The 57,671-nt window shown below is 40.7% G+C and carries 45 protein-coding genes and 1 tRNA gene (2 of these 46 running past the window's edge); 7 read left to right on the forward strand and 39 right to left on the reverse strand.

The features are described 5' to 3' along the window. On the forward strand, positions 1 to 664 hold the 3' portion of the coding sequence (locus tag I6H64_RS04920) for a peptidylprolyl isomerase PrsA (protein WP_036685286.1). It extends 230 nt beyond the left edge of the window; only the last 664 of its 894 coding nucleotides appear in the window; the start codon falls outside the window, past its left edge; it ends in the stop codon at positions 662 to 664. 232 nt (positions 665 to 896) lie between these two features. Here I6H64_RS04920 and I6H64_RS04925 read toward each other — a convergent pair whose 3' ends face one another. The 9 genes from I6H64_RS04925 to I6H64_RS04965 form a co-directional block, all read right to left on the reverse strand. Next, a complete protein-coding gene (locus I6H64_RS04925) occupies positions 897 to 1,844 on the reverse strand; it encodes a 3'-5' exoribonuclease YhaM family protein (protein ID WP_008841437.1) in 948 nt (315 codons plus the stop codon). A 15-nt stretch (positions 1,845 to 1,859) separates the two neighbouring features. Then, complete coding sequence (locus I6H64_RS04930; protein ID WP_008841438.1) at positions 1,860 to 4,427, reverse strand: ATP-binding protein; 2,568 nt, start codon at positions 4,425 to 4,427, stop codon at positions 1,860 to 1,862. Positions 4,428 to 4,429: 2 nt separating this feature from the next. Further along, entirely contained in the window at positions 4,430 to 5,641 is a 1,212-nt protein-coding gene (locus tag I6H64_RS04935) for a metallophosphoesterase family protein (RefSeq protein ID WP_008841439.1), read from the reverse strand. Between the two features lie 177 nt (positions 5,642 to 5,818). Beyond that, positions 5,819 to 6,163, reverse strand: a complete 345-nt coding sequence (locus I6H64_RS04940; protein WP_002831341.1) for a YlbF/YmcA family competence regulator — start codon at positions 6,161 to 6,163, stop codon at positions 5,819 to 5,821. A gap of 63 nt (positions 6,164 to 6,226) precedes the next feature. Continuing rightward, positions 6,227 to 8,374, reverse strand: coding sequence for a PBP1A family penicillin-binding protein (locus tag I6H64_RS04945; protein ID WP_056985018.1), 2,148 nt, complete (start codon positions 8,372 to 8,374; stop codon positions 6,227 to 6,229). Positions 8,375 to 8,586: 212 nt separating this feature from the next. After that, positions 8,587 to 9,051 (reverse strand): arginine repressor, encoded by a 465-nt coding sequence (locus tag I6H64_RS04950; RefSeq protein WP_005916446.1) that lies wholly within the window; start codon positions 9,049 to 9,051, stop codon positions 8,587 to 8,589. Positions 9,052 to 9,070: 19 nt separating this feature from the next. After that, the gene (locus I6H64_RS04955) at positions 9,071 to 9,742 is read right to left on the reverse strand and encodes a Crp/Fnr family transcriptional regulator (RefSeq protein ID WP_008841443.1); all 672 of its coding nucleotides are present in this window, start codon (positions 9,740 to 9,742) and stop codon (positions 9,071 to 9,073) included. 257 nt (positions 9,743 to 9,999) lie between these two features. Continuing rightward, positions 10,000 to 11,688 carry an arginine--tRNA ligase gene (gene argS, locus I6H64_RS04960; RefSeq protein WP_008841444.1) on the reverse strand — a complete coding sequence of 563 codons (1,689 nt, stop codon included), beginning with the start codon at positions 11,686 to 11,688 and terminating at the stop codon, positions 10,000 to 10,002. A 246-nt stretch (positions 11,689 to 11,934) separates the two neighbouring features. Continuing rightward, positions 11,935 to 12,795 carry an aldo/keto reductase gene (locus I6H64_RS04965; protein ID WP_008841445.1) on the reverse strand — a complete coding sequence of 287 codons (861 nt, stop codon included), beginning with the start codon at positions 12,793 to 12,795 and terminating at the stop codon, positions 11,935 to 11,937. Between the two features lie 194 nt (positions 12,796 to 12,989). On the opposite strand from I6H64_RS04965, the gene I6H64_RS04970 reads away from it, so the two are divergent. Next, a tRNA-Gly gene (locus I6H64_RS04970) sits at positions 12,990 to 13,060 on the forward strand. A 294-nt stretch (positions 13,061 to 13,354) separates the two neighbouring features. Here I6H64_RS04970 and I6H64_RS04975 read toward each other — a convergent pair. The 5 genes from I6H64_RS04975 to I6H64_RS04995 all read right to left on the reverse strand — a co-directional run bounded on the left by I6H64_RS04975 (position 13,355) and on the right by I6H64_RS04995 (position 17,119). Further along, positions 13,355 to 14,311 carry an SDR family oxidoreductase gene (locus I6H64_RS04975; protein WP_008841447.1) on the reverse strand — a complete coding sequence of 319 codons (957 nt, stop codon included), beginning with the start codon at positions 14,309 to 14,311 and terminating at the stop codon, positions 13,355 to 13,357. Positions 14,312 to 14,544: 233 nt separating this feature from the next. After that, the gene (locus tag I6H64_RS04980) at positions 14,545 to 14,691 is read right to left on the reverse strand and encodes a hypothetical protein (protein ID WP_005916432.1); all 147 of its coding nucleotides are present in this window, start codon (positions 14,689 to 14,691) and stop codon (positions 14,545 to 14,547) included. A gap of 239 nt (positions 14,692 to 14,930) precedes the next feature. Next, positions 14,931 to 15,227 carry a hypothetical protein gene (locus I6H64_RS04985; RefSeq protein WP_008841448.1) on the reverse strand — a complete coding sequence of 99 codons (297 nt, stop codon included), beginning with the start codon at positions 15,225 to 15,227 and terminating at the stop codon, positions 14,931 to 14,933. Then, positions 15,228 to 15,473, reverse strand: coding sequence for a hypothetical protein (locus I6H64_RS04990; protein ID WP_036685289.1), 246 nt, complete (start codon positions 15,471 to 15,473; stop codon positions 15,228 to 15,230). A gap of 200 nt (positions 15,474 to 15,673) precedes the next feature. Next, on the reverse strand, positions 15,674 to 17,119 hold the full coding sequence (locus I6H64_RS04995) for an amino acid permease (RefSeq protein ID WP_008841450.1): 1,446 nt from the start codon (positions 17,117 to 17,119) through the stop codon (positions 15,674 to 15,676). A gap of 298 nt (positions 17,120 to 17,417) precedes the next feature. Between I6H64_RS04995 and I6H64_RS05000 the strand changes: the two genes are divergently transcribed. Beyond that, entirely contained in the window at positions 17,418 to 17,756 is a 339-nt protein-coding gene (locus tag I6H64_RS05000) for a helix-turn-helix domain-containing protein (protein ID WP_002831322.1), read from the forward strand. A 295-nt stretch (positions 17,757 to 18,051) separates the two neighbouring features. Here the strand turns inward: I6H64_RS05000 and I6H64_RS05005 are convergent, their stop codons facing one another. Genes I6H64_RS05005 through I6H64_RS05015 form a run of 3 tightly spaced genes read right to left on the reverse strand, consistent with a single transcriptional unit; the run spans position 18,052 to position 21,737 of the window. Continuing rightward, a complete protein-coding gene (locus tag I6H64_RS05005) occupies positions 18,052 to 19,515 on the reverse strand; it encodes a UDP-glucose--hexose-1-phosphate uridylyltransferase (RefSeq protein WP_056985021.1) in 1,464 nt (487 codons plus the stop codon). Between the two features lie 14 nt (positions 19,516 to 19,529). After that, on the reverse strand, positions 19,530 to 20,519 hold the full coding sequence (gene galE, locus I6H64_RS05010) for a UDP-glucose 4-epimerase GalE (protein WP_005916411.1): 990 nt from the start codon (positions 20,517 to 20,519) through the stop codon (positions 19,530 to 19,532). A gap of 54 nt (positions 20,520 to 20,573) precedes the next feature. Further along, positions 20,574 to 21,737 (reverse strand): galactokinase, encoded by a 1,164-nt coding sequence (locus I6H64_RS05015; protein WP_008841453.1) that lies wholly within the window; start codon positions 21,735 to 21,737, stop codon positions 20,574 to 20,576. Between the two features lie 279 nt (positions 21,738 to 22,016). On the opposite strand from I6H64_RS05015, the gene I6H64_RS05020 reads away from it, so the two are divergent. Together I6H64_RS05020 and I6H64_RS05025 are read left to right on the forward strand one after the other, a co-directional pair. After that, positions 22,017 to 23,897 (forward strand): glycoside hydrolase family 2 TIM barrel-domain containing protein, encoded by a 1,881-nt coding sequence (locus tag I6H64_RS05020; RefSeq protein WP_008841454.1) that lies wholly within the window; start codon positions 22,017 to 22,019, stop codon positions 23,895 to 23,897. Beyond that, a complete protein-coding gene (locus I6H64_RS05025; protein ID WP_008841455.1) occupies positions 23,881 to 24,840 on the forward strand; it encodes a beta-galactosidase small subunit in 960 nt (319 codons plus the stop codon). Before I6H64_RS05020 ends, I6H64_RS05025 begins: the two co-directional genes overlap by 17 nt. Positions 24,841 to 25,052: 212 nt before the next feature. Here the strand turns inward: I6H64_RS05025 and I6H64_RS05030 are convergent, their stop codons facing one another. The 12 genes from I6H64_RS05030 to I6H64_RS05085 form a co-directional block, all read right to left on the reverse strand. Next, positions 25,053 to 26,996, reverse strand: coding sequence for a sugar MFS transporter (locus I6H64_RS05030; RefSeq protein WP_008841456.1), 1,944 nt, complete (start codon positions 26,994 to 26,996; stop codon positions 25,053 to 25,055). Between the two features lie 420 nt (positions 26,997 to 27,416). Next, the gene (locus I6H64_RS05035; protein ID WP_008841457.1) at positions 27,417 to 28,445 is read right to left on the reverse strand and encodes an aldose epimerase family protein; all 1,029 of its coding nucleotides are present in this window, start codon (positions 28,443 to 28,445) and stop codon (positions 27,417 to 27,419) included. Positions 28,446 to 28,605: 160 nt separating this feature from the next. Beyond that, on the reverse strand, positions 28,606 to 29,601 hold the full coding sequence (locus I6H64_RS05040) for a LacI family DNA-binding transcriptional regulator (RefSeq protein WP_005916398.1): 996 nt from the start codon (positions 29,599 to 29,601) through the stop codon (positions 28,606 to 28,608). A 245-nt stretch (positions 29,602 to 29,846) separates the two neighbouring features. Beyond that, on the reverse strand, positions 29,847 to 31,961 hold the full coding sequence (locus I6H64_RS05045) for a BglG family transcription antiterminator (protein WP_008841458.1): 2,115 nt from the start codon (positions 31,959 to 31,961) through the stop codon (positions 29,847 to 29,849). A 69-nt stretch (positions 31,962 to 32,030) separates the two neighbouring features. Beyond that, positions 32,031 to 32,750, reverse strand: coding sequence for a transaldolase (locus I6H64_RS05050; RefSeq protein ID WP_004165293.1), 720 nt, complete (start codon positions 32,748 to 32,750; stop codon positions 32,031 to 32,033). Beyond that, the gene (gene tkt, locus I6H64_RS05055; RefSeq protein ID WP_198458927.1) at positions 32,747 to 34,723 is read right to left on the reverse strand and encodes a transketolase; all 1,977 of its coding nucleotides are present in this window, start codon (positions 34,721 to 34,723) and stop codon (positions 32,747 to 32,749) included. Before tkt ends, I6H64_RS05050 begins: the two co-directional genes overlap by 4 nt. Before the next feature lie 23 nt (positions 34,724 to 34,746). Next, on the reverse strand, positions 34,747 to 36,105 hold the full coding sequence (locus I6H64_RS05060) for a PTS ascorbate transporter subunit IIC (protein WP_005916385.1): 1,359 nt from the start codon (positions 36,103 to 36,105) through the stop codon (positions 34,747 to 34,749). Between the two features lie 24 nt (positions 36,106 to 36,129). After that, the gene (locus I6H64_RS05065) at positions 36,130 to 36,426 is read right to left on the reverse strand and encodes a PTS sugar transporter subunit IIB (protein ID WP_008841921.1); all 297 of its coding nucleotides are present in this window, start codon (positions 36,424 to 36,426) and stop codon (positions 36,130 to 36,132) included. Next, the gene (locus tag I6H64_RS05070) at positions 36,423 to 36,875 is read right to left on the reverse strand and encodes a PTS sugar transporter subunit IIA (protein WP_002831301.1); all 453 of its coding nucleotides are present in this window, start codon (positions 36,873 to 36,875) and stop codon (positions 36,423 to 36,425) included. The genes I6H64_RS05065 and I6H64_RS05070 overlap by 4 nt, the downstream gene beginning before the upstream one ends. Before the next feature lie 199 nt (positions 36,876 to 37,074). Then, positions 37,075 to 38,379, reverse strand: a complete 1,305-nt coding sequence (locus I6H64_RS05075) for a glycoside hydrolase family 125 protein (RefSeq protein ID WP_008841920.1) — start codon at positions 38,377 to 38,379, stop codon at positions 37,075 to 37,077. Between the two features lie 5 nt (positions 38,380 to 38,384). Then, positions 38,385 to 41,018, reverse strand: a complete 2,634-nt coding sequence (locus I6H64_RS05080; protein WP_056985192.1) for a glycoside hydrolase family 38 N-terminal domain-containing protein — start codon at positions 41,016 to 41,018, stop codon at positions 38,385 to 38,387. 28 nt (positions 41,019 to 41,046) lie between these two features. Continuing rightward, on the reverse strand, positions 41,047 to 42,384 hold the full coding sequence (locus I6H64_RS05085) for a PTS sugar transporter subunit IIC (protein WP_176594895.1): 1,338 nt from the start codon (positions 42,382 to 42,384) through the stop codon (positions 41,047 to 41,049). A gap of 168 nt (positions 42,385 to 42,552) precedes the next feature. Here I6H64_RS05085 and I6H64_RS05090 point away from each other — a divergent pair, with 168 nt between their 5' ends. Next, positions 42,553 to 43,266 (forward strand): GntR family transcriptional regulator, encoded by a 714-nt coding sequence (locus I6H64_RS05090; protein ID WP_056985195.1) that lies wholly within the window; start codon positions 42,553 to 42,555, stop codon positions 43,264 to 43,266. A 71-nt stretch (positions 43,267 to 43,337) separates the two neighbouring features. On the opposite strand, the gene I6H64_RS05095 is transcribed toward I6H64_RS05090, so the two are convergent. Both I6H64_RS05095 and I6H64_RS05100 read right to left on the reverse strand, forming a co-directional pair. Then, on the reverse strand, positions 43,338 to 44,633 hold the full coding sequence (locus I6H64_RS05095) for an MFS transporter (protein WP_036685590.1): 1,296 nt from the start codon (positions 44,631 to 44,633) through the stop codon (positions 43,338 to 43,340). 9 nt (positions 44,634 to 44,642) lie between these two features. Continuing rightward, positions 44,643 to 46,880, reverse strand: a complete 2,238-nt coding sequence (locus I6H64_RS05100) for an FAD-dependent oxidoreductase (RefSeq protein ID WP_008841914.1) — start codon at positions 46,878 to 46,880, stop codon at positions 44,643 to 44,645. A gap of 106 nt (positions 46,881 to 46,986) precedes the next feature. Between I6H64_RS05100 and I6H64_RS05105 the strand changes: the two genes are divergently transcribed. Beyond that, positions 46,987 to 47,739: a helix-turn-helix transcriptional regulator gene (locus tag I6H64_RS05105; RefSeq protein WP_036685585.1), complete on the forward strand. Its 753-nt coding sequence runs from the start codon at positions 46,987 to 46,989 to the stop codon at positions 47,737 to 47,739. Positions 47,740 to 47,814: 75 nt separating this feature from the next. On the opposite strand, the gene I6H64_RS05110 is transcribed toward I6H64_RS05105, so the two are convergent. From I6H64_RS05110 to I6H64_RS05145, 8 genes are all read right to left on the reverse strand, one after another. Then, complete coding sequence (locus I6H64_RS05110) at positions 47,815 to 48,672, reverse strand: ROK family protein (protein ID WP_008841912.1); 858 nt, start codon at positions 48,670 to 48,672, stop codon at positions 47,815 to 47,817. Positions 48,673 to 48,674: 2 nt separating this feature from the next. After that, positions 48,675 to 50,060: a glycoside hydrolase family 1 protein gene (locus tag I6H64_RS05115; RefSeq protein WP_008841911.1), complete on the reverse strand. Its 1,386-nt coding sequence runs from the start codon at positions 50,058 to 50,060 to the stop codon at positions 48,675 to 48,677. After that, positions 50,060 to 50,863 (reverse strand): MurR/RpiR family transcriptional regulator, encoded by an 804-nt coding sequence (locus tag I6H64_RS05120; protein ID WP_232623520.1) that lies wholly within the window; start codon positions 50,861 to 50,863, stop codon positions 50,060 to 50,062. Before I6H64_RS05120 ends, I6H64_RS05115 begins: the two co-directional genes overlap by 1 nt. Before the next feature lie 16 nt (positions 50,864 to 50,879). Continuing rightward, positions 50,880 to 53,495, reverse strand: a complete 2,616-nt coding sequence (locus tag I6H64_RS05125) for a glycoside hydrolase family 38 N-terminal domain-containing protein (protein WP_036685582.1) — start codon at positions 53,493 to 53,495, stop codon at positions 50,880 to 50,882. Between the two features lie 84 nt (positions 53,496 to 53,579). Continuing rightward, positions 53,580 to 54,026 (reverse strand): PTS sugar transporter subunit IIA, encoded by a 447-nt coding sequence (locus tag I6H64_RS05130; RefSeq protein ID WP_005916348.1) that lies wholly within the window; start codon positions 54,024 to 54,026, stop codon positions 53,580 to 53,582. Positions 54,027 to 54,050: 24 nt separating this feature from the next. Continuing rightward, a complete protein-coding gene (locus I6H64_RS05135; protein WP_005916347.1) occupies positions 54,051 to 55,562 on the reverse strand; it encodes a PTS fructose transporter subunit IIC in 1,512 nt (503 codons plus the stop codon). A 210-nt stretch (positions 55,563 to 55,772) separates the two neighbouring features. Beyond that, positions 55,773 to 56,591, reverse strand: coding sequence for a rhamnulose-1-phosphate aldolase (gene rhaD, locus I6H64_RS05140; RefSeq protein ID WP_056985196.1), 819 nt, complete (start codon positions 56,589 to 56,591; stop codon positions 55,773 to 55,775). A 24-nt stretch (positions 56,592 to 56,615) separates the two neighbouring features. Next, positions 56,616 to 57,671, reverse strand: the 3' portion of a protein-coding gene (locus I6H64_RS05145) for an L-rhamnose isomerase (RefSeq protein WP_008841905.1). 216 nt of this gene lie beyond the right edge of the window; 1,056 of the gene's 1,272 nt are visible here — the last part of the coding sequence; its start codon lies beyond the right edge, outside the window; its stop codon occupies positions 56,616 to 56,618.

Consider the following 57,671-nt stretch of genomic DNA (forward strand, 5'->3'; position numbering starts at 1 on the left):
ATACAATACTTATAAGGATCAATACGGTTCTTCATTCAAGGATGTTTTAGCTTCAAACGGCATGACCGAAGCTTCCCTTCGCAAACAAATTCGTTCGAACTTGTTATTGAAAGAAGCCGTTAAGGACAACGACAAGATTAGTAGCTCAGACCTTAAGAAGGAATGGAAGTCATACCAACCAAAGGTTACTGTAGCGCAGATCTTAGTTTCTAAGAAATCAACTGCCGAAGACGTTATTAAACAACTTAACGACGGTAAGGATTTTGCTAAATTAGCTAAGAAGTATTCTACAGACTCATCAAGCAAGAATAAGGGTGGCAAAATTGCGCCATTCGATGACACTAACACTACTTTAGATTCTGACTTTAAGAACGCCGCATTTAAGCTTGACGAAGGTAAGTACACTACTAAACCCGTTAAGACTCAATACGGTTACCAAGTAATTAAGATGATCGACAAACCTGCCAAGGGCAAGATGTCCGACCATACTAAAGAACTAAAAGAACGAATCTGGAATGAAGACATGAGCGATAGTGCTACCCTCCGCAAAGTAATCACCAAGGTACTTAAGAAGGGCAACGTTACTATCAAGGATAAAGACCTTAAGAACGTCTTAGATGATTACTTAGGTAGTTCTTCATCTTCATCGACAAGCAGTAAATAGTTTATATACAAGGCGTGTCCCAAACTTTTGGTAGTTTGGGAACCCTAACTTGAATCGGCGACTATACCTAAATCTGGCGTAGTTGCCGATTTTTGGTTAAAGAGCCTGAACTGAAACTTAATCCGCTAAACTAAAAACGCTCCTCAAGAATTTTTAAATTTCTTGAGAAGCGTTTTTTACTTTTGGATCCACTGATCTTAATTAATAAGCTCGGTACTATCAAATAACCCAATTACTTAGTTTGTGGCTTATAGAACCGCCGTCCATTCATTCCAAAAATTCGTTCACTAAAATGACCCTCATCCGTATTCTTTAAAGCTCCCGAGACCATTTGGATTTGGGCATCTAGGTCATCTAGCGAATGAAGCACCACTGCTTCAAGCATGTGGGGCTCGATTGGTGACCCGTATTCCCGTAATCCATGGTGGGAAACTAACAGATGACGTAATACCACTAAAGATTCTCCATTCGGATCAATTTTCAGTGCTTGAGCAGCCTCCACTACCTCTTCGTCAATAATTACAATATGCCCCAGAAGGTTCCCCTCCACCGTATATTGAGTAGCAACCGGTCCAGAAAGTTCGATGGTTTTACCTAAATCATGCAAAATTGCGCCGGCAATTAATAACGACTGATCAATATTTTCATATTGCTGTGCAACCGCCTTGGCCAATTTAACGATTGATAAAGTATGGAAAGCTAATCCTCCCTCAAAAGCGTGGTGATTCGACTTAGCCGCCGGAAAATCAAAGAATTGCTGATCATACTTCTTTAGTAAGTAACGGACCACCCGGTTCCAATCCGGATTATTGATTTCAAATACTAATTGCGCAAAGGCTTCCCGCAATTCAGTCACCGAAACCGGAGCTTTTTCAGTGTACGCCGTGGGGTCGGCAGGTTCTTCTTCGGTTGCCAGACGCATTGCCATAATTTTAACCTGGGGAGCTCCCTTATAAGTTTCACGTTTCCCCTTTAGAAGAACCACCCGCCCAGATTGAAATCGTTCAAAATCAGTGGCGGTTGCATCCCAATAATTCCCCCGAATTTCACCAGAACGGTCTTGGAAAACGAGCGAGATAAAGTCTTTGCCAGTCTTGGTCACCCGTTTTTCGGCGTTTTTAATCAGGACAAAAAGTTCCATTTCTTCGTCATTTTGAAAATCAATTAATTTTTTAGTCAAACCTGCGTTCCTCCCTTATTTTTCGTTTAGATCAACTACGTTACGTTGGTCTACCAGTTGATAAACTTCTTTTTTGGCCGAGAAGTAAATAATCTGGGTTTGTTGAGCAATTTGCTTAAGTAAACCAAATGTTTCCGCTAAACGTTGGTCATCAAAGGCTACAAAAGCGTCATCAATAATAATTGGCAGATCCACGGTATCCGCAAACGCCTGCATAAACGCAAAACGAATGGAAATATATAGTTGTTCCAAAGTTCCTTTAGACAGTTCCCCTAATTCATAAGCTTGCCCATTTTGATCAACCACGTGAATAGCATCGTCATTATCAAATTCAATTTGATGATAACGTTGGTTCGTAATTTTAGCAAAGTACTCGTTGGCTTGTTGAATAATTAAGGGCAGTCGTCCTTTGGTAGCCACTCCAAGGGTTTCATCAACCCACTTTGCCCCTAATTGTAGCGTTAACCACTCATCAATTAAATCTTTTAGCTCAGTTTCTTCTTCGGCAAGGGCTTGTTGTTCATTTAAAATATCAATTTGGTTCTTTAAACCGGTTAATTCCCCGATTCGCTGGGTTCGTTCATCCACTAGCGCTTGTTCTTGGGCCTTTAATTGCTGTAATTCGGCCGTTAGTTTGCTTTGTTGCGCTTGTAGTTCGGTAAGTTCCGGATACTTTTGTAATTCCGTCTGAATTGCGGGATCCACCGTTTTTTCTAAATCACGTAACCGGACCGCTTGTTTCTGTGCTTCAGTTAATTGCGCCAGCCATTCGTCAAAATGATCATCCAGTGGCGGAATTGCAAATTGCGCAAATTTAGTTCGTAATTGTTTTAATTCCGCCTGCTGCTCGTTCAAGTTTTGCGTCAAAATTTTCTGAGTCTGCACTTGGCTTTGCTGTTGTTGAATTTGCTGAATTCGCTCGGTCACCCATTTGGTAAGTTCGTTTAGCGATGGTTGGGACTGGGCTTCGTCAATTTGTAAGATTGGTTTTGCCGTTTGCCAAAAATCAGCAAGCTTCCCCCGTAAAACCGCTTGCCGTTGTTTAAGTTCAGCCAACCGTTGTTCGAGCTGGCGATAGTTCACCACTTCGTTTTGTAAAAATACCCACTCCGTCGCTGGAACCACGTCAAAACCAGTTTGGACACCAATTTGGCGAAGTTTTTCATCGATTTGCCGCCCACTTGCTTCCGCGGTTTGCAAATCGTCCACCGCATTGTCTGCTGGTTGGGCAGGCTGATCAACTTGCTTAACCACCCCGTATGCTCCCAAAATAATTACGGCTAGTAAAATTAGCTTAATAATTGCGTTAACCGGTAAGAAGAAATCAACCGCCGCTAAAACAACTCCCACGCCCCAAATCAGGTTACCGTTAGTCGACTTGTTCGTTGACGCAGTTTGCCGTGACGGCACACTTCTCAACTGGTTAACCTTAGCAGCCGCTTGAGCTTGTTCTTGCAAAAGTTGTTTAACTTGCTTAAGGGTGGCAGAATCCATTGGTTCCACGCTACCTAAGTCGACCGAATTATTCTCTTGTAATTCGGCAAGTTGGTTGGTTAATTCGGTTTGTTGCTGCTGTGCTTTATCTAATTCATCCCGATTAACCTTAGCTACCGGTAGTTTAGCTTGCAGATCCATTAACTGATCTAAATCATCCGCTTTCTGCGCTAAAGGCGGCAAGTTTTGTAGCTTTTGCTGAGTCCGTTGGCAATTTTCCTCTACTTTCCGAATTTGATCCGCTAGTCGACTAATTTGTCCTAAATCCAATTGCAAATCAGCTTTAGATGCCTTTTGAACTCTTTGCCGTAACGTAGTGATTTTTTGGTAGTTACTCCACGCGTCTAATAATTTTTGCTGGTGGCTAGTTTGCTTGGATAATTGACTAATTTGCTGCCGGATTTCTTGTAATTCTGCGCGGTTTTGATCTTCTAAAGCCTTTGCACTTTGGTAATCCGGTAATTGATCACGGTCATCTTGTAAATGCTGTTTAGCTTTTTCATAATGCTTAATTTTTTTATCTAGCTCGCGGGTCCGTGAACTAGCCGTATGCATTTTATCAGCATCTTTTTTTAAATCTTTTTCAAATTGAATCCATTCTTCACTACCCACGGCGCCCATTCGTAAAATATGGCGACGCAAATCGTCCCGGTTTCCCAAGTCGTTAAAATCATCTAAGTCGCTTTGGTTAAAACCTAGTAAACGTTCGTATGTATGTTGGTCAATTGGGCCCAACATCTCACTTAAGAAATCGTTAGTAACCGTACTTTGATCAAGTAAATCCTTGATGGTTACCGTACCGCCATTTTTTCCCTTCACGCGCTCAATTCGATACGGGTGATTTTGGTAGTCAATTTCAATAGCCCCGCCATATCCAGCCGAACCACGTCCTTTTTTGGGTACGTATTTCAAATATTTGTTACTACCCCTTCCTTGGGCAAAACCAAAGAAGACGCTGTAAATGAACTGTCGCAGGGTTGATTTTCCGGCTTCATTAAGCCCGTAAAACACTTGTAAATCGTTTTGTAAATCAAACGTCACGTTCTGCCATTTACCAAATCCATAGATTTCAATTCGCTTAATTTTCATCGTTAATCATCCCCCAGCGCATTGCGTTGTTGTAGCATAATTTCAACTCGTTCGCGGAGTTCTTCTGGATTAAAATCGGCTTGGTAAGCTTCGGCGATAAAATCCAACTCCATTAGCCGCCCCAGTTGCTTTTGAACCGTTTTAGGCGTAAAAACCTGTTCAGCGGCCTGGTGCCAATAAGTACGGTCCAATTCGGAAAATACTGGCGTTTGCTCATCCACCTTCAGTAAAATGCGGTATACCCACTCTTCAGCGGAGTCTAATTGCTTTTGTAGCTGGGATAGTCCCAGGCCGTTACTTAATTCTTCCAAAACTTCGGGTGCCAAATGGTTACTTCCAGCTAAACTAACACTCATTAATTTAAAAGAAGGGGACGTAATGGTGCCGGCCTTTTGTAAGATGTTGCCCAATACGCTCTGAAAGTCCGCCCCCTCTTCAACAGCCACCGTCAAGCTCTGCCATTCCACCACGTCGCTACGGACAAATTCTACCTTAGCCTTTTGGTTAGGTTCCAAAGTAACGAGGCTGGCACCTTTCGCCCCAGTCTCATTAATGTGTCGTCCCTGCGTATTTCCAGCATAAGCGATTACGGGATCCTCGTGCAAAATCTGGCGCTTGTGGATGTGTCCTAAAGCCCAGTAATCGTAATTCTTATCTAATAATTGGCTAAGGGTAAACGGCGCGTACCTTGCTTCACTGGCATGTAACCCATCCATACTCCCGTGTAAAAGACCAATTTGAAAATCAAATTGTCCGTCATTAGTTGGGTACTCTTCAATTCGCGAAGTTACTTCCGCCCGTTTGGCGTAGCTAAAACCAGTTAACCCCACGATCGTTCCGTCCGTCGTCGTTAATTTTTTAGTTTCCACTTCTGGACCAAATATTGTGACGTTTTCTGGAAAGATAGTTGTTGGAATTTTAGCGTTAAGGTAATCGTGATTTCCGTAACTCAAAAAGACTGGTATTTGGGCTTGGTTTAGTATGTCTAACTGGTCCACCGCAAAACTCAACGTGTCAATATCAGGACGAGGATTATCAAATAGATCGCCCACAATGCAAACAAAGTCAACCCGTTGTTCGATGGCCGTCTGCACTAACTTTGCAAAAGCCGATTTTGTCGAATTAACCACTACCTTACGTAAGCGTTCCGGTATGTTTTTAAGGCCCCGAAACGGGCTACCTAAATGTACGTCCGCTACGTGCATAAACTTCATTTTTTGTCCCCCTTATCAGCATTACTTTTATCAAAAATAAGGCTGGAAAAAGTATCCTTAATCAAGGAATTTCTTTTCCAGCCTCTTTTTCATTTTATTATCATTACCAATTTTAAATCGGCCTACTACTTACGCAGCCATTTACCGAATGAACAACATCACGTTGCCGTCCCAGAATTATCCTTGATACAACTCTTGAATCGGCTTCATGATGATTTGATTAACATCATTAATCAACTGATTAAGACTCCGCTCTTTATCCATCAAGTCTTTAATCAAGTCCACTTTTTCGATTTCACCAGCGACTTCGTGAACCTTTTTAATTTCGTCTTCGGTTAACTCTTCGCCGTTCATTTGTTTTTGTTGAAGCGAACTTTGAATATCTTGAAACTTCTTATACAAAGCACTTGCGTTCTCGTCTTGTTGAACTTTTTCAAAAGATTGTTTCAAATTTTGGTATTCGTTGGTTAGACGGAGCTCTTGTTCCATTTTATTTGCGGTATCATAAATGTTTACAGTCATAGTGCGCCTCCTCTGATTTAACAGTTCAATTATATCATTTAGAACTAATTTTTAATACTGGAATCACTGCCCCATGATAAACTTTTTCGCGTCTTTGAAAAGTTCGCCAGCCTTTTCTTTAACACCGCTAGCACCTTTGGAAATACTGTCTTTAATGGAAGAAGTTCCATCTTCAATATTATCCCAAAGATTTCCTGCACTACTGTTGCCATTATTGTTTGCTAACGATGACGCAGATTTAACTTGGAACGTCGTGCCCTTGGTATTTGGTAGAATTTCGCTCATTTCGGCTTTGAACATGCTGTTCATCCCTACACCAGTTATATTTTCCAAATGGTGGTCTTTATTGGTGTCGTCAAATCCTTCCCAAGTAGCGACCACCACGTCCTTAGTGTAGCCAACCATCCATTTATCCCGGGTGGCTTCCGAATTCCCGCTTGTATCGGCTTCGGTACTACCAGTTTTACCAGCAATTGTATAGCCGCTTGGTTCCGCGCCGTACCCAGTTCCAGCGCTATCACCATAAACCCCCAGCATCATGCTGGTCATCTCATTAGCGACCTTCTTGGAAATTACCCGTTTCTTTTCAGGGGTGTTATTAACGATTGTCTTTCCAGAAGCATCCACGATTTTGCGGATAAAACGTGGTTTAGACATGTTTCCATCGTTAGCGAAGGCCGTGTATGCCGAAGCGAGTTGAATTGGGGATACCCCTTTAGTCAACCCTCCAAGAGCCATGGCAAGGTTTTTGTCGTCCTCACTCGGGTTAAGGCCAAATTTCTTAACGTAATCGTATCCCTTATCAACCCCGATTTTATTCAATAGCCAAACGGCCGGCGCATTTTTACTTTGCTCAAGCGCTTGATACATCGGAATCTTTCCAGAATACTGGTTGTTGTAATTTTCCGGTTTATAGTGGTTAGTCCCGTACGATTGCAATTTATCTTCCAAAATTGAACTGTACCGGTAACCACTAGCGAGCGCCGGCGCGTACACCGCGATTGGTTTCAACGTTGAGCCCGGTTGCCGTTTAATTTGGGTTGCCCGGTTATAACCCCGGAAGACGTGCTCGCCACGTCCCCCAACAATGGCTTCCACTCCGCCATCATCAGCATTAACCGCTACCGAAGCTGCTTGAACCTTAGTACCGTCGGTAGCATTGCTTGGGAAATTATTCGCGTTATCAAACGTATCCTGCATTCCCGCTTGGCTACCTTGATCCAGGTAGGTGTAAATCTTGTAACCGCGGTTCATGATGTCCGATTCAGTCAGGCCGTAACGGTTAATTGCTTCGTCAATCACCGCATCAAAGTAGTAGGGATACTTATAACCGTCTTCATTGGAGTAGTTATTAGACGTGACAATCGGGGTCTGCGCATAGCTTTTAGCTTGAGAATCCGAAATTTTTCCCGTCTCTGCCATCAAGTTTAAGACCACGTTTCGTCGAGAAAGTGCGTTTTTAGGGTGGTCATCCGGGTTATATGCACTAGGATTAGTTAGCATTCCCGCTAACACGGCGGCTTGCGGAACCGTCAATTCGGCAGCGCTCTCCCCAAAGTAACGTTCAGATGCATCCTGCACTCCCCAAACTCCATTACCAAAGTAGGCGTTATTCAAGTACATTGCCAAAATATCTTTTTTGGTATAAACATTTTCCACTTCAATTGATAAAAATAACTCTTTAGCCTTTCGCGTAAAGGTCTGCTGTTGGGACAAAAAGGCGTTCTTTACCAGCTGCTGGGTTAACGTGCTCCCACCACCGGAAATGTAATTGCGCCCCAACACCTTATTCATGCCGTACATCACGAAGGCCCGGGCAATTCCTTTCACCGAAAAACCGTATTCCTTATAAAAATTGCGATCTTCGGTAGCAATTACCGCATTTTGGACGTTAGGTGAAATTTTATCTAAATCTACCCAAGTTCCCTTTTGGGAATATAAGCTCCCCGCTTTTTCATTATGTTTGTCGTAAACTAACGTTGGCTGCGATAAGGCCGCTTTTAAATTTTTAACGTTTGCAGTTTTGGCTTGATACGTTAAAACTGCACTGGTGACAAAAATAACCGCTAAAACAATCACGATAATCCAGCGGGTTAATTGATAACGATGCCAGTACTTGTGTAAAAATGGGTGAATCTTTTGCCAAATCCAGCTAAAAAAGCCCCCAATTTTTTGCAGAAATACTTTAATCGCATTCCAAAAATTTTCCATTTAATATTACCTCATTACAGATTACGATACTGTTGGTATTTTATCATATTCTATAAGGTTTCCTTTACCTATGGAAGGTTTTTAAACTGGTCTTAATAAGTAAAAACGAGAAAGCCTCTCGTTGATCCCGTTAATTAGCCCGAATCTTCATCTTAAGAGTAAATTCTCTTAAAGCTTGCTAATTTCAAGAATTTGAGAGGTTTTCCCGTTGTTTAGTTAGTTTGCATTAGTTCGTTTAATTTTTGATTTAAAACGGTAGCTTCGTCAACGTCCGCACTGAAAATTACCAACGTATCAAATCCGGCAAGCGTTCCCCGAATTTCTTCAATATCGGCATCGTCAATCACCGCTGCCACCCGATTTCCGTGGTTAGGCTCAGTTTTAACAATGTTGATGAACTGGACTTGCGTAATTTTAGTCACGCTCTCTTGAAAAATTTCCCGAATAGGACTATTGTCCGGCTCAATTTGCTCTTTGGAGTCCATCACCCGGTACGTTAGTGCACCCGTAATGTCGGCCTGCTTAACTAAGTGCATTTCTTTAATATCTCGCGAAAGGGTTGCTTGGGTTGTCTTAATCCCCGCATCCGCCAGTGCCTGCAATAATTCCAATTGCGTAGAAATCGGTTTTTCGTTAATTAAATCTAAAATTTTCTCGCGTCGTACGTCTTTTTTCATAATTCATCCCCGTCCTAAATCAAATAAACGAAATCAATTTTCGATTATACCTTATCTTATTTTGTTGCTGAAGTTGTTTTACAACCGTCGTCACCGTTTCCGTAGTGGTCCCACTCAACACCGCTAAGTCTTTTAACAAAATTTGAAACGGAATTTGACGCACCGTCCCTCTTTTTTGTCCGTATTCAGCCTTTAAGCCGCTTAACACCTGGCAAACCCGTTGGGTGGCGTTCGAACTCGTAGTCTGTTCAATTAAGCTAGTTGTACGTTCAACTAGCCTTTCCATCCGCTGGATAAACGAAACTAGACAAGCGTAGTTATGAATAATCACCCGTCGGATTTCCGTTACCGGAACTATGTACACTTCTAAATCAGTGATCGCAATTGAATTATAACAGTATTCTTCCCCATTAAGAATGCCCCTCAGTGGAAAAATTGCCTGTGGCGTTAAAAATGATAAATATGTTAAGTCTCCCTCCGCATTCATTGCCGTAACTTTTACGTGACCTTCCTTCAAAAAATACACGTCACTAAGCTCATCCCCCTGATCAAAAATCCATTGTCCCCGGTGCACCCGTTTAAAACGCGTAGCTTCACTTAGTCGATCTAATTCCTGCATGGGTAAGTTTCCAAAATCTGGTTGAGCCATATAAAATTTTTTGATTTCCGTTTGGATGGTTGGCGAAATCATAGAAAAACTCCTTTTTTTAAAATTGATTTGACGCCTACTATGTTAGAAAAAAATTACCACCCCAGTAACTTGACGGTAAAGGACTAAAATCCGCAATTTTTGTTAAAAAAACTGTAGTTTGTCCATTATATTAAATTTTGGTGAGATTGATGTGCTTTTAATTAAGAGCACTCGCCCAATTTTACTTCGTTTTCTTCCACTAAAAAAACCAAGCACTTGCGCGCTTGGTTTTTATATTGAATTTCAGTTGGTTAATTTTACATTTCGTCCGGTGCCTTAACGCCAAGTAAGCGTAGTGCTTCTTCAAGTACTAAACTAACACTCTTAACCAATGCCAAGCGTGCTGGCTTTTCAGCATCGTCCGCCAAGATCCGAGAATTTGCGTAGTACTTATTGAAGGATTTCGCCAAACTCAAGGCGTACTTCGCAATAACTGATGGTTCATATTGGGCAGCTGCTCGTTGAACTACGCTCGGGAATTCTTGCAATGCTTTTAAGGTATCCCAAGCATTGGCATCCGTAATCTTCAATTGATCGGTTGTAACTTCCGTATCTGCCTTCCGAAGAATGCTTTCTGCCCGTGCCCGACTATATTGTACGTATGGGCCAGTTTCCCCTTCAAAACGGACAACGTCTTCAAGGTTAAAGTCAAAGGAGTTTGTCCGTTCGTTCTTCAAATCGTGGAAGACTACCGCGCCAACCCCGACTTCTTTTGCAACCATGTCAGCGTTAGCTAAATCAGGGTTCTTTTCGTTGATTTGCTTCTTCGCTAAGGTTACCGCGTCATTCAAGACTTCATCCAAGAGAACAACCCGACCTGAACGAGTAGACAATTTCTTTCCGTTCAGCGTAATCAAACCAAATTGGATATGGTGGATGTCGTCAGACCAGTCATAGCCCATTTCTTTTAATACAGCCTTTAATTGCTTAAAGTGGTTAGTTTGTTCGGCACCAACCACGTATAGCGATTGGACAAAGTTGTAAGTCCGGTAACGGTAAAGGGCTGCTGCTAAGTCCCGAGTAATGTACAGGGTAGCTCCGTCAGTCTTCTTAATTAAGGCTGGATTCAAGTTGTACTTTTCTAAGTCGACAACTTGAGCTCCCCGACTTTCCTTTAAGAGGTCCTTGTCTTCCAAAATTTGGACAATTTCATCCATCTTATCGTTATAGAAGGCTTCCCCTTTGTAAGAATCAAACGTAATCCCTAACTTATCGTAAATTTGCTTGAAGGATTGTAACGAAACTTCACGGAACCATTTCCATAGGTTAGTAGCTTCTTCGTCACCATCTTCCAGCTTCTTGAACCAGTCCCGTGCAATGTCGTCTAGTTCAGGCTTTTCCTTATCTTCCTTATGGAAACGAACGTAGTATTCCAAAAGTTTATTGATTGGATCAGCTTTTACATCTTCTTCACTACCCCATAGTTTATATGCGGTAATTAATTTACCAAATTGCGTACCCCAGTCACCTAAATGGTTAATCTTAATTGGGTGATAACCATTTTTTTCCATAATTAGAGCTAAAGAATTACCAATTACGGTCGAACGTAAGTGACCCATGGAAATTGGCTTGGCAATGTTAGGCGATGACATATCAATTGGGACGTTCCCATTTTGACCATCGTCGTTATCACCATAAGCTGACTTTTGGTCAAGAACCGTTCTTAAAACTTCTTCACCAAAGGTTTGCTTATCTAGGAAGAAGTTGATGTAAGGACCCGCAACTTCAACTTTTTCGAAGTCGCTTTGGTCAATTTTTTCAACTAGATCTTGGGCAATCATTTGAGGTGCTTTGCGCAAAACCTTAGCTAGCGTAAAGGTTGGGAAAGCCAAATCACCTAGCTTGCTTTCCTTAGGCACTTCAATTTTTTCATAGATTTCGCTATCCGATAGGTATTCGTTTAAAACTGGTTTTAATGCTGCAACAACTTGATTCTTATAATCCATATTTCCGTCCTTTCTGCGAAAAAAAAGCCCCTTACATCGTTAAATGTAAGAGACGAGATTTCCCGCGGTACCACTCTACTTGATTAAAATAATCCACTTATTTATTTAATTTAATATCCGTAGAATCACGCCTTCATCTCCGCCTTATATCTGACTCCCATCAACTCAGACTCGCTAGGATAACGCTGAAGATTACTACTATTCTACTTATTACTGAATCATTATAACAGAGTATGTTTTGATTTGCTAATTAACTTTTCCAGCTAATTGATTAAGGGCCTCAAATTCATTAGGTGCCAACGTAATGTACGCCGCTTGAATGTTACTTTCAAAGTGTTTAATATTTGAGGTCCCGGGAATTGGTAAAATCACTTCCGAACGTTGTAATAGCCAAGCTAACGCAATTTGACTCGGCGTTGCCAAATGATTCTGGGCAATTTGGTTCAAAATGCTATTTTGGTCTGAAGCCAACTTTCCAGTTGCCAACGGGAACCACGGAATAAACGCCATGTGTTGGGATTCGGCATAATCGAGAACTGCTTCGTCACGGCGGTCAATCAGGTTATACCGGTTTTGTACTGAATCAATCTTGGCTATCGCTTGTGCACGTTTAATTTCTTCTACCGAAACTTGGCTCAAACCAATGTGCTTAATTTTACCTTCTTTTTGCATGTCTGCTAAGACACCGACCTGTTCTTCAATTGAAAAACGGGGATCCACCCGGTGCAATTGCATCAAGTCAATCGAGTCCAGTCCTAGAGACCATAAGTTCAATTCTACCTGTTGCCGCAAATAATTAGGGTCGCCAACCACCGTCCACACATCCGGTCCTTGTCGGGTGAACCCAACTTTGCTGGCAATCATTTTATGTGGTCCTTGATAGTCCCTTAACGCTTCTTTGAGATATAAATTTGCATAAAACGGTCCGTACGCATCCGCAGTGTCAATGAAGTTAACTTCACTATCTAACACCCGCTTCGCTACGGCAACCGCGTTGGCTTCATCGGCACTGGGCCCCCAGACACCGTGTCCAGGCAATTGCATCGTTCCGTACCCTAAACGATTTACCCGTAACTCATCATCAAATTCAAATGTCTGTTTTATCATTGTTTTCCTCCGTTAATGCGATGGTTTCAAATCTATTATAACCGCGAAAAAATAAATTGGCACCAAAACTAGCCAATTCGCACCCGTTGAAGTAGCGAGATAATCAATCTTTTTGCTAACCCGTTCTACCATGTAAATTAACTAAATTCTACTTTACATTTTTTCCAAACTGGACTAAAATGAATTTTGCAATTGCGAACGTAGTTTAGTGGTAAAATCCAAGCTTCCCAAGCTTGTGTCGCGGGTTCGATTCCCGTCGTTCGCTTTTTTAGATGTTTTGGGAACCTTACGGAAATAAATCAAAAGTGTCACAATCCTCTGATAATACTGGGATTGTGGCACTTTTGTTTTTGGGTAGTTATCCATGAGTATCGCAGAAAGATTACCCTCCTGTTCCCAGTCTGTCCCCAAACGAATAATTTAAATGTTGAACAATTTTGCATATCAAACGCGTAATAAAAACCGCCCGAATTAATCGAGCGGTTTTTTACTCTCTATCATTGTCCTTTAGTCTACGCACATTATTAAAAATAATGGTGCCCTAACTTGGATCACAGAGCTATTTCATTTGACGCCAATTAGTGATGTGATCTTTCCAGATATAATCGAACTCACCAATGACTTCTTCAGGTGTCTTAGGCTTATCACCAGTCAATTCCTCAATATCGTTCGATTTAACATCTAGCAAACCGTCCGCAACCGATTTGTCATTATCAACAACGTCATTTGCGCTAAATGGTGCCGGTGATTTTGAAAAGTCACCAGACATATCATGAGGAATCCCTAAAGCCTCCAAATAATCGTAATATTGTTCTGGTGTAGCTGGGACGTATTCGATTTTTTGTCCTGAACGCTTACTGATCATTTCTGCAATTTGACGAATAGAAACTGATTCTGAACCTACAATGTTGTAGACTTTGCGAGTACTTTTTCCAAGAAGCGAAGCAGCCCCTGCCTTAGCGCAATCATTTTTGTATACTAACGTGGCCTTGCCTTCCCCGGCAGTTGTGACCCACCGATTGTTAGACATAAAGGCTAACATAGCCCGCATTGTCATGAATGTTTCCATATACAGGTTGTTGCGTAAAGCAGTATAGTCGGTGCCTGTACTTTCCAGATATTCTTCAGTAGCAGTATGGTCAGGTGTTACAAAAATGTGCTTATACGCTGGATTTCTCGCCCCAACAAATGAAGTATAGGTAATGTGTTTAACGCCCATTTCGATAGCTGCGTCGATTGCGTTACGGTGTTGTTGAACGCGTTTACCCACGTCAAGACCAGAAATTAAATAGAGTCGATCTCCGCCCTTAAAGGCTTTAAGCATCGATTCCTTATCATTATAGTTAGCTTCAACGACTCGCACCCCCGCATCTTCCCAACGTTTCAATTTATCCTTGGGTACGCGCTCCATTTTGTAGCAAGTGAACGTCAGCTGATCACCACTAACTTCTTTTAACATCAATTCAGCAACTCTTCCAGCTAACTTCCCGTCGGCACCTGTAACAATATATCTCATACTTAACAACCTTTCTACTTAACAACCTTTCTACTTTACAAGTTCATTTCATCACAATGTTTCTGCTTGTATTGTACCCCTTTTTTGCGTCAAGATAAATATTCTGCTTATACATATCTAAAATAATAAACCCCCGATTCACAAAAATCGGGGGCTTTTTAGGTAGGAGGTATTTCGTATAACTGTCTTTTGTTTTTAAATCTCGTTAACTAGTTTAGTGTAATCAATATTTTTCAATGGAGGTCCAACAAATACACTTGGAAAAAGATTGCTAACCCGGCACTAATGATAATGTAAACCACGATGGGAACCATCCCCATTTTTTTGCCACCATAAAACTCAATTGCGTACCCTTGCTCACCGCCCTTTAAACTATCCACTCCACCAACCCCCTTTTTCGATAAAATTCAAGCGAAAGTTTGATATTTATTTCACAATTAATTTACCAAAATTCTGCTAAAAAAACTGTTCGGTACCCAACAGTTCCCCAAATAAAGTAATTATTTTTATGCCTGTACTAAAAAATCCCTTCCACAGTGGGAAGGGATTAATTCATTATTGAATAATTTTTGAAGATGATTTTACCGCTATTCTAATGCAAATCGTCCGCCAACACACACTACTTAGGAGACTGCAACCATCGAATTTGTTCCGTTGTAAATCCAGTGTACTTAATCGTTAATTGGTAGACTTTCCGAACCTCACGTACCACTTCTTTCAAGGATTCAAGATCATAAGGGGTCACCCTCCGCAAAGGAATCGAATGTGGCCGACTGTTCTTTTTATGAACAATGAAAAAGAAGTTATAACAATCGTCAAACCGGTCGTCGACAACGTTAATTGCATAATATGTATTCGGAATTTTTTTAAAATACCGTTGAACTCGCTGCAAAATCACCTTAGCATCCTGATTCATTTAAACTAGCACTTCCGCATTAAAAACCGTAAACTGGCGAACCACCATTTGGCCGCGTTGGTTAGGCCGCACCAAAGCCATTAACGCTGATCCAGGTCGTGCTTCTTGGAAAAAACGCAGCGCGTGCGTATGAATCAGCATATTGTATTTTCGTTGTCGGCGGTCCGTCAGCTGAAACCGCATTAAAAGTGGCGAGTAACTGACAATTTTAATTGACGAAGTAATAATTCCGCTTAATTTTTGCATAACCATCACCCTCACTAATATATTGGCTTAATTATACAAACATACGTTCGCATTTGTCAAATTTTCCAACCTAAAAAAAGGGCCTCTCAGAATCTAAAATTCTGGAGAAACCCTTAATTTTAAAATCGAATTCAAAGCTTTCGCCAAGCTAGCTCAGTTATCAATAACTACCAGCTTCATTCCTAAATTATCCGTGATCTTTATAGTTCTTCCTTAACTTGTCGTTTGGCAATCATTGGCATAATGACCCCTAACGCGATTAAAACAAACGGCGTGATGATGTTCATTGCCAATTGGAACCACCAAGTTGTCGGATTTGCTGCGTAGTCAATCTTAGGAATCACCCCTAAAATACATGCAAATGCGGTAAATAAGAAGCACCATAATCCAAAGCCAAAGCCGATCTTCGAGTTTTTAACAAATACATAGTCGGAATTGAACTTCTTGATTTGCTTCGACAATAGCATGTACGCTACGAATACCCAGAGATAGCGCATTGGCATTACGACCGAGTTAAGGTTCATTAACCAGTTATATAAGTCATTCATTCCACCAATACCCAGCGCCGGAACGATAATAATGATTGAAACCAAAACTCCGGTTAATTTATAACCGTTAATCGCAACACCATTCTTATTTTTCCGCCGCAAACTTGCTGGCACAAAGTTTTTATCGGCGTCATTTAAGAAGATTCGTAACGGTGCGTCAACTGAAATCGCAAGCGCCGCTGAAGTCGATAAAATATTGGAAATTGCAAAAATCCAGGTTAATAAGTTACCTACGTGGAAATAATTTCCTAAAATTTGGAAAGCCGTATACGACCCGTTCGCCATCAAGTCGTTAGGGATGTGGTCGGCATCAAAAATCATTCCCATCGCAAACGAACCTAGGACAGCTGAAAGTGCCACCATGATCGCAAGTAAAATCATCCCTAGAGGAAATTCTTTGGAAGGATTTCGCGTCTTATTAACGTATGGTGAAATTTTTTCCGCCCCCCCAACCGCGAAAACTAGCATGGAAATCGTGGTGAAGTAATTAAAATTAAATTTTGGCATATAAGTGCTGACTTGATCCATGTGTGCCGTAGCAATCGACGAATGGGCAATAAACGGCGCCGCCAAACCTAAAATAATGAAGAGAATCGACATGGTAAACATCCCAATCCCTGCAATACTTCCCACGCGATTAAGCGTGGTGACACCTTTAGTAGCCATCCATAAGAAGATTAAGAATATTACTAAACTTAGTGCTTGAACAATGTATGACGGAGTCTGGTTAACAAAGTTCCCGTTACTCTGGAAAAGCCAGCTAAATCCAATTAGAATTGCCTGTGGTTTTTGGGCTAAGTAAGGTACATGCACAATCCAATATGTCCAAGCTGCTAAATAAGCCCACCGACTAGTGGAGAGTTCCTTCATCCAAGAAGAAACGCCACCTTCCGCGTTTTGGAAGGTAGCCCCCAGTTGTCCAACCATTAAAGTATAAGGGATAAAATATAGCGCCATGATCAATAACCAAGAAACGATGACCACGAGGCCTTGATTAGCAAAGTTATTGACCACGTTGTTCAAGCCCCAAACGGCCGTAAACGAAATCAAAGCAATGTTGTACCAACGAAAATTGCGGTTGTTACCCGTAGTTTCCATAAATTGTCCTCCTTAAATATTTATACCCTATTACACCAGAAAACGCTGTAAAAATAAATAGATTTCCATTAAAAAGTTAATTAAATTTTAATTTTGTTTGCTTTAGCAACGCTCAAGATAATCAAATTGACAAAAAAGTACTGAATTCAGTAAAATAATTTTAGTACAAGAACGCCCTAAAAGCCCGTCATTTGGGGATTTAGTCCGCGCAAAAATTTTTTTATTTATTCTGCAGACTTTTAGCAAAATTTGTCATCGCTAAAAGTACTGAATTCGATAATTAGAATGGAGGAATTCGATGGACCTCGTCGACCGGATCAAATTAACCGCAAAGCTAAAGAAAAATTGGAATCTTAAAACCACCGCGCAACACGCTGGAATTGGGGTTAATAGTATTTACCGTTGGAAAACGCAAGCTCCCCGAGCTGACAAGTTACTTCAGGTTGCGGAAGCTCTTGACGTATCCCTTGATTACTTAATGGGACGCTCGGAAGATTCCCAAATTCAAAACCACCCCGTAAGTATGACTATTGAAGAAGCAGTCGACGGCATTCGCTACTTTAACGGCGAGCCGGTTACCGATTTTAAGCGACGTGGTTTGAAAGCCATTGCGAAGGCCTATTTGCGGAAGGATTAATCTAACCACGGCCTAAAAGTAGCGTGCGCCAAAAGTCGGGTAATTTGCTCTAGTCAAAAAAGACCGTTACGCCTGCATTCGGCGTAACGGTCTTTTTTTGGTTAAACGGAACAGACTGGATTTTGGCGCATACTTTGACCCTATTGCCGCCAAAACAGCTTGTTAAGAATCTTTTTATCCTTGAAAATATTGCTTTATTTTTTCCAGCCTCTTATTTTATTGACTTTACCGCGCTAAGCGTATAAAGATTCGTGGGGATGTTTAAACCAGGTGTTCAAAGATCCCCATTCCGGCCCTATTGCTTAACTGCGGAAATGAAACGAGCAAAGGCTGCCTTACCAGCTTCATCCCATTTGAAAACGCCGGCATCAGCTAAAACCCGCGCGAAAACATTACCAACGGCCGTATTGACCACTTCAGTAACGTTTGCTGGCGTAATCGACTTAGTTTCTTTTAATTGATCAGCCCAAGTTTTATGCATTTCTGCCATTTGGTTGTCTTGATTTAACAGGTACTTTTCCACTTCTACCAATTCCGTCTTTAACCGAGCTGGTAAAATTGCCCTTCCCATTACTTCAATCAAACCAATATTTTCTTTTTTAATGTGTTGTACGTCTTGGTGCGGATGGAAAATCCCGTCTGGAAATGCTGCCGAAGTCTGATTATCCCGCAATACCACGTCCATCACGTAGTTCTCCCCATCTTTATAGGCAATCGGAGTAGTTGTATGATGACGCGTTCCATCGGTATACGCTCTGACATCCACACTTTCATCGGAATAATTCATCCAAGTATTATGGATTTTAACGGCCGCATCCGTCAGCGCAACCGAATCTTTGCTGGTCAAGCGAATGGTCGACATTGGCCACTTCACGATTCCAGCTTCTACGCCATTCACCCCTAATTCAATGGTTCTAGCAACCGGCGCCTTCATCATTGGAAATACATGTCGGCCACTTTGATAGTGTTCATGTGACAACATTGATCCCCCAACAATTGGCAAATCAGCATTACTGCCCACAAAATAATGTGGTAACTGTTTAACGATTTCCAATAAGTTGGCAAAGGTTTGTCGGTTAATCACCATTGGTCGGTGAACTTGATCTAAGAAAATCGAATGTTCGTTGAAGTACGCGTACGGTGAGTATTGGAAGCCCCAAGTTTCGCCGCCTACCGTCATCCGAATAATCCGGTGATTGCTGCGGGATGGGTAACCTAACCTACCTAAATAGCCCTCATTTTGCATGCATAGTTGACACAAAGGGTAGCCATTTTGCGGTTGGTTACGGGCCGCGGCAATCGCCTTAGGATCCTTTTCCGGTTTCGAGAGATTAATGGTAATTTCAAGTTGCCCAAAGTCCGTCTTAGCCGGAAAAGATACGTTTTTAGCGATTGCCCGGGTTTTAATGTAGTCGTTATCTTTACTTAATTTAAAGAAATAATCCGTAGCCGCTTTAGGACTCACCTGATATTTATCCCAAAAAAGCTGGTTTAAAACGGAAGGCAACGGCGTCGCCAAGTCCATTAGTTGGTCTGCTAAAATGCTCTTATCTGATTGAGTATCCTCAATTTTACCGTTTTGGATAGCCGTCTTAACTAACGCATCTACCAAACTCGTCAACTGTCCATCAACGGCTTCAGCTGGTTCACCTTCGCCAACCAAACCTAAAACACGATTATAAACATAAATATGGTCCAAGTTGGTGTACTGCGATGGTGAATCGATTACGGCTTGGACAAATTGTTCTAAAATATTCATGATGCTTGTCCTCCTCAATCATTGTAACCCTTGGGATGACTTACTTTCCAATTCCAAGCGGTTTTAATAATTTCCTTAACGTCATCATATTGCGGTTGCCAACCGAGCACTTTCCGGGCCTTTTCGCTAGCGGCTACTAAGGTGCTGGGGTCACCTGCACGTCTAGGTGCCATAACTGCAGGGATTTCTTTTCCGGTTACTTCACGAGCGGCATCCAACATCTGCTTATTTGAAAAACCAGTTGACGATCCTAAGTTAAATACGTCGCTATCATGACCTTGTTTGAGATATTCCAATGCCAAGATGTGAGCATTTGCTAAGTCAACCACGTGAACGTAATCGCGCACGTTAGTTCCGTCAGCAGTTGGGTAATCGTCCCCAAAGATTTGTAACTGGTCGCGTTCGCCAGCTGCCACTTGTAAAATAATTGGTACTAAATGGGTCTCGGGATGGTGGTCTTCGCCAATGCTACCGTCTGGTTTAGCCCCCGCCACGTTGAAGTAGCGTAACGCGACAAACTTAATTCCGTCGGCAATGTCTGACCAATGCATAATTTTTTCCATCGCTAACTTACTTTCACCATATGGATTGGTAGGCACTTGGGGATCCGATTCTTGGATCGGCACCCGCTTAGGTTCGCCATAGGTTGCCGCAGTAGATGAAAATACAATCCGTTTCACCCCGTGCTTAGCCATTACTTCGAGAAGCTTCACCATTCCAGCAGTATTGTTATCGAAGTATTTCAAAGGATTTTTCATTGATTCCGGGACGACTGAAAAGGCCGCAAAGTGAATCACGCCTTCCACATCTTCTTTAGTAAAAACTGAATCCATAAATTCAGTATCTCGGATATCTCCTTCGTAAAAACGAGCCTGGTCGTTTACTGCTGCGCGGTGTCCGGTAACAAGGTTGTCAACCACCGCCACGTCATAACCCTTCGTAATCAATTGATCAACTGCATGTGAGCCAATATAACCAGCACCACCTAAAACTAAGACAGCCATTCTAATTCCTCCTCAATCTCTCAATGCGTAATCGTTATTTAAAATTCTTTAATATTAAAGTTCTTTAGGTCCGTCAGCCACTTCTGCAATATAGAAGTCAGCGTCGTAGCCGATTTTATCGCGATAAATTTTGCCCACGTTTTCCTTAAAAGCTTCTACTTGGTCTTTTTCCACGATTGCAATTCCGCAACCACCAAAACCAGCACCGGTCATCCGGGCTCCAAGTACGCCGGGTTGTTTCCAGGCTGCTTCTGCCAAAGTATCTAGTTCCTTACCAGTTACTTCGTAATCATAGTGGAGTGAAACGTGGGAAGCCGTAACTAAGTCACCAAACGTCTTCAAATCGTCGTCTGCCAACGCCTTAGCTGCCCGAATGGTTCTTTGATTTTCAGAAACGGCGTGACGAGCACGTTTGATTAAAGTTTCATCGTTAATTAGGTAAGCTGCTTCGTCAAATTCATCATTTGTTAAGTCACCTAAAGAGTTGATGTCTAGCTTAGTTTGCAAACGACGCAACGCTTCTTCACATTCTGAACGGCGTTCGTTGTATTTAGAGTCCGCAAGTTCACGGCGTTTGTTCGTATTCATAATTACGATTACGTGATTGCCTAACTTAACTGGAGCGTATGAATAATCTAAGGTATTAGTGTCCAGTAAAATCGCTTGTTCTTGCTTACCCATTCCAACTGCAAATTGGTCCATAATTCCAGAGTTAACCCCTACGTAGTTATTTTCACACTTTTGGCCAATTTTGACTAAGTCTAATTGGCTAACGCCTAGATTAAAAGCGGTGTTTAAAATAGCTCCGGTCAATAATTCAATGGAAGCTGAGGAAGATAAACCTGCGCCGTCTGGCATGTTGCCGTGTACGTAAAGGTCAAATCCGTGGTCAAACTTAGCTCCCGTTTTAACCAATTCGTTCATCATCCCTTTTGGATAATTCGTCCAACCCGCTGCTTTATCGTATTCGAGGTTATTCACGTCAAACGTAACTACCCCTGAATCCGGAATGTTAGCCGAGTACATTCTGACCGTACTATCCGTCCGGGGTGCGTAAACACCATAAGTTCCGATTGTGATTGCGCATGGGAATACGTGGCCACCATTGTAGTCAGTGTGTTCACCAATTAAGTTAATCCGTCCCGGGGAGAAGAAAACCCTTTCAGGTTTAGTGTCAAAAATTTCGGAAAATTCTTTCTTTAAGTCGGTTGCGTTCATAATATGTATCCTCCGTGTTTTACTAAAATTTTATTAACTTGAATATATAGCTTTAAAGGTCACTTGTCAACACCCGCTTAACCCTTTATAAACGAAAATGGTAGCGTTTTTACGAAAAAAACACCAATAACTCCAATTTTTCCGATGAAGTCATTTTTGAACCCTAAGAAACTATTATTTTTGGTTAAAATTTAACTAAAACTATGTATACAAACTTAACTTTATGTTCTATCATTTTGTTGTAAGCGTTTTATTTTTAATTACGAAAGGAGTTTTATTATGCAAGCAAACCTCCGATGGCTTGATGATCCTGAGGTCTTTCGGGTGAACCAACTTCCCGCCCACAGCGATCATCATTACTATCGCAATTTAGCTGAACTTAATCGCAGCAGTAGCTTTGTGAAAAGCCTTAACGGGACTTGGCGGTTCCATTTTGCTTCGACGCCATCCGAACGTCCGCTCCAGTTCTATTCACCTAATTTTGATGATGCCGACTTTGATACCATTCAAGTCCCCGGACACATCGAATTAGCAGGTTACAGCCAGATCCAATATATTAATACCTTGTATCCCTGGGAAGGTAAAATATATCGGCGCCCGCCGTACACGCTTAACCAAGATCAACTAGAACCCGGCTTATTTAGTGATGCGAGCGACAACAGCGTTGGCTCATACCTGAAAAAATTTGACCTTGACGATTCTTTTAAAAATCACCGGGTTATCATTCAATTTCAAGGGGTCGAGGAAGCCCTCTACGTTTGGTTAAACGGGCATTTTATTGGGTATGCTGAAGACAGTTTTACCCCTTCTGAATTCGATCTAACCCCTTACGTTCAGGATCGTGATAATCTCCTGGCCGTGCGCGTTTATAAACGGAGTACCGCTTCCTTTATCGAAGACCAAGACATGTACCGTTTTTCCGGGATTTTCCGGGACGTTAATTTACTTGCCTTCCCCGATGCGCACATCGTTGATTTAGATCTTAAACCCGGGGTGAACGCCGATTTTAAGAGTGGCATCCTTACGGTTAAGGCTACTGTTTCTGGCACTAACGCTACTTTAGAGTTAAGCGTGACTGATCAAGATCAACAACTTCTAGCAACGCAAACCCAAACGGGAACTGGTAAAGTTTCATTTAAAAAGATTGCCTTCGACAACTTAAAACTCTGGTCACCAACCTCACCGACTTTATATCAATTACTGATTAAAGTTTATGATGATCAGCACCAACTCTTAGAAGTGGTTCCCTATCAATTCGGCTTTCGGAAAGTGGAATTGCGCGAGGACAAGGTTATTTACGTTAACAACCACCGTCTAGTGCTCAACGGAGTTAACCGTCACGAATGGAATGCTCACAGTGGTCGAGTCATTTCACTGGACGACATGCGCAAGGATATTCAGATTATGCTGGATAACAACATCAATGCTGTTCGAACCTGCCATTACCCGGACCAGCTTCCCTGGTACCACCTTTGCGACGAAGCCGGGCTTTACGTGATGGCCGAAAATAATTTGGAATCCCACGGCTCCTGGCAAAAAATGGGCGCAGTGGAGCCTTCTTATAACGTTCCCGGCGATAATCCTCACTGGTTAGCAGCCGTGGTTGACCGTGCCTGTTCTAATTACGAATGGTTTAAAAATCATCCATCAATCATTTTCTGGTCCCTCGGTAACGAATCCTTTGCGGGAGAAGACATTGCAGCCATGCAAACTTTCTATAAAGAACACGATTCTTCGCGTCTAGTTCATTACGAAGGGGTAGTCCGGGCGCCCGAATTTCGGGATCGCATTTCTGACGTGGAAAGTCGGATGTACGAAACCCCAGCTAACATTGCGCGTTACCTAGAAAATAACCCGGATAAACCTTTCCTAAACTGTGAATACATGCATGATATGGGTAATTCTTTGGGTGGCATGCAATCATATAACGACTTAATTGATCAGTATCCAATGTACCAAGGCGGGTTTATTTGGGATTTCATTGACCAAGCCCTCTTGGTTCACGATCCGGTAACCAATCAAGAAGTCCTTCGTTACGGCGGTGACTTTGATGAACGCCATTCTGACTATGAGTTTTCGGGAGATGGATTATTGTTTGCTGATCGAACACCCAAACCAGCAATGCAGGAGGTGAAATACTATTATGGATTACACAAATAGTCAATTACGCGTAATATATGGTGACGGCAGTTTAGGAGTGGCCGGCCCCAATTTTCACTATCTTTTTAGCTACGAGCGCGGGGGCCTCGAGTCTTTAGTGGTTGATAATAAAGAATGGCTCTATCGCACCCCAACTCCGCTATTCTGGCGGGCAACTACTGATAACGACCGTGGAAATGGTTTTGACGTTAAGGCAGCTCAATGGTACGCAGCCGACCGGTTCACCACTTGTCAAAAAATTGAATTAGCGGTTGATGGCCAGGCGCTACAACCCTTGCCCATCGCACCGTTTAATAATCGTTACACTAACCGGGAGTACGCAAATGAGGTTGCCTTAACCTACCATTTGGTCACGCCGACCGTACCAAGTACTTCGGTAACGATCACTTACACCGTTACTAGTGACGGTAATATTAACGCGGCGGTTCATTTCACCGGTCAGGCAGATTTGCCTGAACTACCCGCGTTTGGTCTACGCTTTATTATGCCCACGACAGCCACTAGTTTTGATTATACGGGGCTTTCGGGAGAAACCTATCCCGACCGGTTAGCAGGCGCAACGCATGGGCATTTTCACGTTGACGGATTACCAGTCACCCCCTACCTGGTGCCTCAAGAATGCGGGATGCACATGCAAACCAGTCAACTAACCGTGACCCGCTCAACCACCCAAAACAATGCAGATCCCGATTTTCAACCATTTAGCTTGACTTTTAGCCAAACCAAAAAGCCATTTGCCTTTAGTTGTTTACCGTATACCGCCGCAGAACTTGAAAATGCCACGCACATCGAAGAGCTTCCATTACCAAGGCGCACCGTGCTCTCCATATACGGCGCAGTCCGCGGTGTCGGTGGGGTCGACAGTTGGGGTGCGGATGTCGAACAACGTTACCACATTCCCGCTGGCCAAGACATTGATTTCGATTTCAATATCCATTTCTAAATAAAAGTCGGTAGTTTGCGAACACTAAAGTAAAAATAGCCATTATGCCCGAAACTGGCATAATGGCTATTTTGCAGCTAACCGGAACAAATTGACTTTTGTCCCACGTTTGGTCCCTACCAAATCTATATATCGAAATATTTTTTACAGCGTCTTTGGGACATACAAAAAAGAACTTCCTCAAATGGAGAAGTTCTTCTTATAACTAAAATTTAATCCGATAATTTTGCGTTCGATAACTTCAAAACGTTTTCATTATCTTGAACAAGGTTGCCCATGTCTTTAAGATACTCAAATTCAGGCATTTCTTTGTTGGTGATGACTACCATTACGGTATCGTCAAGTCCAGCTTTTTTAATTGCCGGTTGCCAGAATTCAATCAACTCTTCGCCTTGTTTAACGTGATCGCCTTCTTCAACATACTGAACGAAACCAGTCCCTCGCATGTTAACGGTACCAATTCCAATATGAATTAAGGTTAGAATCCCTTGATCAGAGCGAAGGCCAATTGCGTGCCGAGTTGGGAAGGTTGCAACCACTTCGCCATCAAACGGCGCCAAAACCTGACCGTCCGTTGGTTGAATTGCAAATCCCTTACCCATGCTACCGCTGGCAAAGGTCTTGTCTGCAACTTCATCTAAGCTGATCAGTTTCCCAGCAACAGGACTATGGTAAATGGTTACTTCAGAGTTTGTTTCGATTTCTGCAGGAGTTTCATCCGTTTCCAAATGTTTTGACCAAGTTTTTTCGAGTTCATCAACGATTTGGGCGTGCATCTTTTCATCTAACTTAACTTTCTTAAAGAAGATGAATGCTCCAGTTAAAATCATTACTGCAGGAACTCCAAGCATCATCAATTTAAAAATTGCTTGTCCATGGGAAGTAACGTCACCAGCTGTTGCGCCAGCAGTCATTCCAGCCCAAACAGCTGTTAAACCAACGACACCGTTTGAAATAGCTCCACCTAATTTATCAAGTAATGGCCGCACGGATAACGTCAACGATTCATCCCGGTGACCAAATTTCAATTGTCCGTATTCAACAGAATCACTGAGTACCATCAAAACAACCAAGAAAATCAGTGGTTGTGGAATATAGAATAGCACGGCAGCGGTTAAAATCATTGGTAACGATTGACCCGCAAAGGCAAACATTGCCAACGCAATTACCATAACTGAAATTGCTAAGAAGAAAACCTTCCGACGGCTAAATTTCTTTGCCAATGGAGGAAAGGCCAATACGGCGAAGACCCCAATAATGGCATTTAACGAACCAAGCAACGTAAACTTCGAAGCGTCGCCTAAAATGTAAGTAAAGTAATAAAGTTCAAGTGAGTTGGTAATTGCCATTCCGGCAGTGTAAATTCCGTAAGTTAAAGATAACCACATCAACTGGTCGTTACGGGCCAACACTTTGAAAAATTCTTTGAACGTAGTTTTTTCAGTATTTTTACGTAATTCCGAATCGTTTTCTTTAGTTCCAATGGCTACCGCAAAGGCTGAAATTAAGGCAACCGCAGCGATGATAATCCCAAAGGCCATCCAGCCGCGATTATCACCCTGGCCGCTATTAGCCTTTGTTGAAAACATTAAAACGATTGGCATAACGACGACACCAACGATGTTTTGTCCGATATTGGAACCAACCCGAGCATAGGTTGCCGTCTTTTCACGTTCTGCCGAATCAAATGAAATGGCAGGAATCATTGACCAGAATCCAACGTCTTTGAAGGAATAAAAAATATCCATCGTGATATATAAAATAGCAAAAACGATTAAGTACAAAATTGGGTTAGAGGTGTTCAATCCCCCTAAACTGGTAAATAAAAGCGCTAAAACAACCGAACCAATTGTCCCACCGATCACAATCCACGGTTTAAAATGTCCCCAGCGTGAATTAGTATTATCAATCGCATTTCCGATCAGCGGATCAATGGCCAGTTCGACGAAACGTAATACCGCGATAATCATCGTAATATACGCGATCATCTTTGTACCTTGTGCCCCACTACTTTTATCAAATAAATGGGAGGTTACAAACATAATAAAATATGTTGAAAGTGTTGCATAAAATGCATCATGACCAAATGCACCAAATGAGTAAGCTAGTCGTGAAGTGATCTTACGCCCCTTACTTTGTTTAACTTCTGCATCCATAATCTCTATCAAATCTCCTTTAATTATCTATGCACTAAATGTAATCGTTTCCAGAAGAGATGTCAATATATTTTTAGTAAAATTTGCTTAATTATTTTATTAGATTAATCTTGAAATGATTTTCCACCCTCCCTTACCAAGCCTTATAAAACAGCCTTTCCAACCACTTCAGGTCTTAATTTCAAAACTTTTAATATATTTTGCGTAGTTTTACCTCGCGCTTTTAAACAGTTTTTTAGGGATTGACTACTAAAAATTTAGCAAAAAAAATAGCGAGCTGTTTAAGAATTTAACCATTCTCAAACAGCCCCCTATTAAATTTAACGGATTAAAAATGCACCAGATAATCCGTTCCTAAAACAATAATTATTTCAAATTTAAATGTAACTAAGACTTCTGGGTAACCAATTAGACCCTGCCTTAACCCAAACGTTCATATTGGTAACGAATCGTGTTAGTAATTGGTTGACCTGGACGTAAAATAACGTCGCCAAAATCAGAATGGTTAATTGCATCTGGTAAAGTTTGTGCTTCAGTCGCCAAAGCGTTGTACTCATGAGCAGCTTCTTTATCTGGGTCAAATGGGTTAGCCGTGTAAATAACCAAACCGTTGCGGTCGGAATAAAGTTTAATTTGCCGTTTACCATCAGTGTCTCCAATCATTGCAATTGGAGTGGTCGCGCTCGGGTTAACTTCGTAAGCATCATCAAATTCAATACCGCCGTTTTCGTTTTTTAATTGTTGCAAAGCCTTTTCAACCGACTTAGGTTGGTTAAAGTCATAAGCAGTGTCCTTAACTGCAATTTTTTTACCGGTAGGCACCTTTTCTTGGTCAAACTCAAGATGGGCTGCGCTCGTAATTTGTAACCATTGTTTACCTAAACTTTCCCGGTCGTCCGTGGTATTCCAGTAAACATGATTGGTAGGATTAAACAGGGTGGCAGCGTCCGTATCCCCCGTGAAGGCGATCGTAACTTGATTTTGGTTATCTAAAGTAAACTTGATTTCTACATCGAGGTTCCCCGGATAATTATCGTCAGTTGCTTTAATGTGCTTCGATAAAACCACGCTGACACTATTGGCATCTTCACTAAATTTTCCGGCAAAATTTAACGTATTAAAACCGTGATTACCGCCATGTAGCGAGTGTGTTTGTTCATTCATATCAACTTGATATTCTTGGCCATCAATTTTAAATTTAGCCCCGCCAATGCGTCCCGCAACTCGTCCAACTGATTGACAAAGGCAGTAACCAACTCGTTGATAATCCGCCATGCTATCCAATCCCCAAATTAATGGGCGCTCAACACCATTTTCATTAACCACAAATTCTTGCCACGTTCCACCATAGCTCAAAACTGAAATTCGCGTTTGTTGGTCGTTGATTAACGTATAGCGCATTACATCTTGACCCTCAAATTGATCAAATACTTCTTTTTTAGTTTCCAATATTGTGACACCTCCAAATTAATTAAACCGCTTTCAAGTTCAGTATACCAAATTGTGCTATAGATTGAGTAAATATTTTAGTTAAAATAAAAAGTCCCACAATTACTAGATCAGCTTATCTAATAACGATGCGACTTCCACAAATATTTTCCCTGAAAAGTTATTTTGTACTAGCCCGTTCAACTAGTTTTGTATCGAGTTCAACCCGTTGAGTAGTTGTGCGACCCGTCAAGCGACTCATCACTAAATTCACCGCCGTGGCCCCCATTAATTCGGTATCCACATTGACTGCACTTAACTCGGGATAAACATACGTTGCCAGCGAAGTATTGTTAAAGCTAAAAATTTTGACCCGTTTTGGCACTTCAATTCCATTGGCCTGAAGTGCTTTCAAGGCACCCGCCGCCATGGGATCATTAGCCACAAAAAAAGCCGCGGGAAGTTGATCACCAAGCGTGTCGATTGCCTTTTGCATCATTTTGAAACCAGAATCGCTAGTATAGTCACCTTCAAATACAAATTTAGGCTCAAAAGCACCCCGCTTCTCCATTGCGGCCTGGAATCCCAGCATTCGCCGATCGGTCACGGTCAACTTATGATCGGTAGTCATTTCAGCACCATGAATAATTCCAATGTCCTTAATACCACGTTGCCAAAAATAGTCGACCACTCTTTCTGTCGCCAACTGAAAATCAGTAATTACGCTATCGAAACCAGCCGCAAATTGATCATCATCTACAAAAACCAAGTTTCCCGTAACAGCGGCAAGTTCTTTAACCTGTGGCTCGCTAAATTTACCCACCGCAATTACTGCATCAAAATCCGGTCCCAATTCTTGGAGATTGTTTTGGAAGATTCGGGTTACTTCAAAATGATTATCTTGTCCGCGTTGTTCAATTCCCATCCTAATCGACATGTAATACAAGTCGTCTTGTTCTTCCGTTTCCGAATACCACTGAACAATCGCTAGGCGTTTTCTGGCGGTTGAATTAGTATGCCGTTTGTTTTTTGAATAATGTAATGCCTCGGCGGCGTCTAAAATTCGTTGTCTCGTTTCATTGCCGACTGAAAGTGACGTATCTTTATTTAGCACTCGTGACACGGTTGCTAACGATACCCCAACGCGATCTGCAATATCTTTTAACGTTGCTGCCATGGGCTACCCCCTTTTAGTTACTCAATTTCACTATATACAAATTATCTTCTTTACTAATGTACTCCAATTAATACATAACCGCAGTACCACTCAAGTAAAACTTTATCATTAAATATTGGAATTGGCGACATTCAAGAAGGTAAATCTTCACTTAATTTTCATTTGAAATCAAAAAGAAACCAGTTCGTCGTTAAACGAAATGATTTCTTTGGACATTTAAAACAGCTTAAACGTATCCTATTCTTTTAAGAATTTTCCACACTACGAATAATCTGTGCAATCTCCTCAAAATTTTTAGCGTCAAGCAATCGATCTAGTTTCTCCTCGTCCCTCAGAAGTGCTGCCAATTCAGCCATTGCATTAACATGTGATTCTTGGTCAACAGCTGCTAAAACAAAAACCAATTTAATCGGATGTTGTTTGTCAACTAACGAAATCGGTTCTTTTAGATGCAGGAGAGACATTCCTAAGCTATTTACCCCATCTTCAGTTTTAGCATGTGCAAATGCCACCATTCTGCCAATGTTAATATAGGGACCATTTTGGATAACATTATTAATCATGGCTTCAACATAGGTATGGCTTATTTGATTATTTTTACTTAGTGGTTTAGCTGCTAACTCAATAGCAGCTTGCCAATTTAAGTCCTGACCATCAACAAAGCTAGTAGTGTCTTTAGTAATTAGTTCACTTAGTTTTGGGTAAGTATTTTTAATAATCTTTTGTCTTTTCTCAGTATCCGTTGCTAAAATTTCTTTGATCCCTTCACTTAATTTTACTGGATCGCGAATAATTGCTGTGTCATTAATAACATCCATCAGTGCCGCAAACTTGCTTTCATTAAACTTAGAGTTAGTTTGCAAAATCCCTCTCTCTACAAATAACTTTTGCAATAAAATCAAATCTCTCTGCGTTAGAATTGGAGAAAGTAGAATCACTTTATTACTTGGCTGACTATTTAAAGGGGTAGTTGTAATTATGAGTGGATAATCATCAGTTTGGATATTGTTATATTCACTTTTAGTAATCGGACCGATGACATTAACGTCAGGAAAATGAGCAAGTATTTCTTCTTTAAGCAGTCTCGAAGTACCCAATCCCGCAGAACAAACTAAAAGAACCGTACCTTGCTTAGCTTGCCTAACCATCTGTGAACCAAAATAAATTGCAATCAACGAAATTTCATTTTCGTTCAAATGTCCAACATTTAATTTTTCAAATGGTTGTAAAGACATTTTGGTATATGTGTAAACGTTAAAATACTTACTTTTTATCTGTGTAACTAATCCATCTCGATATTGATGGTTATATTTAACACGGTAAAAAGTTGAAACTAAATGCGTGTAAAGATCGTTTAGTAATTGGCTTTCATTATTTGAATTCATTCCGCTTAGCTTCTTAAAATTATCTACTATCTCTTTAGTAACCTTCTTTAGCGTATTTTTAACATCGCTTTCTCCACTAAAACCAATCTCATTTTTAGGCGTCCCTAATAACATACTTTCTAAAAAATAGACCTCTTCTTCATACTTTGCTCTTAAGTCCAATCCTAATTTTGTTAGCAATTCTTTTGCCATCATAAATTCATTTTGTTTTCGTAAATGATGGTAATCCATTCCAGACGTAAACATCTCACCTGATTGTAATATGTGTCCTCGTAAGATTCGATTTAAAACTAGCATATAAAAATTTTCTAGATGTTTTTTCCCATCGTCAGTAAAATTTAAAAAACTACGCTGTTCAATACTTTCCAGCCAACTTTCAATGACACTTCTTAAGTTCATTATGGAACGAATTTCGTCAAAGTCGCCCTTTTGCTTACTTACTTCTGCTAAAACAGTTGCAATCTTTACGCTATTGTTTTGTAAAAAATACCGAATATCTACTTCATTTCCTGAAATAAAATGACCCTTTCGGTTGCCAACCACCGTTAAATGGTACTTTTTCAAAAAAACTGTAATTATCTTTTGATCATGTACAATAGTATTCCTAGAAACTTCTAAAATCTCCGCCATCTTAGCTAATGTATTGAAACTTGACTCAGTTAACATTAAAAAAATCAAGAAGATTCGACGAGAATGGGCGTCTAGAATTAGTAATTTATCACTGTAATAATTATTTTTTAAAAGACGCTTACTTTCCTCAGGCAAATAATATCCCCTTCCGCGAATATTGCGCGGCGGTTCAATATTATTTACCATCAACTTTTTTGAAAGGTTAGCAACGTTGTAATATATTGCTCGATTTGATAATTTAGTTTCGGTTGCTAAATCTTTTATTGAATACAAGACATTGTTTTTTAAAAGTGCTTCTAATACTTTAGTTTCCGAATTATTTAATTCCAACATATATTCACCCATGCTATTCACTAATTAACATACACAAAATCTCAGACAATAGTTAATACAATGTCTGAGAAAAAAATCTGGCTATAAAATTGACAATCCTGATTCCTCAATATCCCGTTGGAAACCTTTAACCGTATCCACCGAAATTTCTAAAGCCGCTTTACCCGTTTTACTTAACTTCGTAATTAAAGCTGGTGGCACCGTAATAATATCCACCCCCATTTGTTGTGCTTCAAATACGTTGTACACTTCTCGCGTACTTGCCCATAACAAGGATGCTTCTGGGTGAGACTTCGTAATTTCTACACTGCTTTCAATCAAATGATGCGGATCAATTCCAGCGTCAGCTACCCGTCCCACAAAAATGGAAATTAAGTTGTGGGTGCCTGGTGCTAAATTACGCTCGGCAACTTCAACCTGTTCTACCGTGGTGATTGCCGTAATGTTTAAGTTAATATGCGCTGCCGATAGCTCTTTAATCACGTCCGCAGTGGATTCTCCGGTTGTAGTAATAATCGGTACTTTTACATACACTCGGGGACCTAAATCATGTAAGATTTGAGCTTCCCGCAACATTTCTTGCGGTTCGTTACTAAAAACTTCGAAAGAAAACTCCTGCTCTGGAAATTCTGCCACCGCTTGGCGGGCAAAAGCTAAATAATCAGTCACTCCCGCTTGTTTTAATAGCGAGGGGTTCGTAGTAAAACCCTTAACGAACGCCTGCTGACTAGCAGCTCGCATTTTCTCAATTTCCGCGCCGTCTTCATAAACCTTAATAGTTAAATCATTTACATCCATCATTTCACTTCCGCCTCTGCTAATTTTGCTTTAAATCGTTCCACAATGTTATCTACCGTGAAGCCTGCTTGTTGAACTACTTTCGTGCCGTTCCCGCTTGCCCCAAAGTGATCAATTCCGATTACCGCGCTCGCCACTGTGGCTAAACCATTGCGACTGCCCATTTCAAGTCCTAGCTTTACCTTCACGTTTGGTGGAAGAACTTGAGCTTGATAATCCGGACTTTGAGCTTGGAAAAGCTCGACGCTCGGCATGGAAACTACTGCCACGTTCAATTTTTCTTGGGCGAGTTTTTGTTGTGCCTGTAGAGCTAAGGCGACTTCTGAACCCGTTGCAACCAAGATTCCGTCCGGATTGGCGGTGGCAGCTGGCGAAAGTGTATAGCCGCCGAAGGCCACTTTATCAGCCTGCGTTTGCACTAATAATGGCACTTTTTGGCGGGTCAACACTAGTACCGTTGGCTGATCAGTAATTTGGCCAATCTTTTGCCAAGCGCCCAGTACTTCGTGCGCATCGGCTGGGCGAATCACCGTCACGTTAGGAATGGATCGTAATCCGGCTAGCTGTTCAATCGGCTCATGAGTTGGTCCGTCTTCGCCGACCGCAATCGAGTCGTGCGTGAAAATGTATACTGCTGGAATCTGCTGGATCGCCGCTAAGCGAATCGCTGCTTTGAGATAATCACTAAAGACAAAGAACGTGCTCCCAAACGCCCGGGTGTTGCCATGTAAGTTAATCCCGTTAACCGCAGTTGCCATACCAAATTCGCGCACTCCGAAATAAACGTTGCGTTGTTCGGGATGCAACGCATCAAACGCCTTCGAATCATCAAGGCGAGTATTATTTGAAGAATACAAATCTGCTGAGCCGCCCCATAATTGCACGTTCTGGTCGGCAACCTGTTGCATAATTTTAGAATTGCTCGTTCGAGTTGCCATGGGCTCCTGCCATGCCGGGTCATCTAAATTAAGCTTGGTCGTATCTAAGCGCGCATCTTGAAATTGGCGGTAAACTTCTGGAAACTCTGTTTGATATTCTTGGAACATCGTTTGCCAGGCTTGGTAGGCCGTTTGCTTTTTAGCTACCTGTTCTTGATAATGTTGGTAAATTTCTGGGGCAATCTCAAACGGCGCCGCTTGCCAATGATAAAATTGGCGCATCGCTGCCAAATTAGCCTTTCCTAAGGCATTTCCATGTACCTTATTCGTCCCGCTTTCCGGGGTACCATATCCGATTATCGTTTTAACTTCAATCAAGGTTGGTCGGTCGCTAGTTTGGGCTTGCTGTAACGCTTGTTGCAACCCAGCCAGATCATTGCCGTCGGTAACTTTTTGGTAATTCCAGTTAGCAGCTTTAAAACGCTGTGCGACGTTTTCGTTGGCACTTAAACTCAAAGGTCCATCAAGCGAAACGTCATTAGAATCGTACAAAACAATTAATTTATTGAGCTGTTTTTGGCCTGCAATGTTAATAGCTTCCTGACTAACCCCTTCCATTAGATCCCCATCACCAACTAAAGCATACGTGAAGTGGTTGAAAACTGGGTAACCTGGGCGATTAGCCAACGCTGCTAAGTGGCGTTCTGCCATTGCCATCCCGACTGCCATCCCTAAGCCTTGGCCTAACGGGCCGGTGGTGGCATCTACACCGGCCGTCATCCCATATTCCGGATGTCCTGGAGTTCTAGAACCGAGCTGCCGGAACTTTTTCAATTCAGTTAGCGGTAAATCAAAGCCATTCAAATGCAATAAACTATAAAGCATTGCCGATCCATGGCCCGCGCTTAGAATAAAGCGATCCCGATTAATCCATTTTGGATCTTGTGGGTTAAATTGTAAGAACTTCTCCCATAATGTATACGCCATGGGTGCCGCATCAATCGGCAAACCTGGGTGTCCGCTTTGCGCCTTTTCAATCATGTCTGCGCTTAGAAAACGAATTGCGTTAACCGCATCAATATCTTTTTTAGTAAACACTTTCTTCTTCCCCCAACAATCCTTTAATCTGATGTCTTATCTCGCTGATTTAAAATTACGCTGGTTACTAGTACTATTAAGAAAAATAAAATAATTCCAGTAACTACTGCCATCGTTCCTAAGCTACCTAGTTTTCCTAATAGAATTCCGGGTACTAAATAATCTGTGTCTGCAAAAGTAGATGCCGCCAATTTTAAAGAGCCCAGTACTGGTAAAATCAATAACGGTAACCAACTAATAATTAAACCGTTTACAGTAGCACCTAAAATTGCACCTCGCCGTCCACCTTCTGAATTACCGTAAATTGCTGCTGCTGCTCCACAAAAGAAATGGCCAACCACTCCTGGAATAATTACCGTGGTTTTCATGGCAATCATCACAAACATGCTTAAGGTACCTACAATAAAGCTTACAAAAAAGCCAATTAATACAGCATTTGGTGCGTAAGGAAAAATAATTGGAACATCTAGTGCGGGTTTAGAATTGGGTACTAAGCTTTTGGCAATCCCTTGAAAGGCTGGAACAATTTCAGCTAAAATCATCCGAACACCTTGTAATACCACTACAAATCCAGCTGCAAAAGTTCCCGCTTGCACTAATGCATAAATAATGTAATTAGTCCCGCCACTTAGCTTAGTTTCCACAAAGTGCGGACCTGCTACAATAGCTAAAGCAATGTACACAATCCCCATCAATAAAGTAATTGAAACTGTTGAATCTCTTAAAAAACTTAGTCCTTTAGGAATATTTAAGTCTTCTGTACTCTTTTCTTTATTGCCAAAAATTTTGCCGACCAATCCTGCAGTTGCGTATCCAATATTCCCGGTGTGCCCCATTGCAACTGTGTCACCACCGGTGATTTTTCTCATAAAGGGTTGGCAAAGTGCTGGGGTAATCGTTAATAAAGTCCCTTCAAAAATGCCACCTAAGATAACCGTTTGCCAACCATTTCCTAAATTAGCTGAAATTAAAATTACCGCAGTTAAACAAGAAACATAAAGCATTGCTTGTCCAGTTAAAAAAATGTACTTAAACCGGGTGAATCGTGCTAAGAGAATATTTATAATCATTCCTACTAACATAATGAGCGCCGTTGTTGATCCATACTTAACTAACGCAATTGCTACAACTGCTTCATTACTTGGCACCACCCCTTGTACGTGAAGGGCCGATTGAAACATACTTGCAAACGGCGCCAACGAATTACTTAAGATCCCTGAACCACCGATTAAGACCAAAAACCCAGCAAAAGTTTTGATAGTTCCTTGAACTACTTCAGTTGCTTTTTTCTTTTGTAGCAATAGTCCTGTCATTGCAATTAATGCGACTAAAATTGCTGGTTGCGTTGCAATCGCTACAAATAGATTTAGAATCGCTTTCATTAATGCCACCTTCTTTATTTTGTATTAACCATGTTGGATATTATTCTTATCTAGCATTTCATTAACCTTTTCCCTAATTTCATCTTGATCAATCAGGCTATCTAAAAGAATAATCTTATCTTCTGGAAGACTACCTAGCGCACTTTTTAAAGTAGTTTCGACAAAAAAGTAATCAGCTGCATCTGCAGTCACACTTCCCACATCTGCATGATCAACTTGAATTTCTTCATCTACCTTCTCGTCGCTTAATATCTGTTGGATATTCATTTGCACCATAAAGCTACTTCCTAATCCGCTTTGACAAACTGCTAAAATCTTCATTTTCCTACTCCTTCGACAATAATTTTTTCAATACTTTGTTTATTTTCAGCGTTGAGTAATAAATCAACCCGCTTTTTATCTGTTAATAATTGCATCAACTCTTTAATTACCATCAAATGGCTTTGGTTATCATTTGCAGCTAAAACAAACCATAACTTTGCAGGATGTTGATCATTAATTAAACAAACGTCCTTTTTAGTTTTTAAAAGTGCCAATGCAATCCCATTAGAACCATCAGTCGGTCTAGCATGAGCCAAGACGACTTCTGGTCCAATGTTAAAATACGGTCCTTCTTTCAAAGAAATCTTAATCATAGATTCAACGTACCGAGGTAAAATACTGCCGTTCTTAATTAGTGGCATTGCTGCAACCTTAATCGCCTCTTGCCAATTAAGGTGGTCAATATCTCGGTACTGAATCGTATCTTTGGTCAACAATTCATTTAACACTAGTGTTTCCTCCCTTCCTTATGCTATGACTTCATTTTACTTTTTATGAAAACGCTAACAAGACAAGTTCTAGCAGTCGTTAGTCTGCAACTTTTGCACTCTAATTAATAATTTTTTGCGCAAAAAAAGCTGGAAATAAATTCCAGCTTTTATAAAAATACATATTATTTTAGTGATTTATATTTTTAATACACCCTAACTAAAACAACTCCCCTTTCACCTTCAAGTAGTGGAACGCCAACTGACAAAAAGTCATGTTTGCCCATGAAAACCATTCCCGAGTGTATTTATCAGGATTGTTTACGTCGATTCCTTCGTGGCACTGGTTGGTATTCGCATCCGTTTGACTAATCACGTTCAGCTTAGCGGTAATCAAGTTTAAATCACTAGTCGTTAACCCCTCCATTGCTAATGCGATTGGCCATACATAATTTTGGGGTGTATGCGGACTACCAATTCCCGACAAAATCGTCCCTTGATAATAATAGGGATTATTAGAAGATAAAATAAACTTTCGCGTATTAACGTACACAGCATCCCGCTCATTTGTATAACCAATAAAGGGGATTGCTAGCAAACTAGGAACGTTGGCATCATCCATTAAATTATAGTTACCCAATCCGTCAACTTCATAAGCAAACATCCGAGCCCCGTCCGGTAGTTCGACAACTCCGTAACGTTCAATACCGTTTCTAACTTCGTTAGCTAAACGATTCATTTTAGTCGATAAAGCTGCATCATCTATTCGTTGCTCCTTCATGATTTTTAACAGGTGTTCAATTACCGTCACAATCATCATGTTTCCTGGCACGAAATACCCGTATTTACATGCGTCATCACTTGGTCGAAAACCGGACCAGACCATCCCTGTATAGCCAATTTTAGTCCCTCTACCTGCATTGCTTAACGTGTCCGAGGCTGGACCAACGTCTCTTTCAAAGAAATACTCAGAATGTTCATGGTGCTGCTCTTTAATAAAGGTATCGACAATCAAATCTACGGTTTGCCAAAAATAGTCTGTAAAATGTTGCGCATATCCCGTATCTTCATATAATCGAACTGCTAGTAGTAGTGGCGCACATAGGGAATCAATTTCAAATTTACGTTCCCAAACCAAATCAGAAATTCTGACATTAGAATGATCAGGATTAAAATGTGCTCCCGAAGCGGTTTTGTTAAACGCATTCGCGTAAGGATCGTGATTCACATAATCTAGTTGTTGATTAATCACGCCGTGAATTAAGCCCTTTAAATCCGGGATGTCTTCACTAATGCTTAAATAAGGTAACACTTGAAAAGTGGAATCCCTTAACCACATTGCCGGAATATCACCCGTCGCAATAAAAACGCGGTCGTCTTGCACTTCGACAGTGTTAGAAATTGTGTCAATAATCGCATTTTTAAACATTGCCGTAGTTTTAGCGTTGGTTAAACTAATTTTTTCAGCGTAATTTCTAACTTGTTTAATTAATTTTGTTTGGTCAATGAACATGTGCTCTTCCATTATTCTCAATCACCACCAATTATTTCTCCGATAGGAAACAGTCCCATAGTCCGAATTTCCCCTGGTTTAAACTTCGGTAACGAATAGTTTTTCACCGCGTTTGCTACTGTTTGTTGGACCTCACCTTTTAGATTCATCAAAGATACGTTAACGTTCTGCGTAAATTGCAGATTTCCTGGGTTAGCCACGGTTTGTTGCGTAGGATTATATAATCGTAATTCATATCCTGTCTGATCTACCGACGTTTGAAAACTGCTTAATGTAACTTTTAAATTGTTAATCTTGACGATTGGCCGATGTTTAACCTCATTAGCAAGCTCATTAACCGCAAAGTATTGCAATGGAGTAGTAAATCGGTTAATTACTTGGCGCTGGTAATACAAACCAGATTGCGATACTTGCAGATGCATACATTGCAATTGTCGTGGATCCCAATCGTGAGTAATTACAATTGCACCTTGGAAACTTTGCTCGCCCATTAACTGGCTATCGGGGGTGGCTACTGATTTCATCACTAAACCAGAAGCATCTCCAGGGCGCCGTTTTAAGTCTGGTCGGCCTAAGAAACCTACACCACGAAAAAGCGTAACTGCTAATTTATCGAATTGGTCACCAATTGCTTGGAATTCTCGCATACCAGCAGTAATGAACGAAAAACTTTTTTCTCTATCGTGAACATTAGCAAAGTGAAGCATCGGTCTTAATGCCGTAGGTTCTTCCCGGTATCCAATTGCTTGCCAATTATCCATTTTAGGGTCAATTACTGGACGTTGGGCAACGCCAAATTGGGTGTCTGCAAAAGTATTTTGGGCTTTTACCCCCGTGTTCATCACCAAACGAAGCCGGTGATCAAGTACTTGGTTATTAACATTCATCTTAAACTTTATTAAATCCCCACCTTGATCTAGCTGCAACTTTATTCGGTAAGTAATAGCTCCGTTATTTTTTTTTGCGGCTCGTTCTTGCAAATCATAAGGGACGTGCCACGTGCCCTCCAAAAGCATTATTTGCGTTTGCTTTCCTACTTTGGTAGTAATTGTTGCATTCGCAAATCCTAAGTTGATAATCCAATCTTTGTATGCAGGCGAATAATCGTACGTATCTCCTTCGTCGCCGCCGTCTTCAAAACTTAATGCGTTTATATAGGTACAATGATTTAGTTTGTCAGTTATGTTTAACTGCCCATTTTCAAATTCTATCTGGTATTTTTCATTTTGAATTTCATTAGTAACTGAAGCAGCTAAAATTTCCTTACCAACGGTGCCTTCCTTAATTCTAAAACTAGTCCAGTCGGTAGCCTTAATTTGCACTCTCATAGCTATCCGACTCACGTAATAATATTCGTTATCCATCTCTGCTGGATTTCGCCGTAAGGTAGCAGCGTTGCACTGCTTTTGTTCAATTAGATCAAAATCTATTTTGCCATCTTGAGATATAATTTCAAAAGACGGGGTCGTAGTGCTGACCTCTAACTCCCGGACTTCGTCTACTGACATTGGCAACGGGTTCCATAAGAATAAGTCGTCCTTGTTCTTGACTGAAATACTTAATTTTCGTAACAAATAGTCTTTTAAAGAACGTGCAAGTTGTTGGGCTTCTACGGCACGATTATAAATATCTCGGTTAGTTTTATCACTATTACTTCCTCCCGAACTATCATGTGCTTGCCCTTTAGCAATTATTTGCCAAACCTCATCAATTAATCCTTGCTTAACTTCCATACCCTGTTGGCGGGAAATTGCTGAAAGTGGTTCTACCTGGTAAATCATCAATTGCTCTAGCTCATCATAGATTTGTTTGAGATCATAACGAGAGGAATAAATTCCTCGATGAATTTTTGAAACTGAAGGATCAATAAACTCACCGCTAAGCTCAGGAAGCACCCCATTTTGTTCTAAGGCTTTAAAGTATTCCGGATAGTTGCTTTCAATGATTTCATATTCTCCAGCTAATTCTCGATTGGCCAACTTTAAGCGTTTCTTCAAATTAAAATCTACCGCTCGTTGGTCGCCCCCAATTGGTAAGACCAAATCTTCTACGTTGGTATCTGTAGAAATGTTTTGCATTAACTCCTTAAAGTTATCTTTTTCAACTAAGTCTACGCCCGCATAGTACCCATTTTTGATATTAGCCGTCAGCACTTTTGAACCATCTTCACTCGTCCAGTAAAAATATCTAACTTTTTGGTCCGCTGGAAGTCCCCGCCAAAACACGGCATCTTTAATGCCAAAACCATTATATATTTTCGGCATATCTTTACTCTGACCAAATGAATCCGGAAGGTATCCTACCTTAGTAGATTTACCTAATTTTCTACTAGCCTTCAAGCCTAACCGTAAGTTTCTAACTGCCGACTCACCCGAAGTTACCATTTCATCAATTTGGGTGTACCACGGTCCCACAAACAATCGTCCAGCTTTTACGTACTTTTCAAGCGTAGCTCTTTTTTCAGGACAGGTTTTTAAATAATCATCTACAATGGCCATCTGTCCATCTAGCATGTAATACTCCAGCTTATTTTCAGCTAACGCTTTGAAAACGTCGTCCATGTGAAAGATAAATTGTACCCGAGCCTCCTGACGTGAAAAGTACCATTCAAAATCCCAATGCGTATGTGCAACTGCGTAAACTTTTTTCAAAACCAACACTCCTTCTCTACTTACCTACTTAAACTGCTAATTCTTGATCAGCCACCGCACGTTCATGTCGTTGGTTAATAATTACAAATGGCGCGTACAAGAACACGTCCAAAACGACTAGCACAAACGTTAACACTACGGGACTGAAATGAAAGGCACCTAGGACCCAAGTACTAATAAAAATTGGTTCGTTTCCTGAATTTAACACTACTAAAGGTACTACCCAACCAATTGCCGTAACTACGTACGCAATTACTGCATTAATAATTGGAACTAGAATCCACGGAATGAACATCAACGGGTTCAAGACAATCGGCAAACCAAAAATAACCGGTTCGTTAATTCCAAAGCAGCCAGGAATTAAGGCTAATTTTGCAACCTCCCGTTCTTTTTCACCTTTACGAGTGAAAATTAACATCGCAATAATTAAACCAAAGGTCGCCCCTGATCCACCTATCATTGCGTAAACGTTAGTCATTGTATTTGGTGCAATGAAGATGCCTGCAAAACTTTGAGTTTTAGCAAATTCAGCGACGTTTTGTAAGAAAAGTGGCAACCAAAACGCTGAAACCACACCCCATACAATATTGAAACCATGCAAACCTAAGAACCATAAGATTTGTTCCAATAAAATTACGATAATAATTGCTGGTAATCCGGTTCCGACGGTTAATAATGGCTTAATCAAAACTTCGGAGATCATTTGGACTAAAGAAACGTAACCTAAAGACTGAATTACAATCCGTAAAACGCCAAATACTAATAAAACTTCTGAAATAGGAATTAATGAAAGAAAGGAGTCAAAAACGTTTTGAGGAACGTTGCCAGGCATTTTAATGGTGAACTTGCTCCGAGCAAACTTTGCGAACAAAGCTACCGAAATCATACCGACAATTAGCCCCGTAAACATCCCTTCGTAACTAAAGAATGATGTTGAAAAGCCCTCGATCACCTTTGCCTTAGTATCTAAAAAATTAACGTTATTGGGTACCATAACAAAATATGCTGCTAGTGCTAGCAAAGTAGCAATAATTGGATTTAAGTTGTCATTACGCGAATCCCGTTTTAATTCCACCGCATAGGAATAAGCCGATGAAAATACCACAATTAAAGCGACAATCCCTAAGGTTGCCGTACCTAGGTACCCGAAAAGATTGCTTATATTGGTCAAAATAACGTTATCTAGGTGCTTAGCCTTGATTAACGCGTCAATCTGCATTTTAATTAAGTTTGAAAATGATCCGACAACGGTAAACGGAATTGTTCGAACAAACGCATTTTTAATTGCTTGTAAGATGGTATTCCGCTCTACCCACGAAGAAACTTTCAGTAATGGTTCTTGAATTGACTCAAGTTTGAATTTCATAACAGTTTTCTCCTTGTATTGTTTTTCGAAATCAAGCGCTTTCATTTCACCTATTATATTAAAGTCAATTTATTAATTTGTAAATACAAATTTTAAACAAAAACGTATACAAATAATATTTTTAGCGTTAATATGTATATACAAATCTTAAATAAGGGGTTTATCTTTATGTTCAGATATCGTGAGGTCTACTCAGACATTAAACGAGACATCTTAACTAATCACTATCGTGCTGGCCATGCTTTGCCTACCCAAGATGAGTTAGCTAATAAATATGACATTTCTCGTATCACCTTAAAAAAATCCATTCATTTGCTAGAGGAAGAAGGATTAGTATTTAGCAAGCAAGGGTCCGGCACCTTTGTCCGCCAAAGGATGAACAATCAGTCTGGTGAATTGTTGCCCCTTGACTTACCCGTAGGTGTAACCTATTCTCATCGTGACCAAAAAATAACTAGTAAAATTTTGCATTTTGATGCCCGTTTGCCATCTAAAGAGGAACAAAAAAATTTACAAATAAAGGGTAATGAACCTGTTTATGAAATTAAGCGTCTTCGATTAATTAATGGAGAAAAATACAGCTTTGAGCACACCCTCATGCCAGTCAGCATCGCTCCATTAGACGAAAAAATCATTCAAGAATCCATTTATGACTACTTAGGCAGCAAAGCAAAATTACAGTTAACGGATGCTCAAAGAATTGTCTATGCTGAAGCTGCTGATGAAGAAGCTGCTAGTATTCTTGGCGTTAAAGTTGCTAGCCCTCTTTTTGTAATCAAACAAACCGCCTATGACCAGCGTGGCCGGGCTTTTGAATATTCAATTTCTAAATTTATTGGTGATCAAAGTCAGTTTGTTTTGGATGTCCATTTAAATAAATAATTTTTATACTAAAAAGCAGATCTCCATGTTAAACATGAGGTCCTGCTTTTTAAGTCTAATATGCTAAATAATTAATCTTTTAACTCGATTTTACCGACGACAAAAATGTAAGAAAGCGCGCCCAGCAAAGCAATTGCTGCTATGAATACCAAGGCTGAAGAAAAATTACCATTAGAAACTAGAATACCAATTACAATTGGAATCACTATTGAAGATAAAGCTCCACATCCGTTAAATATTCCACCTGCCAATCCAATTAGGTGTTTAGGAGCTAACGCAGTAACAAATACCCACGTAATGGTCGCCAAGCCATTTCCAAAAAAGGCAATCGACATAAATAAGATAATCAAAGCTGGACTAGAAACAAAGTTTGCCCCTAAAATTAGCAGCGTTAACAATAGCCCTGTAATTACGGGAGCTTTCCGGGCCAAACTAGCTGAACGCCCCTTTTTAATTAACTGATCAGAAATAAATCCTGCCAATATTACCCCACAAAAAGCTGCTAAATATGGAATCGAAGACAAAAAACCGGACTGCAAAAAATTAACGTGCTTTGCTTTTGTTAAATAGGTTGGAAACCATGTTAGGAAAAACCAAAACGTCCCCGAAATTGCAAATTGTCCAATATAAATTCCAATCAATCTTCGTGAAAATAGCTGTTTGATGTTTTGCGAATTGAGTTTAACTTTGTGCTTATCAACATTCTTCAAATCATCATCAGTAATCGCACCCCCAGCTTTTATATATTTTAATTCGTCTTGGCCGACAAATCGGCTTTTATCTGGGTCAGAATAAAATATATACCAAACAATTGACCAGAGGATTCCAACTACTCCAGTTACGACGAAAAGCCCTCGCCAACCAATTGAATTATGAATTCCGTATAAAATTGGGGTTGAAAATGCTAATCCTAAGAATTGGGCGGACGAATAAATTCCGATTGCCGTACCCCGTTCGTCTTCGGGAAACCAATAAGAAATTGCCCGGTTATTAGCTGGCATTACTGGTGCTTCAAAAAATCCTACTCCTAGTCGTAATCCCATTAATTGCCCAAACCCACTAATAAATGCTTGAAATACCGTGACCAATGACCAACCAAATAAACTAATGAAGTACATTATTCGGGAACCAAACTTATCTAGCAAGATTCCTCCTGGAATTTGCATCGCAGCGTAAATCCAACCAAATGCCGAAAAGATAAGGCCTTGTTGGACAGTTGACAGTCCTATTTCTTTAGATAATTCCGGCATCGCAATCGAAACATTTGTACGATCCATGTAATTAATCACTATATTAATAAAAACAAAAGCTAAAATTACGTAGCGCATATTTGTTGATAATCTTTTAGACTTTTCTAAAGGTGCCATACGAACCTCCTAATATACTCGAACTTCAAATAAAGAAAACTGTTGACTACCATTGGTTTGGAGTAACTCTAATTTCAATTTATTAGTCTGAATAGGTTGCTCAAATTCTTTCACCAAATGCCGTTGACGATTTTGATCTACCGACCACCACCGTTTCCAACTACCGGCTTCCCAGTAGTATAGGTTAAACGCCTTTACTAGTTCGGGGACCTCATCAAAATACGTACGATGGTGGTGTAGATTAATAATATCTTCGTTAACGTCATCGTTAAATGTCAGGTTAATCTGTTTGATATTCTGGAGTCCTTTCCAACTTAGTTCGATGGCTTCTGGTTGACCGTTAAAATTAGTAACCCACATATTGGGTCCACTATAAGGTCGAACATACCCATTAATAATTTTCGTTGGTTGAAATGCGTTAGTTTGTTTTACTCGAAAAACAAAGTTCCGCCGGTTAATTAATTGATTTGTCCAATACAATAGTGGACTTTTTCGAGAATAATCATGCAGCTCCGGCTGGCTCAATTCGGCAATAGGATTATTTACATAGCTCAAAACCCCGGCAAACTCTTGATTTCCTAGATATAAAGTGCAATTTTCGTTTTTTTCAATTACCACAAATAAGTTTTGTGCACGACTAGGCTGGTAATTAACTTTAACTTCTTGCCATCCGCTAAACCCTTTACCAATTTTTATTTTTTGTTCACCAATTAACGTATCCGGAATATAATTTTGTGGGTTCCCGGTACTGTACCACTTAACTACTAAAGAAGTCGCCTTTTCGGTTGTTAAAAAAATATCCAATTGGTTAACTTGAGGATCTACGGGAATGGTAAAAGCCGCTGCTTTAATTAATCGATATGGTTCAGCATTCGCCACGTAAGTGTTAATTTCAGTTAATGTGCTAGTGGACGTAATGTCAGCCTGCCGGGCTAGGTCGTGTTCATCTTGATTTTTAATCCCTAATATCGCACCGTCTTCTCTCAATAAAGTTTGCTGATATTCCTTTAAATATCGCAAATAAACATCGCGAGGATTAGCGTTATGTTTAACTGCAATGGCTGCTGCAGTCCCTGCTGCCTGCCCCATTACTGCGCAGGTTGCCATTACGCGAACCGTTCCAAAAGCTACGTGAGACGTAGAAACATCTCTTCCGGCTAAAAATAAATTACTAATATTTTTTGAATACAGTATGCGATATGGAATATGATAGATTCCATCAGGAACGGAATGTTGTGCGCCAACAGAGTCGTTGTAAACGCCAGAAGCTGGATGTAAGTCAATTGACCATCCTCCAAAGCCAATCCGATCTTTAAACAACACTTGTTCTTCAATATCAGTTTGCTTTAGTGTATAATCTCCTTCAAACCTACGATATTCTCTTTTCCCAGGTACTGAACCAATCCATTCCAAAGTTAAGTTATCAGCATCATAATTTCCGGAATTTTTAATATAATCCCAAATTCCGTATACGATAGCTTGCAATTCGTCCCTAATTTTTTCGTTATCATGAACAACGTCTAACTCACCGCCCCATTCAATCCACCAATAAGCACAACCATTATCTTCTTTTTTAATAATTCGATTTTTAATAATTGAAGTCTTAGTAATGTCTCTTGCAAAACTTGGTTTAACGTACTTTACTGGACGACCAAGATCCTTAGTATAGAAAAATAGTGTGCTACCTAGGGTCGTTTTATCTTCGTGAAGCGGTGCTAAGCTTTCGTTAAATTCTGCCCGACTTTCTCGCCCAAGCCGAAATTTTGCTCCCGCTAAAAAAGCTACGATGCCATCTCCACTGCAATCAATAAAGTGGGAACTCTTGAAAGTAATTAGCCTTTCTGAACCTGACATAAAACCTGTAATTGATTCGATCTTTTGATGGTCCTGCATTTTCACCGTCATTATTTCGGTATTCAAAAATAAGCGGATGTTACTTTCCTCTTTTACCTTTTCCATTAATAATGCATCCCATAAGTATGGGTTTCCCTCTGGATTACGGTACTGATTTTCTACAAATAATTCCCCCATAATTCCCGTCTCTCTTGCATATCGATTAACTCCATGCTTAGTTGCGCCTGCCACCCATACACGAATTTCGCTGCTTGAATTCCCCCCCAAGACTCCTCGATTTTGTACTAACGTTACTTTATGATTCAAGCGTGCTGCGGCGATTGCAGCACAAACACCTGCTAATCCGCCACCAATCACCGTTATGTCAGCGGTTACATTTTCTTCTAACATCATATTCGTCTCCTTGGTCTTAAGATACCCAGTTGTGACCATTTGCACAATTTACTTTTTTTAGTTAAACATGTATTATTTTTGTCAAAATACAAAGGAGGATTTTCCGATGTCTGTTGAAACTGCTGGATATGCATATTGGCAAAATAAGCCCCGTTTTCAACTTAGTGCTGACGTAGATTCACAATACGTCATGTACATCATTGAAAAAGGAGCTTGTTGGTACCACTTCAATAATCATGAGGGGGTTGCTAAAGCAAATGATGTTTTAGTCGTTCCGCCATATACTAACTTTCAGCGTAAAATGCTACTAACTATGACTTTTCACTTCGTCCGTTTGACTTCTGATACTGACATTCCCCATTCTATGATTGGAAATCACCACTACTCTACTAGCCGCTTTACTGAAAACTGTAGCATGCTAAAGAAAACGAACTTTAGTTTTCATCCCCGTGCTCAAATAGTTCGTAATCACATTGTTAATGATTTTATGATCACTAAAATTATGACTTATTTTCAACCAGCCCCGAAAAATATTCGTCATCGCAATCAGACAATTACTGCTGCAATTAATCTAATGCACCAGGATTTAACGCTTTCCATTAATAAAATTGCTTCCCAAGTTGGACTTAATGCTGCCTACTTTTCTAAAACTTTTAAAAAGGTAACTGGTGAGTCTCCAATTAGTTTTTATACCAAAATCAAACTTAAAAAGGTTCAATCCCTATTAATTACTACCGACCTCTCGCTAACAGAAATAGCCGATACAACTGGTTTTAATGATTCATTCTATTTAAGTCGGGTTTTTAGTCGCTACTTAAACTGCTCACCAAGTGAATTTCGGAAAAATCACATTATTTAGTTAATATAATAAAAAACAGCCACCAACATCTTAATATGTCAGTAGCTGTTTATTATTATGACTATTCATCTATATTTAATGATAAAAATTGTAAGCCGCCCCTACCAAATTAGCATCATTATGCATTTTAGCAGCAATTACTTGGGGTGTGATTGGGATACCGTTTAATTGTCCCACTAAATCGCTTAACGTTTGGTTCAAGCCGTTAATAAATTCTCGGTTAGCAGAGATACCTCCCCCAATAATTATGGCTTCGGGGTCGGTACTAAACTGGATATTATAAATAACGTGCGCTAAGTTAGCATACATCTTTTGCACTTCCGTAATGGCTAATTGATCGCCCCTAGTTGCCAATTCAAAAACCTGTTGTCCAGTCCATTGCGTGCCTTTTTGTGCATTGTATCGTTCCGCAACTTTAACAGCCGTGCCCACCATGCTTAACTGCTGGTTATCTAGTCCTAGCATCATTCCAAATTCACCACCATAAAGTTGGTGGCCATGCACGATTTTGCGATCAACTACGACTGCTCCACCAACCCCGGTACCAATTACCACGAATAAAACATTTTGCATGTCCTTAGCGGCACCCAACGCAACTTCTGCTAAAGCAGCGCAGTTAGCATCGTTTTCCATCGCCACTGGCAGCCCTAATTTTTCTTCGAGTTCTTTTTGGATGGGAAAATTATGAATGTATGGCAAAGCACTAATCCCGCCAATCACTCCGGTATTTTGGTCAACCGCCCCTGGGATACTCATCCCTACGCCAGCAACGTTAGTAAATTTTGCACTAATTGTTTGTAAAACTTGGTAAAAATCAGTAAGCTTGGCGGGGGTAGCAACTTGTCCTTGATCACTAAGGCGCTGGTCTTCTTCATGCCATAATCCGTACTTAATTGACGTGCCCCCTACATCAATTGTAATTAAATTCTTCATTATTAATCCTCCACTGAAAAGCCATTTTGCTTAATTAAATCACGGTACCAGTAGCCACTCTTTTTAATAGTCCGTTGATAATGATTATCTAAATCGACACTCACTAAACCGTAACGATTTCGGTACCCATTCAACCAGGACCAACAATCTACGAAAGTCCACAAATGGTATCCAAAACAATTACTTCCCTCTGTAATGGCTCTATGTAACTGGGTTAAATGTTCTTTAATAAAGTCAATACGGTATTGGTCATCAATTTGTCCGTTTGCATCGGCATACCGGCGCTCATCAGCAACTCCCATACCATTTTCGCTTACGTACCAAGGAATGTTGTGGTAACGCTCTTTCATCATCATGGCCACATCATATAATGCTTCTGGGTAAATTTCCCAGCCCCGGTATGGATTAATTCGGCGCTCTGGCCATTCGTAATTAGCAAATAAATCGTCGGTATTTTGAGCCGGAAAATTTGGTTTCTCGGGTGCTTTGACTCGGAGTGGCTGATAATAATTAATCCCGATGAAATCAACAGTATATTCGGCAATTAGTTTTCTGTCCGATTCTTTAGTTTCCGGTAACATTTGATGCTTTTTAACCAGGTCAATCAACTCTGACGGAATTTCTCCTAAGACTGCTGGATCAAGAAAGCTGCGACTCAATAATAAATCCGCAGTTTCCTTAGCTATTTGGTCTACTTTATCATTGCTTCGCGCATAAGCCGGTGTAACGTTCAAAATAATTCCAATTTTTCCACCAGAAATGTTTGCTTCCCGAAACGCTTTAACTGCCATGACGTGAGCCATCAACGTATGATACCCTACCTGAATAGCTTTTTTGAAGTCCACCGCCGCTGGATAATGGAAACCGTACAAGTAACCCATTTCGATATGCACAATCGGCTCGTTGAACGTTACCCAATCCGTAATTAAATCCCCAAATTGCTCAAAAGCTGTTTTCGCATAAAAGTAAAACGCGTCAACTGCCTCCCGTGTTTCCCAACCTCCTTTTTCCATTAGCCACCAGGGCATATCAAAGTGGAAAAGGTTAATAATCGGGTGAACTCCGTGATTAATTAACTCTTGGAAATACTGCCGATAGAATTTAACCGCCGCAACGTTTAAAGTTTTCCCGTCAGGAAGCAACCGGGCCCAGGCAATTGATGTCCGGTACGAATTTAAATGTAAATCTTCCATAATTTGAACATCGTTAGGATACTCTTCATATACGTTTGACGTATTTTCTGGTCCTTGTCCTTCGTTAAATTTTTCAGGATTCATTGCAAACCACTTGTCCCAGGTAGTGGCCGACTTGCCATCTTCTAGACTGTGTCCTTCCGTTTGCGGAGCTGACGCCGCCGCTCCCCAAAGAAAGTTTTCAGGAAATTGCATTAACTCTTCCTCCAATTTTTCAATATATTTTCAGATTTAGCCCACTGAGATAAATCATGTTGGTGTAAATCAATGTACTTTGAATAAATAATATCCAGATCAATTAGCGCTGGAACCTGCGGAGAAATATTTCCTAACGACTCTTCTGGAGAAAAACTTGCAGTATACATTACTCCATCGCAGTATGGTAGGTAAGCCGATTCATGATTAGCAGTAATCAATAAGATATGTGCGCCACGAGCTTTAGCCGTTTCAATTGACTTAAGTATGGATTTGTCCTTTGCGCTAATTGAAGAGATTAACAGAGTATCGCCTTTTTTTAAAAAATTTGCGTTTAAGGATATCGACTGCTGATCACTAAAATGCTGGACTATCTTACCAAACCGGGCAAACCGAAATTCAAAATCTAGTCCGACAAAGGAGTTAAATCCTAACCCCCAAAAGAAAATAATGCGATTTTTAAAAATTCGTTCACAGAAAAGTTGCACGGTTTGTTCATCGTAACGATCGCTCGTCCGTTGGGCAATGGCCCGGTAACTGTCCACTACGTCACTTGAAATTCGCGAAACTTTACGGTTTAGCGAGCCTAGGTATTCTTTATACAAAAACACTAGCTCCTTGTAATTACTTAACCCAATTTTGTGGCTGAACCTAGTAATTGAAGACGGTGATACCGCTAATTTTTTGGCCAATCCATTAATGTCGCGCACTTCTTGGTGAGCGACAAAGTAGTTGGCAATTATTTGCTCCACGTCCGTAAATTGTTCCCGCTTTGATTCAATCATCAATATTAAATTACTCATTGATTCACTCATATACTCATCTCGCTATTTTAAAGGTCTTCACCTCTCCCGGTTGGAAGCTAATTTTTTCAATGCTTGCCGCATAGCCTAAATCTTTTCTAATCCGCCCCGAGAAATCGGTTTCATTTATATAATACTGCTTATCGAGGTTAATGAGTTGATCAATTTGAACTTTTTGCTTGTTTAAATTAACTACTCGAATTAAATCTGCTGTTCCATCAATGCTTTTTGTTAAGCTACTAAAGGTGATTCGCCGGTCAACCAATTCAAAAAATGGTTGTGCTTTAATCGTATTTTTTAGCGGGTGCATCACAAAGTACTTCAAAGTGTTAGTAAACTGATTTAAATCTTGGGCTTGATAGTTCGGATTAGTCACCGCATACTCCATAAACTCTTTACTTACCTCAGCTGGATCAAACTGTTTGCTAATGTAAATTGCCCATTTAAAATGCATTTCCTTTTGTAGCTGGCTATCTGGTGTAGGAATATAGGTAAATTGATTCCCAGACGCTACTCCCGGACGTCGGAGCAAATCTGGACGCCCCAAGTAACCTACTGATCTAAACAATGTTAAGGCTACTCGATCATTTTGAGCGCCTGTAATCTGATATTCTTTGATCCCCTTTGTTAAGAAGCTGACACTACGTTTATCATCGTGTACGTTAACGTAGTGGATCATCGGAAAAATGGCCGTAGGTTCTTCGTGATAGCCAATTGCTTGCCAATCCTTTAAGTGGGGATCCACTACTGGCCTTTTAATATAGCCAAAACCAGTGTCCGCGTAAGAGGCCTTAGCATAAATGTTAGTGCGATTAATCACTCGCATGCGATGGTCCTTGGCCTCGTTGTGAATTTGTAATTCATGATTAATCCGACCACTTCCGTCTAACTCGAGCTCTAACTGGTAGTTGATTTGTTGATTTTGCAAGTTTTCTGCCCGTGATGCTAAGTCAACCGGAACTGCCCAGGTTCCTTGTAAAATTAATTGGCTAGTCACCCGTCCTTTACGGGTAGTGACCGCAGCGTCCTTAAAATCTAAACGATAAACTTGATCTTTGTAAGCCGGCGAGTAATCATAAGTATCCCCTTCGTCTCCGCCGTCTTCAATATACATAAAGTCTTCAACCAAAGTTTGATCCTTCAAATTAGTCAAGTTTAGCTTTCCATCAACCCATTCAATTTTAAAATGGTTATCACTAATCGATTTGTCCGTTGTATTTCCCAATAATGCGGGTACGGTTTCACTAGCGACAATATCAAAAGATTCCCACTGTAGTGCCGGAAGGTTTATTCGCGCGCTGCAGTCAATTTTGTAGTAGAAATCACCATCTTGGTACGCATTAGTATCCCGCTTAATTTGCCCGTGATATTCTTTGGTGACTTTTTCAACGTCTACCATTATCTTTTGATCGTCCTTCATTAGCTTAAAGGCAGGGTTCTTTAGTGATAATTGGAATTTAACTCGTTTAGTTATTGGATATGGTAACGTATTAAAGAAAGTAATCGTATTTTCTCCATAGCTCACATCTGACTCAGTAATTTTACGAGTAAGGTAATCAACAACCGAATAAGATAATTGATCCGCCTCTACCAACCGTGCCAAAATCATCCGATTTGTTTTATCGCTATTACATCCACCAGCGCTATCGTGAGCATGGTTACGCACGATTAATTTCCAGATTTTATCTAACAAAGCTTTTTTATAAGGGATCCCCGCACGTTCAGCCATCGCCATCAAAGGTTCTACTTGGTAGATCATTCGTCTTTCTACTTTATCATTAAGATATTTTTGGTCGTACCTAGACGAATAGATTGAGCGGTGAATTTTCGACACGGAAGGATCAATAAATTCTCCCGTAACCTGATCCAATTCATTTTGATGCTGCTTTAGATTCTGAAAATATTTAACATAATTACTTTCAACTAACTCTGCATCGTCAAGTTGTTGATTATAGAAGCTAATTCGTTCTTTTAAATTAAAATCAACATAACGTTGATCGCCACCCACCGGCAACGGGACGTCGTCGACACTTGCGCCTTGAACTACCGTAGTCATCATGTTTTTGGCGTCGTCATCTTCAATTAAACCGACCCCAACAAAGTATCCGTTCTTGATGTTAGCAACGTTAACTTGTGAGCCGTCTTCTGACTTCCAAATAAATTCACGGTTAGCGGTCTTTTCTTTCGGCAGCCCCCGCCAAAAAACGGCGTTTTTAATGTTCATTCCGTTATAAATTTTAGGCATATCCGCACCTTGCCCAAAGGAATCCGGCAAATATCCAATTGGTTGTGCTCCTCCTAACCGTTGCGCCATTTTCATTCCTAAACTTAAGTTACGAACAATTGATTCGCCGGTGATAATTAGTTCATCCGTTTGGGTATACCATGGCCCAATAAATAGTCGACCTGCGTTAACCCATTTTTTAATTTCCTTACTTTTTTCTGGATAAGCATCTAAATAATCATCTAGAATACTCATTTGCCCATCCAATAGGTAGTAATCGACTTTTTGCGCTTGTAAAGCTGCGAAAACTTCGTCCATGTGATAAACAAATTGAACCAATGCTTCATCTCTCGTAAAGTACCATTCAAAATCCCAGTGGGTATGATGAATTACGTGTATTTTTTTCATTACTACTCTTTCTCCTAAACCTAATATTTTTAATAAAAAAGAGGCTGAAAGATGTTTCCCAGCCTCCACTTTTTGGTTATGGAACTATATTTCATTAATTGCTTGAGCTAAAATGTCTGGGTCATCATTTTCTAAAATTATTTTAGTAAAATCTTCGTCCATCAGCTTTCTAGCAATTTCACTTAAAAGCCGTAAATGTTCCTTAGATCCTTCTTGAGGAATTGATAGCGCAATCGCTACTTGAACTGGCTTTTTATCAAGTGCGTTCCATTCAATTTGGTGATCAAACTTAATTACGAACAGTCCGGGACGTTTTACACTTGCGTCATTACTATGAGGAATGGCAATTCCGTTTTTAAAGCCCGTAGTAGTCTCTTTTTCTCGATTCATTAATCCCGCAAAAAAACTGTCTACAGAATCTGCATATCCCAGTTTATTAACGTGTCCCGCAATGGCATGAAAAGCCTCTTCTTGAGTTTGGCTGTCATGATCAAACAAAATATTTGCTTTAGAAAAAACATTTGCATCCATATAAATGTCAATTTCCTTTCACTTTTAATCTTCTACCGCTTTAGCCGCTTCAATAACGGCATCGCTTCTCGTAAATCCGATAATGACAGCGGTAACCGCAATTCCCGCACATACACAAAGAATCCAAGTGATGAACGGAACTGGTTGTTCAATGTAACCAATAAAGGTTCCTAGTGGCGAACCAATTCCACCATAGAACTTGCATCCGGTTAGGGAAACTAATCCACCCGCAACGGCTGATCCACATACATTAGCAATAATCATTCGAATTGGATCCGCAGCTACAAATGGAATCGCTCCTTCGGTAACTCCCACTAAGCCCATTCCTAGAGCCGCACTAGCTGCCGCCTTTTCATCCTTAGAAAACTTCTTCTTCCAAATTACGGAAGCTAACCAAACTCCGAGTGGTGCTACTGAAATTGCAGCTTGGGCAGCAGTTCCCGGAACAAAGTTGGCATGTGTAATCCCATATTTACTCATTGTATCTGTAAACACTGCCGTGCCAAAAATTAAGGCTGTCTTGTTGACTGGGCCACCTAAGTCGAAGCCCATCATCGCACCAATTATTGCGCCTAAAATAATTGGAGCACTTGTTGAGTGCGCGTTAATCCAATTTAGCCAGGAGTATAGGCCGTCCATTCCCGCGGCAATCGGACTACCAATCAAGTAAAATACCACTAACGAGATAAACAGCGTCGCAATCACCGGAATAATCATAATGGGTACAATCGGTTGAATTATTTTTGGCCATTTAATTTTTTTAAGTGCTTTAACAAAGTAACCAACAATAAATGCCACTAATAAAGCCGCAATAAATCCACCGCCCGCTTTTGCGTGTAACAGTTCCGCGTCGTTTGCAATATATGCTCCAATCATTGCCGGTGCCATGGCAGGCTTATCAGCAATCGACATTGCCACAAAACCAGCAAACAATGGAATCATTAATTTAAAGCCAACTTGTCCTACCTGGAACAAATTTGACATCAATAACCCCATTTGAGTATGGTTATCAAATCCCCATTTAACAATCCGTCCCGCACTATCTCGTTGAAACGCGTACAAGTTCGCAATCGTTAAAATTAATCCCGCTGAGATTACCATCGGAATCATGTACGAGATCCCGGTCATTACGTGGGTAAAGAAACCATTCTTCTTATGGTCGTTACCAATTTTGATTTTACCGACCTTAGTACCTTTCTTCCCAAAAACTTCTGCTTTGGCAATTGCGTTTTCAATCAAAGCCGCTCCATCATCAATCGCCTCGTTCGAATCGGTTACGTATAATCGTTTACCGGTGAACCGAATTGGGTCAATCTTAATGTCGGCTGCTACGATTACTAAGTCCGCAGCTTGTATATCCGCTTCGGTTAGTACGTTTTCAGCCCCCATTGCCCCGTCTGTTTCTACCTTAACTTGGTCTCCGCGAGCTTTAGCTGCTTTCTCAATTGATTCTGCAGCCATATATGTATGCGCAATTCCAGCTGCACAAGCCGTTACCGCCACAATTTTCATTGGGCCCTTACTACTTTTTTGCATTATTTCCACCTCCATCACAACTGTAAAACGCTTCCATTGTTTTTGCAATTGTTTTCATATATATGGGTATTTATTTCGAAATTCTTGCAATTCGTGAAAATAATTTCAACAAAAAAGTGACCAACACCAACTTTCTACTACATAAAAGATTGTCTAAAAGCAAAAAAGGAATTGAGTCTTTTAACTCAATTCCTTAGAAAAATTTTTAACCTAATCTTCCAGATATTCCTCGCGCAAACTCAATCCAAACCGTTGTGCTAAATCCCGAAAATCTTGGTCGGTAATCTTTTGAAACATTTGGCCACCTTGTGCTTGAATCGCCGTATATACGAGGGCTGATTTTTCAACCGTTTCCACTAGTCCATACGTCTCATCCAAAGAGTCCCCGGCCGCAAATACTCCGTGGTGTGGCCAAACTACTACATGATGGTCTACCATTTTTGTTGCAGTAGCTTCTCCAATTGCGGTAGTTCCTGGACACATATATGGAATTACCCCAACACCTTCTGGGAAAACCACGATTGATTCAGGATGCATCTGCCACAACGTTCGACTCAGTAGTTTTTCTGACAATGGCAAAGTAAAGGTCATCGCAATTAAATTAGTCGGGTGGCAATGCATGATCACCCGTTGTTCAGGGTCTTGTTTTAACCGCGCAATGTGACTCATTAAGTGTGCTGGAAATTCGCTGGTTGGTTGGCCACCGTCGTTAAAGCCCCATTTAATCGCCACGCTTTGACCATCCGGATTAATTTGGATCAAGCCCATGTCTCGTTCGGGATATTCGGTAATATTTTTAAAGTAGCGTCCCGTACCGGTAACTAGATAATATTTTCCAGCCAGTTCACTTGCATCGAAATCAATGGCGACGGAACGGAGGGTTTTAGTAACGTCGCTAAATGCGCGCACTTCTTCAGTCGTTAGTCGCAAACTGACGTTACCGCCGTTACGTTCGTCCCAACCGTGTTGGTATAAATTCATCGTGGTTTGTTTCATTTCTTTCACGTATTGTGAGTCAATAAATTTCATCGTTTTCCGCCTCTTCTATCAATCTTATTTTTGATCCCGCGGGAATTGAACTTTTTGTTCATAATCCCGAATATTTGCGAGCCAATCGGTGCCAACCGGTACGTTGTTGCGTAAACAAAATTCGTCCCAAACTGCCCCAAATGGATAAGATTTTAATTCTTCCGTAACTGCCAACCGTTTCGTAAAGTCGTAATTTAATTCAGCTTCCTTCAAGTCATCAATTGGAGTTAAAAGCGCTTGTAATAATGCCTTCTGAGTTGCCCGAGCCCCAATTACCCAAGCAGCCACCCGGTTAATGGTGGCATCAAAGAAGTCTAAGCCAATGTTGGTCCGGTCTAGTTCTTGATCACGAACCAACGAACGCATAATCCGGATCAAAGCATCGTCAAAAATTACCACGTGATCACTGTCCCAACGTACCGGACGCGAAACGTGCAACATCAACCCCTTCCCAAATGGCAGGAAGGCTGAGAATTTATCCGAGACATCTTCGGTTGGATGCCAATGTCCCGCATCAATGGTCCATAATTTACCACGACTAATGGCGTAGTTATTGTAGAAGAGATGGGAGCCGACCGTGTAAGATTCAATTCCCGTGCCAAAGAGTTTTCCTTCGACTGCTTCAATAGTATTTTTTTCGTCATACGGTTTAGCAAAAATCTTATCCAGCGATTCGACTAGTCGGAGACGCGGATTAAGCTTGTCAATCGGATTATCCTTGAAACCATCGGGAATCCAAAAGTTGTTGACGGATTGTTGACCCAGTTCTTCCCCAAAGTAATTGGCAATTGCCCGGGATTGTTGGCCAACCTTAATCCAGAAGTCCCGGACGTCTTTTTCGGGACTGGCTAAGGTAAAGTTATGTTTAACCATTGGGTGTGAGAAAAAGGTCGGGTTCATGTCTAGGCCTACGCCCGCTTCCTTAGCCCAATCAACCCAGTACTTGAAGTCTTCTGGGCCAATTTCGTCAAAGTCCTTTTTCTGATTAGTAACTGCGTATAAGGTATGCAATGCCACCTTATGATTTCCAGGAATTAGGCTTAACGCCTCCGATAAATCACCTGTTAGTTGATCCGGAGT

The sequence above is a fragment of the Pediococcus acidilactici genome (assembly GCF_016127815.1).
GTDB lineage: Bacteria > Bacillota > Bacilli > Lactobacillales > Lactobacillaceae > Pediococcus > Pediococcus acidilactici.

Coding starts and splice junctions, on each gene's coding strand:
- I6H64_RS04930 (WP_008841438.1), bottom strand. CDS start 4,427: ATGAAAATTAAGCGAATTGAAATCTATGGATTTGGTAAATGGCAGAAC.
- I6H64_RS04935 (WP_008841439.1), bottom strand. CDS start 5,641: ATGAAGTTTATGCACGTAGCGGACGTACATTTAGGTAGCCCGTTTCGG.
- I6H64_RS04940 (WP_002831341.1), bottom strand. CDS start 6,163: ATGACTGTAAACATTTATGATACCGCAAATAAAATGGAACAAGAGCTC.
- I6H64_RS04945 (WP_056985018.1), bottom strand. CDS start 8,374: ATGGAAAATTTTTGGAATGCGATTAAAGTATTTCTGCAAAAAATTGGG.
- I6H64_RS04950 (WP_005916446.1), bottom strand. CDS start 9,051: ATGAAAAAAGACGTACGACGCGAGAAAATTTTAGATTTAATTAACGAA.
- I6H64_RS04955 (WP_008841443.1), bottom strand. CDS start 9,742: ATGATTTCGCCAACCATCCAAACGGAAATCAAAAAATTTTATATGGCT.
- argS (WP_008841444.1), bottom strand. CDS start 11,688: ATGGATTATAAGAATCAAGTTGTTGCAGCATTAAAACCAGTTTTAAAC.
- I6H64_RS04965 (WP_008841445.1), bottom strand. CDS start 12,795: ATGATAAAACAGACATTTGAATTTGATGATGAGTTACGGGTAAATCGT.
- I6H64_RS04975 (WP_008841447.1), bottom strand. CDS start 14,311: ATGAGATATATTGTTACAGGTGCCGACGGGAAGTTAGCTGGAAGAGTT.
- I6H64_RS04985 (WP_008841448.1), bottom strand. CDS start 15,227: ATGAATCAGGATGCTAAGGTGATTTTGCAGCGAGTTCAACGGTATTTT.
- I6H64_RS04990 (WP_036685289.1), bottom strand. CDS start 15,473: ATGCAAAAATTAAGCGGAATTATTACTTCGTCAATTAAAATTGTCAGT.
- I6H64_RS04995 (WP_008841450.1), bottom strand. CDS start 17,119: ATGGAAACTACGGGTAACAACCGCAATTTTCGTTGGTACAACATTGCT.
- I6H64_RS05000 (WP_002831322.1), top strand. CDS start 17,418: ATGGACCTCGTCGACCGGATCAAATTAACCGCAAAGCTAAAGAAAAAT.
- I6H64_RS05005 (WP_056985021.1), bottom strand. CDS start 19,515: ATGAATATTTTAGAACAATTTGTCCAAGCCGTAATCGATTCACCATCG.
- galE (WP_005916411.1), bottom strand. CDS start 20,519: ATGGCTGTCTTAGTTTTAGGTGGTGCTGGTTATATTGGCTCACATGCA.
- I6H64_RS05015 (WP_008841453.1), bottom strand. CDS start 21,737: ATGAACGCAACCGACTTAAAGAAAGAATTTTCCGAAATTTTTGACACT.
- I6H64_RS05020 (WP_008841454.1), top strand. CDS start 22,017: ATGCAAGCAAACCTCCGATGGCTTGATGATCCTGAGGTCTTTCGGGTG.
- I6H64_RS05025 (WP_008841455.1), top strand. CDS start 23,881: ATGGATTACACAAATAGTCAATTACGCGTAATATATGGTGACGGCAGT.
- I6H64_RS05030 (WP_008841456.1), bottom strand. CDS start 26,996: ATGGATGCAGAAGTTAAACAAAGTAAGGGGCGTAAGATCACTTCACGA.
- I6H64_RS05040 (WP_005916398.1), bottom strand. CDS start 29,601: ATGGCAGCAACGTTAAAAGATATTGCAGATCGCGTTGGGGTATCGTTA.
- I6H64_RS05045 (WP_008841458.1), bottom strand. CDS start 31,961: ATGGGTGAATATATGTTGGAATTAAATAATTCGGAAACTAAAGTATTA.
- I6H64_RS05050 (WP_004165293.1), bottom strand. CDS start 32,750: ATGATGGATGTAAATGATTTAACTATTAAGGTTTATGAAGACGGCGCG.
- I6H64_RS05060 (WP_005916385.1), bottom strand. CDS start 36,105: ATGAAAGCGATTCTAAATCTATTTGTAGCGATTGCAACGCAACCAGCA.
- I6H64_RS05065 (WP_008841921.1), bottom strand. CDS start 36,426: ATGAAGATTTTAGCAGTTTGTCAAAGCGGATTAGGAAGTAGCTTTATG.
- I6H64_RS05075 (WP_008841920.1), bottom strand. CDS start 38,379: ATGGAAGAGCACATGTTCATTGACCAAACAAAATTAATTAAACAAGTT.
- I6H64_RS05085 (WP_176594895.1), bottom strand. CDS start 42,384: ATGAAATTCAAACTTGAGTCAATTCAAGAACCATTACTGAAAGTTTCT.
- I6H64_RS05090 (WP_056985195.1), top strand. CDS start 42,553: ATGTTCAGATATCGTGAGGTCTACTCAGACATTAAACGAGACATCTTA.
- I6H64_RS05095 (WP_036685590.1), bottom strand. CDS start 44,633: ATGGCACCTTTAGAAAAGTCTAAAAGATTATCAACAAATATGCGCTAC.
- I6H64_RS05100 (WP_008841914.1), bottom strand. CDS start 46,880: ATGATGTTAGAAGAAAATGTAACCGCTGACATAACGGTGATTGGTGGC.
- I6H64_RS05105 (WP_036685585.1), top strand. CDS start 46,987: ATGTCTGTTGAAACTGCTGGATATGCATATTGGCAAAATAAGCCCCGT.
- I6H64_RS05110 (WP_008841912.1), bottom strand. CDS start 48,672: ATGAAGAATTTAATTACAATTGATGTAGGGGGCACGTCAATTAAGTAC.
- I6H64_RS05115 (WP_008841911.1), bottom strand. CDS start 50,060: ATGCAATTTCCTGAAAACTTTCTTTGGGGAGCGGCGGCGTCAGCTCCG.
- I6H64_RS05120 (WP_232623520.1), bottom strand. CDS start 50,863: ATGAGTAATTTAATATTGATGATTGAATCAAAGCGGGAACAATTTACG.
- I6H64_RS05125 (WP_036685582.1), bottom strand. CDS start 53,495: ATGAAAAAAATACACGTAATTCATCATACCCACTGGGATTTTGAATGG.
- I6H64_RS05130 (WP_005916348.1), bottom strand. CDS start 54,026: ATGGATGCAAATGTTTTTTCTAAAGCAAATATTTTGTTTGATCATGAC.
- I6H64_RS05135 (WP_005916347.1), bottom strand. CDS start 55,562: ATGCAAAAAAGTAGTAAGGGCCCAATGAAAATTGTGGCGGTAACGGCT.
- rhaD (WP_056985196.1), bottom strand. CDS start 56,591: ATGAAATTTATTGACTCACAATACGTGAAAGAAATGAAACAAACCACG.